This window comes from Prosthecomicrobium pneumaticum (assembly GCF_014199915.1).
Classification (GTDB): Bacteria; Pseudomonadota; Alphaproteobacteria; order Rhizobiales; family Kaistiaceae; genus Prosthecomicrobium; species Prosthecomicrobium pneumaticum.
In genome coordinates this window covers 1-55,015 of sequence record NZ_JACHOO010000003.1, presented here as the reverse complement: position 1 = coordinate 55,015, position 55,015 = coordinate 1, and the positions used below count along the sequence as shown (strand labels likewise).

Here is a 55,015-nt window from a genome sequence, read left to right as displayed (position 1 = left end):
CTTTCGACGCGACGGCGCGCGGCAGAACGCTCCCGTCCTCTTCTTCATAGTAGCGGCGGGTGATGTCGACGATCAGGTGGCCGGCCTCGACGAACAGGCGCTTGCGATCCGAATGGGTGGCGAGCGTCGAACCGTTGCCGGGCAGCGAGAGACCGAGCGCCTCGGTGAGGCAGTTCATCGAATTGGCCGTGAACATGCCCGAGCACGAGCCGCAGGTCGGGCAGGCGTTCTGCTCCATCAGCTGCACATCGGCGTCGGAGACCCGGTCGTCGGCGCCCGCGACCATCGCATCGACGAGATCGAGCGCGACCTGGCGGCCGCCGATGATCGCCTTGCCGGCCTCCATCGGGCCGCCCGAGACGAACACGGCCGGAATGTTGAGCCGCATCGCGGCCATCAGCATGCCGGGGGTGATCTTGTCGCAGTTCGAGATGCAGACCATGGCGTCGGCGCAATGCGCGTTGACCATGTATTCGACCGAGTCGGCGATGATCTCGCGCGACGGCAGCGAATAGAGCATGCCGTCATGCCCCATCGCGATGCCGTCATCGACCGCGATCGTGTTGAATTCCTTGGCGACGCCGCCGGCCTTCTCGATCTCGCGGGCGACCAGCTGGCCGAGATCCTTGAGATGGACGTGGCCCGGCACGAACTGGGTGAAGGAGTTCACCACCGCAATGATCGGCTTGCCGAAATCGCCCTCCCTCATGCCCGTGGCGCGCCAGAGGCCGCGCGCACCGGCCATGTTGCGGCCGTGAGTCGTGGTGCGGGAACGATAGGCAGGCATGGGTCGTCTCCGAGGGTCGCCCTCTTTGGGTGGTGAAAGCCGTTCGATCGGCTCGTCGGGGGCAGACGGTGGTCGCACAGTCCGGCCGGAATTGTCGAGAAACTTTCGCGCGAGCAGAGCTTTCGCGCCGTCCCCTCTTGCCTCCGTCACAGCGGCGCCCCATCTCCGTCGACGTGACCGGGGTCCGGGCCCCTCTGACGGTGTGGGTCGCCCACCGTGATGTCGGACCTTCTTCCCCGTTTGCGCGGCGACCGAGTGTCCTTTCCCGAATGGATCAGCTTCTTCAATTGGTCGCCGCGGACTTCCTCGGCAAGCCCGTCGGTGCGTGGCTTCTTTTCCTCGGTATCGTCGTCGCGCTGCTCGTCTTCGATCTCGGTCTCTTCAATCGCCGCGACGAGACGATCGGCGTGCGAAAAAGCCTCGTCATGTCGGCCTTCTACATCGCCGTCGCGCTCGCCTTCGGCGCCTGGGTCTGGGTCGATCACGGTCGCGAGGCGGGCCTTGCCTATCTGACCGGCTTCGTCGTCGAGAAGTCGCTCGCCCTCGACAATGTCTTCGTCATCTCGCTCATCTTCGCCGCCTTCGCCATTCCGCGCGCCTATCAGCACCGGGTGCTGTTCTGGGGCATTCTCGGCGTGCTCGTCCTGCGCGGTATCATGATCGCGGCGGGCGTCGCCCTCGTCGAGAATTTCGACTGGATCCTCTATGTCTTCGGCGCCTTCCTCGTCGTGACGGGCGTCCGCATGTTCTTCGCCGACGAGGCGCCGCAGGACATCTCGCAGAGCCGGCCGATCCGGCTCGCCCGGCGCATCCTGCCGGTGAGCCCGGAGCTCGACGGACACCACTTCTTCGTCCGGCGGCCGGATGCGCTCGGCCGGATGAAGACCTTCGTCACACCGCTCTTCCTCGCCCTCGTCGCGATCGAGTTCGCCGACGTGGTCTTCGCGGTCGACAGCGTGCCGGCGATCTTCGCCATCAGCACCGACCCCTACATCGTCTATACGAGCAACATCTTCGCCATTCTCGGCTTGCGCGCGCTCTATTTCGCGCTCGCGGCGATGGTGCACCGCTTCCACTATCTGAAATACGCGCTCGCCCTGCTGCTCGTCGTGGTCGGCGGCAAGATCTTCGTCAACCAGATCTGGGGCAAGGTCGATCCGGCGATCTCGCTCGGCCTCACCCTCGCGATTCTGGCCGGCGGCGTGCTCTTCTCGCTATGGAAGAGCCCGCCCGCCGGTCACGGCACGGTTCAGCCGGGTGCGAGCGCCCGCTCGACCAGCCTCACCCAGTAGGACGCGCCGACGGGCAGCGCCGCGTCGTTGAAATCGTAGTGCGGGTTGTGCAGACCCGCACTCGGCCCGTTGCCGATGAAGATGAAGGCGCCGGGCCGGGCCTCGAGCATATAGGCGAAGTCCTCGCCCGCCATCATCGGCGCGGCCTCCGTGGAGACACGGTCCGCGCCGACCACTTCGGCCGCCACCTCCGCGGCGAAGCCCGTCTCGGCGGCGTGATTGCGCGTCACCGGATAGTTCCGGTTGTATTCGACATCGATGATCGCGCCGTGCGCCGCGGCGACGCCGGCGGCGATCTCGCGGATCCGCCGCTCGGCGAGATCGCGCGTCTCCGCCTTCAGCGTGCGCACCGTGCCGCCGAGCCGCGCGGTCTCCGGAATGACGTTGTGCGCGTCGCCGGCATGGAACTTCGTTACCGAGACGACCAGCGAATCGAGCGGATCGACGGTGCGCGAGACGATCGTCTGCATCGCGCCGACGAGCTGCGCGCCGATCATCACCGTGTCGACCGTCTCCTGCGGCCGGGCCGCATGGCCGCCGCGGCCCCGGATCGTCAGGTTGAACTCGTCGGTCGAGGCCATGATCGGGCCGTTGCGGATGGCGAAGCGGCCGACATCGAGCCCGGGCAGATTGTGCATGCCATAGACCTGGTCGATGCCGAAGCGCTCCATCAGCCCGTCCTCGACCATTTCCCGGCCGCCGCCGCCGCCCTCCTCCGCCGGCTGGAAGATCACCACCGCGGTGCCCGCGAAATTGCGCGTCTCGGCGAGATGGCGCGCCGCCGCGAGCAGCATGGCGGCATGGCCGTCGTGACCGCAGGCGTGCATGGCGCCCGGAATGGTGGAGGCGTAGGCGGCGCCGGTCGCCTCCTCGATCGGCAGCGCATCCATGTCGGAACGCAGCCCGATCGTGCCGCCCGGACCGCGATTGCCCCGGATGACGCCGACGACGCCGGTTCGCCCGAGCCCGGTGACGATCTCGTCGACGCCGAATTCTCCGAGCCGCGCGGCGACGAAAGCAGCGGTGCGGTGCACGTCGAACAGGATCTCGGGATGGCGGTGCAGCTCGTGACGCCAGCCCACGGCCTCCTCATGGAACTCCGCGACACGGTTGATGATCGGCATGACGGCTCCTTGGAACGCGACCACGACTATAGCCCGCCCGCAACGGCCGACGCCATGCAGGGATCGGGCCGTGGCGAGCGCGGCGGCGTGGCTCAGGCGGCGCGGGCGAGGCCGCCCGCCCGCTCGATGAAGGCGACGACCTCACCGACATTGTGGCCGGACCGCACATTGGTGAAGACGAAGGGCCGCTGGCCCCGCATCTTTTTCGCGTCCCGGTCCATCACCTCGAGCGAGGCCCCCACCATCGGCGCGAGATCGATCTTGTTGATGACGAGGAGGTCGGAGCGGGTGATGCCGGGGCCGCCCTTCCTCGGGATCTTGTCGCCCGCCGAGACGTCGATGACGTAGATCGTCAGGTCGGCGAGCTCGGGCGAGAAGGTGGCCGCGAGATTGTCGCCGCCCGATTCGATCAGGATCACGTCGAGGCCGGGGAAGCGTTTGTTGAGATCGGCGACCGCGGCGAGATTGATCGAGGCGTCCTCGCGGATCGCCGTGTGCGGGCAGCCGCCCGTCTCCACCCCCATGATGCGGTCCGGTTCGAGCGCGCCCGAACGGGTCAGGAACTCGGCGTCCTCCTTGGTGTAGATGTCGTTGGTGATCGCGGCGATGTCGAACCGGTCCCGGAGCGCCTTGCAGAGCGCATCCATCAGCGCCGTCTTGCCGGAGCCGACCGGGCCGCCGACGCCGACGCGCAAGGGTCCGTTGAGCGAGCGGGTCATGAGCGGAACAGCCTCGTATACTGGGTTTCGTGCTTCATGCTGGCGATGTCGGCGCGGAACGCCGCGCCGCCGAGATCGTCGAGCGGGCGGCCGCGGCTCGCCGCCACCGCCGCGGCGACCTCGGGGCCGAGACCGGCGATGATCCGCTGCCCGTCGGTCTGGCCGAGCGGCACGGCGCGGATGCCGGCCGAGACGATGTTGGCGACGAAGGCGGCGAGGAAGGCGTGCAGCGCCGGCTCGACCGGAACGCCGTGCGCCGCGGCGGCCGACGCCACGGCGACGGCATAGGTCGGCCCCTCGAGGGGCTCGAGCGCCGCGGCGAGCCCCTCGAGCGCCGGCGCGTCCCAGGCGGCGCGGATGGCCCCGAGAAAGGCGCGGCCCTGCGCATTCGCCTCGAGACGCCGCTCGGCGGAAGGCTGGAAGGCCTCGGCGAGTTCGGCGATGGCGGCGAGTCCGGCACCGTCGCCCCGCGCCGCCGCGGCGTGCGCATGGCGGAAGAGGATGGCGTCGGACCGGCCGGCGCCATGGGCGAGCAGGGCGCCGATCCAGGCGCGCAGATAGGCGGCGGTGGCGACCGTGCCGTCCTCGATCGCCCATTCGAGGCCGTGGCTGTAGGTGTAGGCCCCGACCGGGAAGGACGGCGACAGCCAGGCGAGCAGCCGGTGCAACGCCGCGGGATCGACGCGGTCCTCGAGCGCCGCCGGCGCGACAGCGCCGTCAGCCATGATGGTGCCCGTGATCGTGGCCGTGCACCCGGCCATGGCCATAGGCGCCGCCCTCCGGATCGAACGGCGCGGAGACCGGGGTGACGATCGCGCCGAGACCGGCGAGCATCGCCTCGATGACATGGTCGCGCCGGATCCGCAGGCGGTCGCCGAGCAGTTGCGTCGGCAGATGCCGGTTGCCGAGATGCCAGGCGATGCGCACGAGATGGGCGGCGTCCTGTGCGCTCACCTCGACGAGCGCCTCCGCCTCCGCCTCGACGGCGACGACGCGGCCGTCCTCGAGCAGAAGCCCGTCGCCGTGCTTCAAGGCGACCGCCTCCGGCAGGTCGAGCAGGAAGAAGGTTCCGCCCCTGCCGGCCATGGCGATCCGCCGCCGGTGGCGGGCGTCGAAATCGAGCACGACGGTATCGGCCGGGGCGCCGGACCACGAGCCGGCGGGCGAGACGGACAAAGCGCGGATCATGCCATCAGTCGCCCAACGGGTCTTCGGGATGCCAGGGCGAGCCGGCCGCGGATTTCGCTCCGCTGCGATCGGCCCACGCTCGCGATCTCCTCGGCGACGTTCTCCCAATCGATCTCGTCGTGCCGCCGCCGGCGCAGATGCTCCGCCTGGTCCTGCGTCCAGGCGTAGAAATCCGCGTCATATCCGGAGGCGTTGCGCGTCGCCGCTTTCGTGCTCATCGGCAGACCCCGCTCATCGTTCCGCGCCCGGAAAGAAGTCCGGATCGAGAACCTGCTCGACCGTATAGGGGCAGCGTGCCGGGAAGGCCGAAACCGGGAGCCCCGTCTCGTCGGCCGGGTAGAGCACGGCCGTCCCGTATTCCTCCTCCAGCACTTCGGCGGAATGGATCTTCAGGCTCGGGCTCTCGCGAAGCCGCTTGGCTATTCTCTTGCGCTGCTCGAAGATAGTCGCCCGCCAGCCCGTCTTCCGGCCCGAAGGCTGGTAGTCCCACTTCAGAAGATGCTGCAGCAGCACGGCGAGACGGCTTTCGATCTCGCTCTTTTCGCTGTTCGCCAAGCTCTTTATCTCATCCGCGAGATGATCCCAGTCGAGCTGCTCGGTCCGCCGCTGTTCGAGAGCCGTGGCCTGGCTCTTCGCCCACGCAAAAAAGTCCGTCTCATGCGCGACGGGAACATTCGACGGCCGTTCGGCGAGCTTCGGCTTGGTGCTCATGCCCCCGATTTTAGAACAGGAAGTAGCGCTGCGCCATCGGCAGGCTCTTCGCCGGCTGGCAGGTGAGGAGTTCGCCGTCGGCGCGCACCTCATAGGTCTCGGGGTCGACCTCGATCGTCGGCGTCGCGGAATTCAGCACCATCGAGGCCTTGGAGATGCCGCCGCGGGTGTTTTCGACCGGCACCAGCGCCTTTTCGACGCCGAGCCGGCCGGCGAGCCCGTTCGCCGCCGCGGCCTTGGAGACGAAGGTGACCGAGGAGGCGGTGAGCGCCTTGCCGAACGCCCCGAACATCGGCCGGTAATGCACGGGCTGCGGCGTCGGGATCGAGGCGTTCGGATCGCCCATCGGCGCCGCGGCGATCGAGCCGCCGATCAGCACCATGTCCGGCTTGACGCCGAAGAAGGCCGGCGACCACAGCACGAGGTCCGCCCGCTTGCCGACCGCGATCGAGCCGATGTGCTGCGACAGGCCGTGCGCGATCGCCGGGTTGATCGTGTATTTGGCGACGTAGCGCTTGACGCGGAAATTGTCGTTGTCGCCCGTCTCCTCCGGCAGCCGGCCGCGCTGCTGCTTCATCTTGTGCGCGGTCTGCCAGGTGCGGATGATCACCTCGCCGACGCGGCCCATCGCCTGGCTGTCCGAGGAGATGATCGAGAACGCCCCGATGTCGTGCAGGATGTCCTCCGCCGCGATCGTCTCCTTGCGGATGCGGCTCTCGGCGAAGGCGACATCCTCGGGGATCGAGGCGTCGAGATGGTGGCAGACCATGAGCATGTCGAGGTGCTCCTCGAGCGTGTTCACGGTGTAGGGCCGGGTCGGATTGGTCGAGGACGGGATGACGTTCGCGAGGCCCGCCACCTTGATGATGTCGGGTGCATGGCCGCCGCCGGCACCCTCGGTGTGGAAGGCGTGGATGGTCCGGCCCTTCAGCGCCGCGATCGTGTCCTCGACGAAGCCGGATTCGTTCAGCGTGTCGGTGTGGATCATCACCTGCACGTCGTAGTCGTCGGCGACCGAGAGGCAGTTGTCGATCGCCGCCGGGGTCGTGCCCCAGTCCTCGTGCAGCTTCAGGCAGGAGGCGCCGGCCTCGATCATCTCGACGAGCGCGCCGGGCAGCGAGGCATTGCCCTTGCCGGCGAGCGCGATGTTCATCGGGAAGGCGTCCATCGCCTGGATCATCCGGGCGATGTGCCAGGGGCCGGGCGTGCAGGTGGTGGCGAGCGTGCCGTGCGCCGGGCCGGTGCCGCCACCGAGCATGGTGGTGAGGCCGGAATAGAGCGCCTCGTCGATCTGCTGCGGGCAGATGAAGTGGATGTGGGCGTCCATGCCGCCGGCCGTCAGGATCTTGCCTTCGCCGGCGATCGCCTCGGTGCCCGGGCCGATGACGATGTCGACGCCCGGCTGCACATCCGGATTGCCGGCCTTGCCGATCGCCACGATCCGCCCGTCCTTGAGGCCGACATCGGCCTTGACGATGCCCCATGTGTCGATGATCAGCGCATTGGTGATCACGGTGTCGACGGCGCCCTCGGCGCGGGTGCGCTGCGACTGGCCCATGCCGTCACGGATCACCTTGCCGCCGCCGAACTTCACCTCCTCGCCATAGGTCGTCAGATCCTTCTCGACCTCGACGACGAGATCGGTGTCGGCGAGCCGCACCCTGTCGCCCACGGTGGGGCCGAACATCGCGGCATAGGCCGAACGGGAGATCTTCGCGGGCATGGCGGCGGTCCCTTCAATTGCGGAGCAAGGCGAAATCTTCGGCTTTCGCGACACCGGCATCGAATGTGTAGGTCACCGCCGCGCCATGGCGGCGGTTGAGAAGCGCGATCAGGTGGTCGGGGATGTCCCCCCCGGTCTCGCGCGCACGGTGCACCGCCTCGCGCAGCAGATCCTTCTCGGGAACGAAAAGACGTACATGCTCGGTCAGATGGCGCGCCACGACGGCGAGGCTGTCGGCATCGAACCGGTAGGCCCGCCGCAGCGTCCACATCAGTTCGACGATCACGACGATGTTGACGACGGCGTGCTCCCCATCGGGAAGCGCTTCGATGAGGTCGAGCGCCCGGCGGCGCTGCGCCGCGTCGTCGGCGGCGTAGAGACGGACCAGCACATTGGTGTCGAGGCCGATCATTCGGCCGCAGACCGGCTTCCCCGGCGGCGCGGCGCGTTCTTCGCTGCCAGATGATCGGCGATCGCCTCGTCCATCTCGCGGGGCGAGAGCGGCGGCCGTCGGGCTTTGCCGAGTTCGGGGAAGCCGTCCGTCAGATGGTGGAAATAGACATGGCCGTCGAGCGTCACGAAGAACTCGACCTCGGCACCCGGCTCGATGCCGAGCCTCTCCCGCAGTTCGGGCGGCAACCGCACCGACCCGTCCTCGGCCACCTTCGCCGTGAAGCTGGGCATCGCTCGAACCTCCCGCGCTGCGCCCGGTCCGGCAGTCTATCACGGCTCTCCTCACAGGCCGCCCATGACCTTTTGCTGAAAGCCGTAGATCGTCCGTCCGCCGCCATAGGGGACGAGCGTGACGCTGCGGGTCTGGCCCGGCTCGAAGCGGACCGCCGTGCCGGCGGCAATGTCGAGCCGCATGCCGCGCGCCTTGTCGCGGTCGAAGGCGAGCGCGCCGTTCGTCTCGAAGAAATGATAGTGGCTGCCGACCTGGACCGGCCGGTCGCCGGTGTTCGACACCTCGATCGTCACGGTCGGCTGGCCGGCGTTCAGCTCGATCTCGCCCGCGGCGGGCATGATCTCTCCGGGAATCATCGTCGATCCTCCTCGCTCGTCAGGACAGGGCCGGGGCGCAGCCGCCGGCCTTCACCACCCGCTCGGCGGAGGCGGGGAAACGCGTCAGCTTTCCGGCCGGCCGGACCGGCCGGCGGACCAGCTCGCCGCCGCAATTCGGGCAGGCACCGGCGAGCACGCCGGTCGCGCAATCGGCGCAGAAGGTGCACTCGAAGCTGCAGATCATGGCGTCGCGACTTTCGGGCGGCAGGTCGCGGTCGCAGCACTCGCAATTGGGGCGCAGCGCGAGCATCGGCCTACCGGATCGGCTCGTGAACGGTGACGAGCTTCGTCCCGTCGGGGAAGGTCGCCTCGACCTGGACGTCGTGGATCATCTCGGCGACGCCCTCCATCACCTGCGCGCGGGTGACGACATGGGCGCCCGCCTCCATCAGATCGGCGACCGAGCGACCGTCGCGCGCGCCCTCGACGACGAAATCGGTGATGAGGGCGATCGCCTCGGGATGGTTGAGCTTGACGCCGCGCTCGAGCCTCTTGCGGGCGACGATCGCCGCCATGGCGACGAGCAGCTTGTCCTTCTCGCGCGGCGTCAGATTCATCGGCTCTCTCCGAACATCAGCAATGCCAGACCCGCGGCAGCGGCCTGCCGCACAGGAATTCGAGGATGGGGACGGTCGCCGCCCGCAGCGCCCGGCCGTCGACGGCGAGGATACGGAAGACGATCAGCCCGGCAAAGACGCTGACGCCGATCTCGCCCGGCAGGCCGGCGGCGAGATCGCGCGCAGCATCGCGCCGCTCGGCCGCCCCCTCGGCCACCTGCAGGATGGTCGCGACCGCCCGCGCCCCGCCGCCGGTCGCGCCGCCTTCGAGCACGGCCGCGGCATCGCCCTCGATCGCCACACCGTCGGCATAGACGAGCCGGCCCTGGCGCCGGATCCGCCAGCGATCGGACAGGGCCACATCCCGCACGGTCTCGCCCATCGCGGTACGGCCGAAGACGAGGCTCTCGATGGCCGTGAAGGCCGCACCGGCGCCGAGATCGACCTCGAGCCGGCGCGACAGCGCCGACCCGTCGAAGAGAATCGTTTCCTGCGGCAGCCAGTCGAGCCGGGCGCCGTCGCCCGCGGCAAGTCGGCTCTCGACGACGCCGATTCCGGCCGACCGGCGATAGATCCGCTCGGCGGCCTGGGTGGTCGCGACGAGGGATGCTCCCGCCTGCGCCTCGACCTCATAGAGCAGCACGTCGCCGCCGGTGATACCGCCGGATGTGTTGATCAGCACGGCTTCCGGCGGCCGGCCGGGCTCGACCCGCGGCAGGCGCACCTTGGCGCAGCCCTGCTGATAAAAGGTGTCGAGCCGGTCCCGGCCGTCCGTTCTGCGGAACACGACGCGGGCATGGCCGCGCGCGCGCTCGAGGGCCACCGCCCCGCCGCCGCCCGCCGCCGCCTCGTCGACACTCCGCATCCCGTCTCCATCCGATCCCGCGGGTCCGACGACCCGGTGCTGCCCGTCTCGCGGCCCGAGGCCGATCGTTTGCAAGGCGCGGGCCGCTGCACGAAAGCACACATGACGGGCCTCACGTCCGACGGCAACGCGGCCTCGCCGCCCGCAAACTGAGCACATTGCACACCGCAGAGGCAAAGACCGATGGCGGCGGGAGACGCAGCCCGGGCACCAGCCGACCGGGCTTTTGCCAAAATCGCGGTATTGAGGTATCAGAGTGCGGCGCACGGCCGAACCTCCCCTCAGAAGAGGGCGCCGCCGACCCCCCGACGTCAGAGACGGACCGGACCGAACGTGATGCGATTCCCCGCAAGGCTTCTCGCGGCCCTCTCGGCCTTCCTTCTCCTCGCCATCGCCTCGGCCCGGGCACTCGATACGCCCTATATGGTGGTCGACGTCGATTCGGGCGCCGTGCTCGCCGCGCGCAATCCGCACCAGCTCTGGTATCCGGCCTCGATCACCAAGCTGATGACCGCCTATGTCACCTTCAAGGCGCTGCGCGACGGCACGCTGAAGCCCGATACCGAAGTGATCGTCTCGGCCCATGCGCTCGGCGAGCCGCCCAGCAAGATGGGATTCCGCGCCGGCACCCGCATCGCCATCGACGACGCGCTGAAGATGATGATCGTCCGCTCGGCGAACGACATCGCGATGGCGATCGCCGAGACGGTCGGCGGCAGCGAGGAGGGCTTCGTCGCGATGATGAACCGCGAGGCGGCCCGGCTCGGCATGAGCTCGACCCGCTATCACAACCCGAACGGCCTGCCCGATCCGGGCCAGATCACCACGGCGCGCGACCTCGCCGTGCTCGCCCGCGCGCTGTGGACCGACTTTCCCGAGCGGCGCGACCTCTTCTCCATTCCGGCGATCCGCGCCGGCAAGCGCGTGCTGCGCTCGCAGAACGCCCTGCTCGAGCGTTATCGCGGCACGAACGGCATGAAGACCGGCTTCATCTGCGCCTCCGGCTTCAACATCGTCGCCACCGCCCGGCGCGACGGCCACATGCTGATGGCGGTGGTGCTCGGCGCCCCGTCCGCCGCCGACCGTTCGGAAATGGCCGCCCGCCTGCTCAACAAGGGCTTCGGCAGCCTGGCGCTTCCGGGCAGCCGGCCGAGCCTCGCCGGGTTCCGCGGCGCCTCGCCGCAGCCCACCCCGGTCGACCTGCGCGACGCGATCTGCCGCAAGGCCCCGCAGAGCGACGAGGGGCCGGACGATCTGCTCGTCGAGGAGGGTCCGAAGGGCGGCAGCGCGCTCGAGCCGCGCTTCGTGCTGCGCGATCCGGTCACGGTGACGACGCTCGGGACGATCCAGACCGCCGCCACGCCGACGGTGGCGGGCGGAGCGGGCGGATCGACCGCGACGCCCCGACCCCGGCCGCGGCCGACTGCGGCGGGCCGCGAGATCGTCATCGGCCAGCCTTTCGATTCGGAGGCGCTCGGCGATGCCGGCGGCGATGCGCCGCTCGCCATCGCGCCGCTGCAATGAACGGCGTGCGGCCCCGCAAGCCGCCGATCCCGCTCACTGTGCTGACCGGCTTTCTCGGCGCCGGCAAGACGACGCTGCTCAACCGCCTGCTCGCCGATCCGGCGCTCGCCGGCACGGCGGTGATCGTCAACGAGTTCGGTTCGATCGGCCTCGACCACCTGTTCCTCGCCGGCGCCGAGGACGGCGTGATCGGACTCGCCTCCGGCTGCCTCTGCTGCACCATCCGCAGCACGCTCGTCGCGACGCTCGAAGACCTGCTGCGCGGGCTCGACAACGCCCGTCTCGCCAGGCTCGACCGCGTCGTCATCGAGACCACCGGCCTCGCCGACCCGGTGCCGGTGCTGCAATCGGTGCTCCTTCACCCCTATCTGTCGCTGCGCTACCGGCTCGACGGCGTCGTCGCCGTGGTCGACGCGGTGAATGGCGGCGCGACGCTCGACGCGCATGAGGAGGCGCGCAAGCAGGTCGCCGTGGCGGATCGCGTCGTGCTGTCGAAGACCGATCTCGGCGGCACCGATGCCGCGGCGCTGAAGGCGCGGATCGAGGCGCTCAATCCGGGCGTGCCCGTTCTCGAGGCCGCCACGGGCGCGGCCAATTCCGATGCGCTCTTCGCCGCCGGGCCGTTCTCGCTCGCCGCCAAGCCGGAGGCGGTGCGCGGCTGGCTCGCCGTCGAGGCGGCGGACCATCATCACCAACATCACGACGTCAACCGTCACGATGCGCGCATCCGCGCCCATGTCGCGCTGCGCGACCGGCCGATCGCGGCGGGACAGTTGGAGGCGTTTCTCGAGCGGCTCTCGGCCTTTCTCGGCGACCGGCTGCTGCGCCTGAAGGCGATCGTCGATGTCGCCGAACAGCCCGGCCGGCCGGTCGTGCTGCACGCCGTGCAGACGCTGTTCCATCCGCCCGTCACGCTCGCCGTGTGGCCCGACGCCGACCACCGCTCGCGCCTCGTGCTGATCGGCCGCGATCTCGAGGCGGGCGCGGTCGAGGACCTGCTCGCCGCCTTCACCGGCGCGCCGCGGGCCGACACCGCCGATCTCGCCGCGCTCCTCGACAACCCGCTGGCGCTCTCAGGCCGGCCCGGCGCCTGAGCCGCGGCGGATCAGGAAGCGCAGCACCGGCCGTTCGGCCGGGCCGTCGCGCTCCTGGTGCAACAGGACGTGACCGTCCTGCCGCGCCAGATGCGGCAGATCGATCGCCGCCATCGGATCGGTCGCCTCGACGAGCAGCGTCTTCCCCGCTGCGAGCCCGGCGAGCGCCTTGCGCGCCCTCAGCACCGGCAGCGGACAGGCGAGCCCGCGGCAGTCGAGCACGCGGTCCGGAACGGGCGATCGGCAATCGTCCTGGCTCATCCGCCACCCTCCGATCGGACGGGCGCCGCCCCCTCTCCCGCCGGGGAAGTCGGCTGTTGCCGACTTCGCCTTTTCCGCGCTCGGCTCGGCAACAGCCGAGCCGAGTGGGAGAGGGCCGAGGTGAGGGCCTTCTCTCGGTTGACGAAACAGGACACCCTCACCCTCCGCATCGAACCTCGCTTCGCTCGCCAGGATGCGAGGCCCTCTCCGGCGAGCGGGGGAGGGGGGCCGGCGTCGGGCCAGCAACGCCGGGAACGGTTGCTCCCGCTCCTAGCCCCCCGCCGGCGGGTTCGCAAGGCGGGCGGCGCTCTGCTATGAAGGCCTGCGCCAGAACGGCGTGATCGCGGAGGAGAGCCCTCCACCCGACTGCCGGCTGCCCGTTGTCCCCTCGCCCCCCGCAATCGTCCACTCCCCCGCTCGATGGGTCCCGACCGGCGCCGCGCGGCGCCGTCATCCTCGGCGGCGCACACGGCACGCTCGCGCTCGCCCGCAGCCTCGCCAGACGGGGCCTCGCGGTCTGGCGCGTGAGCGACGATTCCCCGCTGCCGTCCTGGTCGCGCCGGGTGACGCGGACGCTCGCATGGGCGGGGCCGGACGATCCCGGCGCGCTCGCCTTCCTCATCGCCGCCGCGGAGCGCCACGATCTGGCGGGCTTCCTGCTCGTCGCCGCCTCCGATGCCGACGTCCGCTTCGTGTCGCGGAACGCCACCCTCCTCGCGGGACACTTTCGCCTCACTTTGCCGGAGTGGGAGACGCTTCGCGTGCTCTGCGAGAAGCCGCGCCTCTACGGCCAGGCCGAGGCGCTCGGGCTCGGCTATCCCCGCGTCTGGCGGGCGGACGGGCGCGACGCCGCGGCGATCCGCTTCCCGGTCGTCATGAAGCCCGCCATGGGCGGCGGCCGCAGCCGTCTCGCGCGGGCAAAGGTCATCCGCATCGACGATGCGGCGACGCTCGCCGCCCTCTTCGCCGAGGCATCGGGCGAGATGAACGCCGACGATATCGTCGTGCAGGAGCTGATCCCCGGCGGCGGCGAAAGCCAGTATTCCTATGCCGGCCTGTGGCGCGACGGTGTGCCCGTCGCCGAGTTCACGGCGCGGCGGCTGCGGCAATACCCGATCGATTTCGGCTATACGAGCACCTGTGTCGAGACCGTCGATGCGCCCGATGTCGCCGCCGCGGCCCGCCGCCTGCTCGCCGCGACGCGCCATCACGGCCTGATCGAGGTCGAGTTCAAGCGCGATCCCGAAGGCCGCCTGCGGCTGCTCGACGCCAACCCGCGGCCCTGGTCATGGTTCGGCCTCGCCGCCGCGGCGGGGCTCGACCTCGGCGCCCTGCTCGCCGCGGATGCGGCGCCCGCACCGGGTCGCCCGGTCGCCACGGCGCGCACCGGCGTCGCCTGGATCTATCTCGCCCGCGATCTCGCCGCGGCGCTCCGCCTCGTCGGCCGCGGTGCGCTCGGGCCGCGCGCCTATCTGCGCTCGCTCGGCCGGGTGCGCGCCTTCGCCGCCTTCGCCGCCGACGACCCGCTGCCCGGGCTCGTCGACCTGCCGCTCACTGCCTGGCGCGTGCTCGTCCGGCGTGTCCTCAAGCTGCGCTAGGGAGGCTGCGATGGCGATCGGTGCGGCGCTCCGCCTGGTCAAGCCGGCCCTCAAACCCGTCCTGCTTCGCACCGGGCTCGCCGCGACCGCGGCTGCGGCGCCCTTCCTGCCTTCGGCCGCGGGCCGCGGCATCATCTTCACGCTTCATCACGTCCGGACGCGGGGCGCGCACGAAAGCGGACCGAACGCCCATCTCTCGGTGACGCCGGAGGGGCTCGACGCCGCCATCACGCTGGCACGCGGCATGGGTTTCGCGCCAGCGGCGCTCGACGACCTGCCGCGCCGCCTCGCAGAGGAGCCAGAGCGGCGCTTCGTCGTCTTCACCCTCGACGACGGCTATCGCGACAATGCCGAATGGGCGGCGCCGGTGTTCCGCCGGCACGGCGTGCCCTACACGATCTTCCTCACCGAAGGGTTCTTCGCCCGCACCCACACGCTGTGGTGGGAGACGGCCGAACGGCTCGTCGGCCTGCCGCATCCGCTGCGGCTCGATCTCGGCCGTCGAGCGCTCACGCTGCCGCTCGCCACGCCGGCCGACCGCCACCGGGCCTTCGCCGAAATCGCCGCCCTGGTGTTGAAGGGCGACGAGGACGCCGCCGTCGCGGCGCTCGACCGGGCGGCGGTGGATCACGGCATCGACCCGCACGCCCTCACGGCCGAACTCACCCTCGACGCGGCCGGGCTCGCCGCCCTCGCGGCCGACCCGCTCGCCCGGTTCGGCGCCCATACCGTCAGCCATGTCGCGCTCCCCCGCGTCCCGCCCGCCCGGCTCGCCGCGGAGCTCGCCCGCTCGGCCGACGCGATCGCGGGCGTGACCGGCCATCGGCCGGCGAGCTTCGCCTACCCTTACGGCTTCGCCGGCGCGCGCGAGTTCCAAGCCGCCGCGGAGGCGGGCTTTTCGCTCGCCGTGACGACGCGACCGGGCGTCCTCACCGCCCGGCGCATGCGACAGCCGACCGCGCTGCCGCGCGTCTCGCTCAACGGGCTCTACCAGCGACCGCACCAACTGCGCGCGCTCTTGTCGGGCCTCCCCTTCCGGTTCATGTAGAGGCGCCGCCGGCGGCCGCTCCGCGCCGGACCGGCGCCGCCCGTCCCGGAGCACCTTCGCGGAGCCCGGCCGGCCGTGCCCTCTTTCGTCGCCCTCCTCGAACGGCGTGCTCCGGCGGCCGTGGCGCGCCGGCTCGCGCCCGTCGCGGCGACGCTCGACAGGATGCTCGGCGGCAGCGAAGGCCTCTTCGTCGCCCGGCGGATGGCGCTCGCCGCCTTCGTCGTGCGGGTCGCATCGGCGGCCATCGCCTATCTCAGCCAGGTGCTGATGGCGCGCTGGATCGGCGATTTCGAGTATGGCGTCTTCGTCGTCGTCTGGGTCGCGGTGGTGACGCTCGGCGGCATCGCCTGCCTCGGCACCCAGGTCGCGATCATCCGCTTCGTGCCGCATTATCAGGAGACCGGCGAGGCGGCGCTGCTGCGCGGCGTGCTGCGGGCGAGCCGGCTGCAGGGCCTCGCCTCCGCCACGCTCTTCGCCGCGCTCGGCATCCTCGGGATCTGGCTCTTCGGCGACCGGCTGGCGAGCCATTACGTGCTGCCGCTCTATCTCGGCGCGGTCTGCCTGCCCATGCTCGCCCTCGCCGAGATCGGCAGCGGCGTCGCGAACGGCTTCAGCTGGTCGACGCTGGCGCTCTGGCCGACCTTCATCGGCCGCCCGCTCGTGCTGCTCGCCGCGATGGCGGGGGCGATCGCGCTCGGTGCGCCGGCGACAGCGCCGACCGCGATGACGGCGGCGGTCGCCGCGACATGGCTCGTCACCTTCGCGCAGAACCTCGCCATCGAGATCCGGGTCCGGCGCGCCGTGCCGCGCGGGCGACGCCGCTACGCGCCGCGCCTGTGGGCGACGACGATCTGGCCGGTCTTTCTCGCCGAGACCTTCTACGGCCTGCTCCTCAATGTCGACATCCTCGTCGTCGGCCAGATGATGGCGCCCGAAGATGCCGGCGTCTATTACGCCGCGGCAAAGACGCTCGCCCTCGTTCACATCGTCTATTTCGCGGTCCGTTCCGCGACCATGCCGCGCTTCGCGCAGTATTTCGCGGCCGGCGACCGGCCGCGGCTCGAAGGTATCCTGCGCGACGGGCTCATCTGGACCTTCTGGCCCTCGGTGCTGATGGTCGCCGGCGTTCTCGTAGCGGGGCGGTTCCTGCTCGGCCTGTTCGGCCCGAATTTCGACGCCGGCTACCCGCTGCTCTTCGTGCTGTCGCTCGGCGTGCTCGCCCGCGCGGCGATCGGCCCGGCCGAGGCCGCGCTCACCATGGCCGGCCGGCAGAAGGCCTGCGCAGCGATCTATTCGGCCTGCTTCTTCCTCAATCTCGGCCTCAATCTCATCCTCGTACCACGCTTCGGGCTGGCCGGCGCAGCCTCCGCCACCACGGCGACCCTCGCCGCCGAGGCGATCCTCGTCTATCTCGCGGCACGGCTTCTGATCGGCCTGCGCTCCTCGATCGTCGACGCCATGCGCGGCGCCCGGCTGACGACGACGGCGCGATGAGGCGCGCGGCGGATCTCGTCGACCCCCTTCGCGCCCGGCCGGACTGGCGCGAGCTCGCCGCGGCATCGGTCGAGGCGAACCCGCTCCTCGCGCCCGCCTTTCTCGGCGCCGCGCTCGATCACTTCGCGCCGCCTTCGGTCCGCCTCGCCCTCGCCCATGACAGCGACGGCCGGCTCACCGCGCTCGCCCCGGTCCGGCCGGTCCGGATCGGCCGGATGATACCGGCGACCGCCCTGTGGACCCACCCCTATGCCCCGCGCGGCGTCCCGCTGCTCGACGCGACCGAGCCGGTCGCAGCGGCCGCGGCGCTGCTCGACGCCATGGGGGCCGCAGGGTCCGACCTCCTCGTGTTTCCCCATCTGCCGCTCGAGGGGGCGGCTGCGGAAGCCCTTCGTGCCGCCGCGGCGGATGCCGGCCGGCCGGTCGTCACGCTGCGGCGTGCGGCGCGCGCCATGCTCGAGCGCGACGCCGTGCCGGACGGCGACGTGCGATCACTTCTGCCGGGCCGCCGGCGCAAGGACTATCAGCGCCAGCTCCGCCAGCTCGCGGCGCTCGGCGAGGTTCGCATCGCGGCGGTCGGCGGCGGAGAAGCGCTGCCGGCGATCGAAGCCTTCCTGGCGCTCGAGGCGGCGGGCTGGAAGGGCACCGGCGGCACGGCGCTGCGCTCGCGGCCGAGGACGGCCGCCTTCGCCCGCGCCGCGCTCGCGACTGGCCTGATCGACGGCACGGCGGTTCTTCTGGGACTGTGGCTCGACGCGCAACCGCTCGCCATGCTCGCCTGCTGGCGGATAGGCGACACGGCGGTCACCTGGAAGATCGCCTATGACGAGCGCTTCGCCCGCTTTTCGCCCGGCGTGCAGCTGATGCTCGCGGCGCCGCCACTCCTCTTCGCCGGCCCGGCCATCCAGCGGATCGATTCGCTCGCCGTGCCCGGACATCCGATGATCGAGCCGCTCTGGCCCGGGCGGATGCGGCTCGGCAGCCTCGTGATCGGCCCGGAAGGCGGCGAACGTCGCCTCGCGCTCGCCGCGCGGCTCGATGCGATCGAGGCGGCGGCGAAGGCGCGGCTGCGGCCGCTTCTCAAGAGCCGAGCACGCCGCCGCCCGGACGCTCCCGCAGCAGCTTCGTGAGATAGCGGCCATATTCGTTCGGGTGCTGGCGGGCGAGGCCGGCGAGGTGATCGTCGTCGATGAAGCCCGCCCGCCAGGCGATTTCCTCGGGACAGGCGATCTTCAGCCCCTGCCGCTGCTCCATGACCTGAACGAAATGCCCGGCTGCGGCCAGATTCTCGAAACTGCCGGTGTCGAGCCAGGCCGTGCCGCGCGGCAGACGCTCGACGGCGAGCCCGCCCTCCTCGAGATAGAGCCGGTTGAGATCGGTGATCTCGAGTTCGCCGCGGGGCGAAGGCTGCAGCCGGCGCGCCTTCTGCGACGCCGTCCCGTCGTAGAAATAGAGGCCGGTCACGGCCCAGTGGCTCTTCGGCGCTTTCGGCTTCTCGACGATCTCGACCGCCCGGCCGGCCGCGTCGAAGCTGACGACGCCGAAGCTCGTCGGATCGTCGACCTCGGCGGCGAAGATGACGGCGCCCTCCTCGAAGGCCGCCGCCCGCCGCAGCTGGCCGGTCAGGCCGGCGCCGTGGAAGATGTTGTCGCCGAGCGCCAGCGCGCAGCGCTCGCCGCCGAGAAAATCCTCGCCGATCAGGAGCGCCTCGGCGAGCCCGTTCGGCGCGGCCTGCGCCGCGTAGGCGAAGCGCATGCCCCAGGCCGAGCCGTCGCCGAGCAGCCGCTCGAACAACGGCAGCGCCTCCGGCGTCGAAATGACGAGGATCTCGCCCACGCCGGCAAGCATCAGCGTCGAGATCGGATAGTAGACCATCGGCTTGTCATAGACCGGCAGCAATTGCTTGGAGACGGCGACCGTCGCCGGATAGAGCCTCGTGCCGCGCCCGCCGGCGAGAATGATCCCTTTCATCCCTGACCTTCTTCGCTTTTCTTCATGATGCCGTGGATGGTCGCCGCGACGCCCTGCCGCCAGTCCGGCAGGACGATGCCCCATGTTTCGGCGAGGCGGCGGCAGTCGAGCCGGGAATTGAGCGGCCGGGGCGCCGGCGTCGGATAGTCGGCGGTCGAAATCTCTTCGATCCGGGCCGCCTTCAGGCCGAAGGCGCGGCCCTCGGCGAGCGCGGTGCGGGCGATCTCGGCCCAGTTCGTGCAACCGGCATCGGCGGCATGGAAGACGCCGGCCCGCCCGGCGAGACCCTCGGCCTCGATCGCCGCGGCAATGGCGAGGATCGCGGCGGCGAGGCTCGATGCCGCGGTCGGCGCGCCGTGCTGGTCGGCGACGACGCGGATCACCGCGCGCTCCTGCGAAAGCCGCAGCATGGTGCGGATGAAGTTCTGGCCTTCCGGATCGTGCACCCAGGAGGTCCGCAGGATCACCGTGCCTTCGGCGTAGGCGTCGAGCGCGGCCGCATCGCCCGCCGCCTTGGAGCGGCCATAGGCGGACAGCGGGGCGACCGGATTGCTCTCGTCCCGCGGATTGTTACCACCGCCGTCATACACATAGTCGCTGGACAGGTGGATGAAACCGATCCCCGCCGCCGCGGCGGCACGAGCGAGGAGACGCGGCCCCTCGGCGTTGACCGCGAAGGCGGCGGCCTCCTCCGTCTCGGCGCGGTCGACCGCGGTCCAGGCCGCGGCATTGACGAGGAGGGAGGGCCGGTGCGCGGCGAGCGCGGCCGCGATCGAGGCGGCATCGGTGACGTCGAGATCGGGCCGGCCGAGCGCGACGAGCGGCACGCCGCGTGCAACGGCCGCGCGCTGCAGCGCCCTGGCGACCTGACCGGTGCGGCCGGCGACGAGGACCGGCCGCGTCATTGCGCGGCGGCGAGGAGACCCAGCCGTTCCCCCTTGTAGACGGAACGGCGGAGCGGCTCCCACCAGGCGCGGTTGTCGAGATACCAGGCGATGGTCGCCGCGAGGCCGTCCTCGAAGCTGCGGGCCGGGCGCCAGCCGAGATCGCGACCGATCCGCGTCGCGTCGATCGCATAGCGCCGGTCGTGGCCGGGCCGGTCGGCGACGAAGGAGACGAGGCCCCGCCGTCCGGCCCCGTCCGGACGCAGCCGGTCGAGCGTGTCGCAGATCGCGTGCACGACGGCGAGATTGGTCCGCTCGGCATTGCCGCCGATCGCATAGCGGCTGCCGGGCTCGCCCGCCTCGAGCACGCGGGCGAGCGCCGCGGCGTGGTCCTCGACGTGCAGCCAGTCGCGCACCTGGCCGCCATCGCCATAGACCGGCAGCGGCCGTCCCTCGAGCGCGTTGAGGATCATCAGCGGGATCAGCTTTTCGGGAAACTGGCAGGGGCCGTAATTGTTCGAGCAATTGGTGACGATCGTGCCGAGCCCATAGGTCCGCCACCAGGCCGCGGCGAGATGGTCGGACGCCGCCTTCGAGGCCGAATAGGGCGAGGACGGATCGTAGCGCGTCTCCTCGTGGAAGGCGCCGTCGGACCCGAGCGAGCCGAACACCTCGTCGGTCGAGACATGGACGAAGCGAAAGCCGTCGCGCGCCTCCGCCGGCAGCCGGTCGCGATGGCGCGTCGCCTGGTCGAGCAGCACGCCGGTGCCGAGCACATTGGTCTCGACGAAGGCGAGCGGACCCGCGATCGAACGGTCGACATGGCTCTCGGCGGCGAGATGCACCACCGCATCGGGCCGGTAACGCTCGAAGACGGCGGCGACCGCTTCCGCGTCGCGGATGTCGCCCCTGACGAAGGCATAGCGCGGATCGCCTTCGATCGGCGCGAGCGATGCCGGATTCGCCGCATAGGTGAGCAGGTCGAAATTGACGACCCGGCAGTCCGTGGCGGCGATCAGATGCCGGCAGAGCGACGAACCGATGAAACCGGCCCCGCCGGTGACGAGAACGGTCTTCATGCCGTGGCGGCCTCGAACAGGAAGGGGTTCTCCGCCGCGGCGAGCGGCGGCAGGGCGCGGTCCTTGTCGGAGAGGTGCACCGCGTCGGACGCGACGCCCCAGCCGACGCCGAGCGCCGGATCGCTCCACAGCACGCCGCGGTCCTCGGCCGGCGCATACACGTCGCTCACCTTGTAGACGACCTCGGTATCGGGCTCGAGCGTGACGAAGCCGTGCGCGAAGCCGACGGGAACCAGGAGCTGATGGCCGTTCTCCGCCGACAGCACCGCCTTGACGTGGCCGCCATAGCTCGGCGAGCCGCGCCGGATGTCGACCGCGACGTCGAGGATGGCGCCGCGCACCACGCGGACGAGCTTCGCCTGCGCCCGCGGCGGAAGCTGATAGTGCAGCCCGCGCAACGTGCCGACCCGGCGCGACAGGGAGTGATTCTCCTGCACGAAGTCGCAAGGCAGGCCTTCGGCGACCAGACGATCGCGCCGGAAGGTCTCGGCGAAGAAGCCGCGGGAATCGCCGATCCGACGCGGGCGGATCAACACCACGCCGTCGATCGGCAGCCGTTCGATGTCCATCGACCGCTCACACATCCCCCATGCCCCGGGTCAGTCTATAGTCGCGCACCCCAAGGTATGCAACGCGCGGGCGGCGCCGGGCGCCGCCGGCACGGACGATCCGCCGGCCCGCCGCGGTGCCGCCTTGCCTCGCGACGGGCGGCGTCCTAGCGTCGGCCGAACGGCGCGGACGAGCGGTGACGGGGAGTGGATGATGAGCGAGCGCGTGTGGGTGAAGGATCCGATCGCCGTGCTCGCCGAGGGCGCCGAACGCGGCGTCGTGGTCGAGAACGGCAGGATCGCCGAACTGGTCGGCAAGGGGGCGGAGCCCGCCCATCCGGTGCACCGCATCTTCGATGCCGGCCGGCACGTCGTGACCCCGGGCCTCGTCAACACCCATCACCATTTCTTTCAGACCCTCACCCGGGCGCATCCATCGGCGATCAACAAGGAGCTGTTCCCCTGGCTCCAGGCGCTCTATCCGATCTGGGCGCGGCACGTGAAGCCGGAGGCGTTCCGGCTCGCGACGCGGCTCGCCCTCACCGAACTCCTGATGTCGGGCTGCACCTGCGCCTCCGATCACCAATATCTCTTCCCCGGCGGCATCGAGGACGCGATGGACGTCCAGACCGAGGAGGCGGCGCGGGTCGGCCTGCGCATGACGCTGACGCGCGGCTCGATGGATCTGTCGCAGAAGGATGGCGGCCTGCCGCCCGATTCGATCGTCCAGGATACCGATACGATCCTCGCCGATTCGGAGCGCATCCTCGGCCGCTATCACGACGCCTCGGACGGGGCGATGCTGCAGGTGGCGCTCGCGCCCTGCGCGCCCTTCACCGTGACCAAGCGGCTGATGGTCGAGAGCGCCGCGCTCGCGGAGCGCTTCCAGTGCCGGCTGCACACCCATCTCGGCGAGACGATCGACGAGAACGACTACTGCATGGCGCATTACGGCTATCGCCCGGTCGACTATCTCGAAGAGGTCGGCTGGCTGAACGACAAGGTCTGGCTGGCGCACGGCATTCATTTCAACGACGAGGAGGTCGGCCGCCTCGGCCGGCACGGCGTCGGCGTCTGCCATTGCCCGACGTCCAACATGGTGCTCGCCTCCGGCCAGTGCCGGACCAAGGAGCTCGAGGCGGCCGGCAGCCCGGTCGGGCTCGGCGTCGACGGCTCGGCCTCGAACGACAATTCGAACCTGATCGAGGGTGTGCGGCACGCGCTGATGATCAACCGGCTCACCTATGACGCGGCCTCGGTCACCCATCTCGACGCGTTCCGCTGGGCGACCGAGGGTTCGGCCCGCTGCCTCGGCCGCAGCGACATCGGCGCGATCGCGGTGGGCAAGCAGGCCGACATGGCCTTCTTCACGCTCGACGAACTGCGCTTTTCGGGCGCCGGCGATCCGCTCGCCGCGCTCGTCCTTTGCGGTGCCCATGCGGCCGATCGCGTCATGGTGGCGGGCGCCTGGAAGGTCGAGAACGGTCTGCCGACCGGCATCGACGTCGCCGCGCTGCGCGCCGAGCACGGCCGCGTCGCGAAGGCGTTTCTCGAAGCGCTCTAGTCCTGATAAATGCTCGGCGAGTCGCCGCGTCGCGGTGCCGAGAGAGAGCCCCCGGATGAGTCTCGCCCTTCCCCGCCGCCGCTGGCACGAGATGACGGCCGTCGACTTCCGCGAGGGAGACACGGCCGAATGGATCGCCGTTCTGCCGATCGCGGCGATCGAGCAGCACGGTCCGCATCTGCCCGTCTATACCGACACCTGCATCGCCGAAGGCCTGATCGGCCGCGCGATCGAACTGATGCCGGACGACCTGCCGGTGAGCTTCCTGCCGCTGCAGCCGGTCGGCAAGTCGAACGAGCACATCTCGTCGCCCGGCACGCTGACGATCGGCTGGGAGACGGCGACAAGGCTCTGGCTCGAGATCGGCGAGAGCGTGCGGCGCGCCGGCGTGCGCAAGCTCGTCATCGCCAATTCGCACGGCGGCAATGTCGCGCTGATGGATGTCGTCGCGCGTGAGCTGCGGGTGCGGCACGACATGCTCGTCGTGCTCGCCTCCTGGTCGCGCTTCGGCGACCCGCCCGGCCTTTTCGCGCCGGAGGAGGCGAGCTACGGCATCCATGGCGGCGACATGGAGACCTCGGTGATGCTGGCGCTGCGGCCGGATCTCGTCCGGATGGACGAGGCGAGCGACTTCCGTTCGACCCAGACCGTCTATGCCGAGGCGTTCGAGCGGCTGCGCGTGCACGGACCGGTCGGCTTCGGCTGGAAGGCGCAGGATCTCAATCCGGCGGGGGTGGTCGGCAATGCGGCGGCGGCGACGGCGGAGAAGGGACGCGCGGTGATCGAGCATCAGGCAGCCGCCTTCGTCGCGCTCTGCCGCGACGTGCACCGCTTCTCGCTCGATCTCCTCTGGAGCTGACCCTCGGGCCTCTGGAGGCCGGACGTGCCCGAGATCGTCATCACCGAATTCATGCACAAGCAGGCGGTCGCCGCCCTGTCGCGCGAATTCGAGGTCCATTACGACCCGACCCTGGGGCTCGACCCCGAGGGCCTGCGCCGCATCATCCGCAAGGTCCGCGGCCTGATCGTGCGCGAGCGGACGGATGTCGACATCCCGCTGATCGCCGATGCGCTCGCGCTGCGCGTCGTCGGCCAGATCGGCACGCCGGCCGACAATGTCGACCGGCTGGCCTGCGAGGGGCGCGGCATCGAGGTCATCCGCGCGCCCGAGACGGTCGCCGATTCGGTCGCCGAATACGTGCTCGCGGCGGCACTCCTTCTGATGCGCGGCGCCTTCCTGTCCACCACCGCCGTGATCGCCGGCCAGTGGCCGCGCGGCCATCTCGTCGGGCGGGAGATCGCCGGCAAGCGGCTCGGCCTGCTCGGGCTCGATCTCGGGGCGCGCGCGGCGGCCCTGCGCGCCCGCGCGCTCGGCTTGACGGTGGCCGGCTGGGACCCCTTCCTCAAGGAGACGAGCCCGGTCTGGCGCGACCTCGCCCGATCCGAGTTCGACGCGCTGATCGCCGGGTCGGACGTCCTTTCGGTGCACCTGCCGGCGCACGCGAAGACGCACGGCCTGCTCGGCCCGGCGGCGCTGATGCGCATGAAGGCGGGGTCCGTGCTGATCGCGGTCGGCGGCGCGGGCGTCGTCGACGAAGCCGCGCTCGCCAACATGCTGTCGACCGGCCGGCTGCGCGGCGCGGCGATCGACGGCTTCGAGACGGAACCGCTGACCGGCGAGGCGGGCAAGGTGTTCGCCCGCGTGCCGAACCTGATCCTCAGCCCGCGCGTCGCCGACCTGACGGTCGAATCGCATCTGCGCTCCTCGCAGGCGATCGCCGACAAGATGGCCGCCGCACTGCGGCGGTGAGGCCGGCGACACGAATTGGGCTTGCATTCGGCCGCGCCCTCGGCTCGACTACAGGTGGATCGCGCCGCAGAGCCGCCACCAAGGCGCCGCCAGGCCCCCGATCCGCCGAGCGCTCCCGCAAGGAGCGTCGATCAAGGGGAACTCAGCGATGAAGATGATCACACGCCTTCTGGCGGCCACCCTCCTGTCGGCCGGCTTCGCCGCCGCCGCCGAGGCGAAGACCCTCGTCTATTGTTCCGAGGGGAGCCCGGAGAACTTCAACCCGCAGATCAACACCACGGGCACCTCCTTCGACGCCGCCCGGCCGGTCTTCAACCAGCTCGTCGAGTTCGAGCGCGGCACCACCAATGTGATCCCCGGTCTCGCCGAGAGCTGGGAGGTGTCCGCCGACGGGCTCGAGGTGACCTTCCATCTGCGCAAGGGGGTCAAGTTCCATTCCTCGAAGAGCTTCACCCCGACGCGCGACTTCAACGCGGACGACGTGCTCTTCTCTTTCGACCGGATGTGGAAGGCGGACGATCCGTACCACAACGTCTCGGGCGGGGCCTATGACTACTTCAACGACATGGGCATGCCCGATCTCCTGAAGGCGATCGAGAAGGTCGACGACTACACCGTCAAGTTCACGCTCGCCCGGCCGGAATCGCCCTTCCTCGCCAATCTGGCGATGGATTTCGCGACCATCCATTCGGCCGAATACGCCGCCGCCATGCTGAAGGCCGGCACGCCGGAAAAGGTCGACCAGGAACCGGTCGGCACCGGGCCGTTCACCTTCATCGCCTATCAGAAGGACGCGGTGATCCGCTTCAAGGCCTTCGCCGACTACTGGGGCGGCAAGGCGGCGATCGACGATCTCGTCTTCGCCATCACGCCCGATCCGACGACGCGCTATGCCAAGCTCGCCAAGGGCGAATGCCATGTGATGCTGCAGCCGAACCCGGCCGATCTCGAGACGATCAAGCAGAACGGCGATGTCGAGCTGCTCTCCCAGCCCGGCCTCAATATCGGCTACCTCGCCTTCAACGTGACGAAGAAGCCCTTCGACGACAAGCGCGTGCGCCTCGCGATCACCCATGCGATCGACAAGGACACCATCCTGCGCGACGTCTATCAGGGTGCCGGCCAGCCGGCGAAGAACTTCATCCCGCCGACGATCTGGTCGTACAACGACGCGGTCGAGCCCTATGCCTATGACGTCGACAAGGCGAAGGAACTCCTGAAGGAGGCCGGCCTCGAGGGCGGCTTCGAGACGGACCTGTGGTGGATGCCGGTGACCCGGCCCTATAATCCGAACGCCAAGCGGATCGCCGAGATCGTCCAGGCCGACCTCGCCAAGCTCAACATCAAGGCCGAGCTGAAATCCTACGAATGGGGCGAGTATCGCAAGCGGCTGCAGGCCGGCGAGCACCAGATGGGCCAGCTCGGCTGGACCGGCGACAATGGCGATCCGGACAATTTCTTCTTCCTGCTCGGCTGCGACGCCGCCCGGCCCGGCGGCCAGAACCTTTCCAAATGGTGCGATCCGAGCTTCGACGAGAAGCTGAAGGAGGCGCGCAAGCTCACCGACAAGGCGGCCCGCACCAAGCTCTATGAGGAGATGCAAGAGATCGTGCACGACGAGGTGCCGGTCTACACGATCGCCCACTCCGTGGTGTTCGAGCCGGTCCGCAAGGAGGTCAAGGGCTACAAGGTGAGCCCGCTCGGCCGGCACGAATTCTACGGCGTCGATCTCGACTGACCAGCGGACAGCGGCGGCGGCGGAGCGTATCCGCCGCCGTCCCGTCACCACAGCCGATGCTGTCCTTCCTCATCCGCCGCCTGTCGGTCGTCGTTCCGACCTTTCTCGCGATCGCCTTCCTGACCTTCGTCGCCATCCGTCTCGTGCCGGGCGACCCGATCGAGGTCCGCACCGGCGAGCGGGGCATCGCGCCCGAGCGGCTCGCGCTGCTGCGCCACGAGCTCGGCCTCGACCGGCCGGTCGTCGTGCAGTTCCTCGACTATCTGCGCGGCCTCGCGCATGGCGATTTCGGCGTCTCGATCTCGACCAAGGAACCGGTGCTGCGGGAGTTCTTCACGCTCTTCCCGGCGACGCTCGAACTCGCGCTCGCGGCGATGCTGTTCGCCGTCATCCTCGGCGTGCCGATCGGCGTCGTCGCGGCGCTGAAGCGCGGCACGGTGCTCGACTATGCGCTGATGGGGACGGCGCTCGCCGGCTTCTCGATGCCGATCTTCTGGTGGGGGCTGCTCCTCATCCTGTTCTTCTCGGTCGATCTCGGCTGGACGCCGGTCTCGGGGCGGATCGACCTCCTCTATTATTTCGAGCCGGTGACCGGCTTCATGCTGATCGACAGCCTGCTGTCCGACCAGGACGGCGCCTTCCTCTCGGCGCTCGCCCATCTCGTCCTGCCGACCATCGTGCTCGGCACCATCCCGCTCGCCACCATCGCGCGGATGACCCGCTCGGCCATGCTCGAAGTGCTGTCGGAGGACTATGTCCGGACCGCGCGCGCGAAGGGCATGCCGCCCTTTCGCGTCGTCGGCATCCATGCGCTGCGCAACGCGCTGATCCCGGTCGTCACCGTGATCGGGCTGCAGACCGGCATGCTGATGGGCGGCGCGGTGCTGACCGAGCACATCTTCGCCTGGCCGGGCATCGGCAGCTGGCTGATCGAATCGATCGAGCGGCGCGACTATCCGGTGCTGCAGGGCGGCATCCTGCTCGTCTCCGGCCTCGTCATCCTGATCAATCTGATGGTCGATCTCGCCTATGGCGCGCTCAATCCGCGGATCCGCCATGGCCGCTGACTCGACCCGTCCGGCCGCCGCGATCGCCGCGCCCTCGACGCTGCGCCTGTTCTGGCGCGACTTCGCCGCCAACCGCGCGGCCGTCGCCGGGCTCGCCGTGCTCGTCCTTCTCGCCCTCGCGGCGATCTTCGCCGATCTCCTCGCGCCCTATTCGCCCTATGAGCAGTTCCGCGATTTCGTCCGCGTGCCGCCGGTCTGGGACGCGCGCGGCAATGCCGCCTTCCTGCTCGGCACCGACGAGGTCGGCCGCGACATGCTCTCGCGGCTCATTCACGGCGCGCGGCTGTCGCTCTTCATCGGCGTCGCTGTGGTGGTCGCCTCGCTCGCCCTCGGCATCGTGCTCGGCCTCGTCGCCGCCTTCTTCCCGCGCTGGCCGGCGATCGTCATCCTGAGGGCGATGGACGTCATCCTCTCGGTGCCGGGGCTGCTGCTGTCGATCGTCATCGTCGCGATCATCGGCCCGAGCCTTGCGAACACCATCGTCGCGATCACCATCGTCACCCTGCCGAACTTCGTCCGGCTGGTGCGGGCGGCGGCGCTGTCGGAGAAGACGCGCGACTATGTCGTCGCCGCGCGGGTCGCCGGCGCCGGGCGGCTGCGCATCATGTTCCGCACCGTGCTGCCGAACTGCATGGCGCCGATCATCGTCCAGGCCGCGCTCAACATCTCGAACGCGATTCTGGAGGCCGCGGCGCTCGGCTTTCTCGGCCTCGGCGCGCAGCCGCCGACGCCCGAATGGGGCGCGATGCTCGCGTCGGCGCGCGAATTCCTGCAGTCCGCGTCCTGGATCGTCACGCTGCCGGGCCTCGCCATCCTCGTCACCGTGCTCGCCATCAACCTCGTCGGCGACGGCCTGCGCGACGCGCTCGACCCGAAGATGCGGAGCGGCTGATGCCCCTGCTCGAGATCGAAGAGCTTTCGGTCGACTTCAAGACCTCGGCCGGTCCGTTCCGGGCCGTCGACGGCGTGTCGCTGGCGGTGGAGGCGGGCGAGATCGCCGCCGTCGTCGGCGAATCGGGTTCCGGCAAGTCGGTCGCGATGCTCGCCGTGATGGGGCTGCTCCCCTGGTCGGCGACCGTTTCGGCGAAGCGGCTCGCCTTCGACGGCAAGGACCTGCTCGGCATCGCGCCGCGGCAGCGCCGGCGCATCGTCGGCCGCGACCTCGCGATGATCTTCCAGGAGCCGATGACGAGCCTCAATCCGTGCTTCACCGTCGGCTGGCAGATCGGCGAGGCGCTCGCCGTCCATCTCGGCCTGTCGAAGGCCGAGCGGCGGGCGCGCACCCTCGAACTGCTGCACGCGGTCGGCATTCCGGCGCCGGAGCGCCGGCTCGCCGCCTTCCCGCACCAGCTCTCGGGCGGCATGAGCCAGCGGGTGATGATCGCCATGGCGCTCGCCTGCCGGCCGAAGCTGATCATCGCCGACGAGCCGACCACCGCGCTCGACGTGACGATCCAGGCGCAGATCCTCGACCTGCTCGTGCGGCTGCGCGACGAGACCGGCACGGCGCTGGTGCTGATCACGCACGACATGGGCGTCGTCGCCGAGACCGCGGAACGGGTCGCGGTGCATTATGCCGGCCAGAAGGTCGAGGAGCAGGACGTGCGTTCGCTGTTCCGCGATCCGCACCATCCCTATACGGCGGCGCTCCTCGCCGCCCTGCCGGAGCGGGCGACCGGCCGCATGCTGCCCTCGATCGCCGGCACGGTGCCCGGCGCCTTCGACCGGCCGCCGGGCTGCCTCTTCGAGCCGCGCTGCCGCTTCGCGACCGCCCGCTGCCGCGACAAGGCGCCGCCGCGCCAGGGGGCGATCGCCGGCTTCGCGCTCTGCCACTACCCGCTCGCCGAAGGCCGGCCGGTCGGCCATCCCGATCCCGATGCCGGCCGGGAGCGCGCCGCATGAGCGCCCGCCCGCTCCTCGAGGCGGTCGGCCTCGCCCAGCGCTATGTCCTGCCGCGCCGGCTCTTCGCGCCCGAGGCCGTCGTCCACGCCGTCGCCGAGGCGAGCTTCACGCTCGAGCCCGGCCGAACCCTCGCCGTGGTCGGGGAATCGGGCTGCGGCAAGTCGACCCTCGCCCGCATGGTGACGATGATCGAGCCCCCTTCGGGCGGCCGGCTGCTGATCGACGGCGCCGATGTCGCCGGCGCCGATGCCGCGACGCTGAAGCGGCTGCGCGGCGAAGTGCAGATCGTGTTCCAGGATCCGTACGGATCGCTCAATCCGCGCCAGACGATCGGCGACGCGCTCGCCGAGCCGCTCGCCATCAACCGGCCACAGACGAGCCGGGCCGAGCGCCGCGAGGCGGCGGCCGAGATGATGCGGCGGGTCGGGTTGCGGCCCGAATATGCCGACCGTTATCCGCACATGTTCTCGGGCGGCCAGCGCCAGCGCATCGCGATCGCGCGCGCGCTGATGCTGCGGCCGCGCATCCTCGTCCTCGACGAGCCGGTCTCGGCGCTCGACCTGTCGGTGCGGGCGCAGGTGCTCAACCTGCTCATCGCGCTGCAGGAAGAGTTCGGCCTCGCCTATCTCTTCATCTCGCACGACCTCTCGGTGGTGCGGCACATGGCCGACGCGGTGATGGTGATGTATCTCGGCCGTGTGGTCGAGCAGGCGCCGCGTGAAAAACTGTTCGCGGCGCCCTTGCATCCCTATACGCGGGCGCTGCTTTCCGCGACGCCGGTCGCCGATCCGGAACGACCCCGCGCCCGCGCCCGGCTGAAGGGGGAGCTTCCCTCGCCGCTCGCGCCGCCGCCCGGCTGCGCCTTCAACCCGCGCTGCCCGCTCGCCATCGCCAAATGCCGGGTCGACCGCCCGGCGCTCGAATGGCGCGGCGAAACCCGCGTCGCCTGCTGGGTGGCGTAAGGGAAGAGCCCTCACCCTGCCCTCTCCCGCGGAGCGGGAGAGGGGATGCCCGGCCGTGGCGCTGTTTTTTCAGGCGACGAGCCCGCGCGCGTTCGACGCCCTCTTCCCCTCTCCCGCGGAGCGGGAGAGGGGACTGCCGCGCTATGCCGCCTTGCGGTTCTCGGCGAGGAAGGCGCCGATGCGCTCCATGGCGCGGAGGATGTTGTCGGTCGAATTGGCGTAGGAGATGCGGATATAGCCCTCGCCGTAGACGCCGAAATCCGGGCCGCCGATCGTCGCGACATTCGCCTGTTCGAGCAGCGCCGAGGCGAGCGGCTTCGCCTTCCAGCCGGTCTCGAGAATGTTCGGGAAGGCGTAGAAGGCGCCCTTCGGCACGATGCACGACACGCCGGGCAGCCGGTTCGCCGCCTCGACGACGACGTGCCGGCGCCGGTCGAACTCCGCCACCATCGCGGCGACCGCGTCCTGCGGGCCGGTCAGCGCGGCAAGGCCCGCCCATTGCGAGGGGGCGTTCACGCAGGACCAGCAATTGACGGCGAGCTTGCGCACCTTGTCGACGAGCCCGGCCGGCCACACCGAATAGCCCATCCGCCAGCCGGTCATCGCATAGGTCTTCGACCAGCCGTCGAGCAGGATCACCCGGTCGCGCACCTGCGGATAGGAGAGGAGCGAGACGTGCTCGAGCCCGTCATAGACCATCTGGCCGTAGATCTCATCGGCGAGGATGGCGATGTCGGGCCGGTCGGCGAGGCCGGCGACGAGCTTGTCGATCTCCGCCTTCGGCGTCACGCCGCCGGTCGGATTGGCGGGCGAATTGAGGATGACGAGGCGGGTCTCAGGCGTCAGCAGGGCGAGCGTCTCTTCCGCCGAGAAGGCGAAGCCGTTCTCCTCGCGGATCGGGATCGGCACCGGCCGCGCACCGGTGAACTCGATCATCGAGCGGTAGATCGGGAAGCCGGGATCCGGATAGAGGATGTCGGCGCCCGGCTCGCCGAACATCAGGATGGCGGCGAACATCGTCACCTTGCCGCCCGGAACGATCACCACATTGTCGGGCGAGACCGGCGCGCCGGTGCGCTTCTCCACATCGGCGGCCACCGCCTCGCGGAGCGGCAGGATGCCGGTCGCCGGCGTATAGCCGTGATGCCCGTCGCGCAGCGCCTTCACCGCCGCCTCGACGATGTGCTCCGGCGTCGAGAAATCCGGCTGGCCGATGCCGAGATTGATGATGTCGCGCCCCTCGCGGGCGAGCGCGGTGGCGCGCGCGAGCACGGCGAAGGCGTTCTCTTCGCCGATCCGGTCGAAGCCGGCGATCGTCCTCAACATGGCGTCTCCCGAAGCGTCGGCCGTTTCGGCCATTGATCTTCCCTCACCTTTCAGCGCATCGTCGGGCCGATTGCAATTCGAAACGGCAAGCCCGATGGGCAAGATCAACGCGGCCTGGCACGAGGCCCATCCGATGCCGAAGAACCCGACCCTCGGCGAGCGGGTCGACTGGCATCTCGCCCATGCCGCGGCCTGCGGCTGCCGCGGCCTGCCCGCCTCGATCCTCGCCGAGCTCGCCCGCCGCGGCATCGCTCCTCCCACCCCGCCCGCCCGGTCCGCCTGATGTCCCTTCCCGCTTCCGAACAACCGGTCGGCGACCCCGTCGACCCGCGCCCCGCGCCCCGGCCCGAGCGCATCACGCTGCGCGGCCGCCATATCTCGATCGTGCCCTTCGACGCGGCCGTCCACGCCGCACCGCTCTTTGCCGCTGTCGCGGGAGCCGAGAATGACGGGCTGTGGACCTATCTGGCGCAGGGGCCGTTCGCCGACGCCGAGCGCTTCGCGTCCTTCTATGCCGCGGCGGCGCAGAAGGACGATCCGCTCCTCTTCGCCCTCGTCGACCCCGCCGGCCGCACGCTCGGCCACGCCTGTCTGATGCGGATCGACGCCGCCAACCGGGCGATCGAGATCGGCAACATCCTCTACGCCCCGGCGCTCCAGCGGACGCCCGCGGCGACCGAGGCGATGGCGCTCTTCGCCCGCCACGTCTTCGAGGATCTCGGCTATCGCCGCTACGAGTGGAAGTGCAACGCGCTCAACGCACCCTCGCGCCGCGCCGCGGCCCGGCTCGGCTTCACCTATGAGGGGATTTTCCGCGCCCACATGATCATCAAGGGGCGCAACCGCGACACCGCCTGGTTCTCGCTGCTCGATACGGAATGGCCGCGCGCGCGCGCCGCTTTCGACGCCTGGCTCGACCCGGCGAATTTCGATGCGCAGGGCCGGCAGCGGCAGAGCCTCGAGGCGATCCGCGCCGCGCTCTGACGCCGCGGCGGCAGCCCCACCGAGAAACCCCATCAAGACCAATAACAAGCGACACGAGAGAGACGAGGAAACGACCATGGCCGACCGACTGAAGGGCAAGCGCGCCTTCCTGACCGCGGCGGGCGCCGGCATCGGCCGCGCCACCGCGCTCGCCTTCGCCGCCGAGGGCGCCGAGGTGATCGCCACCGATCTGAAGCCGGAGCTGATCGCCGATCTGGCGGCGCACGGCATCACTGCGCTGCACGCGCTCGACGTGCGCTCGACGGCGGCGGTCGACGCGCTCGCGAGCGAGGTCGGCCCGGTCGACATCCTCTTCAACTGCGCCGGCTATGTGCATCACGGCACCGCGCTGACGACCTCCGACGAGGAGTGGGACTTCTCCTTCGACGTCAACGTCAAGTCGATGCACCGGACGATCCGCGCCTTCCTGCCGGGCATGCTCGAAAAGGGCCGCGGCGCGATCGTCAACATCGCCTCGGGGGCGAGCTCGGTGCGCGGCATTCCGAACCGCTACGCCTATGGCGCCTCGAAGGCGGCGGTGGTCGGCCTGACCAAGTCGGTGGCGGCCGATTATATCCGGCAGGGCATCCGCGTGAACGCGATCTGCCCGGGCACGATCCAGTCGCCCTCGCTCGACGGCCGCATCGCCGACCAGGCGGAGAAGCTCGGCAAGACGCTCGAGGAGGTCCGCCAGGCCTTCGTCGACCGCCAGCCGATGGGCCGGCTCGGCACGGCGGAGGAGATCGCGCTGCTCGCCGTCTATCTCTCCTCCGACGAGGCGAGCTACACGACCGGCCAGATCCATCTCGCCGATGGCGGCTTCGCCCTCTGAGCGACGGCGCTTTCCGCGTCGGCGTCAGGTCCTGAGCCGGTATCCGGTCCGGAACATCCAGGTCACGACGCCGACGCAGAGCGCCATGAAGACGAAGGTCATGCCGAAGCTGACGCCGGGCGAGACGTCCGAGGCGCCGTAGAAGGACCAGCGGAAGCCGTTGACGAGATAGACGACCGGATTGAACAGGCTCACCGTGCGCCAGATGCCGGGCAGCATGTCGATCGAGTAGAACGTGCCGCCGAGGAAGGCGAGCGGCGTCACGATCATCAGCGGCACGATCTGCAGCTTCTCGAAGCCGTCGGCCCACAGGCCGAGGATGAAGCCGAACAGGCTGAAGGTGACCGCGATCAGCACGAGGAAGGCGACCATCCAGACCGGATGGACGATCTCGAACGGCACGAAGAAGCGCGCCGTGACGAGGATGATCGCCCCGAGCAGCACCGATTTCGAGGCGGCCGCGCCGACATAGCCGGCGAGCACCTCGACCACCGAGACGGGCGCCGAGAGCAGCTCGTAGATCGTGCCGGTGAAGCGCGGCAGATAGATGCCGAAGGAGGCGTTGGCGATGCTCTGGGTGAGCAGCGTCATCATGACGAGGCCCGGCACGATGAAGGCGCCATAGGGAACGCCGTCGATCGTCGCCATGTGCTGGCCGATCGCCGAGCCGAAGACGATGAAATAGAGCGCGGTCGAGATCACCGGCGAGGCGATGCTCTGCAGCAGCGTCCGGAAGGTGCGGCTCATCTCGAAGAGATAGATGGCGCGGATGGCCTGAAGGTTCACGAGCGGCTCCCGACGAGGTCGATGAAGATCTCCTCGAGCGAGGAGCGGGTCGTGTTGATGGTCTTGAAATCGATGCCGCGGGCGGACAGCGCCTTGACGAGCGCGGCGATGCTGTCGTCGTCGTCCTCGGTCTCGCCGTCGAGCACGAGCGACAGGGTCGTCCCGTCCGAAGAGAGGGTGAGCCGGTCGTCGATGCCGGGCGGCACGGCGATCAGCGCCTCGCGCAGGCCGACGCTCACCCTCGTGCGGCCGAGGCTGCGCATCAGCCTGTGCTTCTCCTCGACGAGGATCAGCTCGCCCTTGTCGATGACGCCGATGCGATCGGCCATCTCCTCGGCCTCCTCGATATAGTGCGTCGTCAGGATGATCGTCACGCCGCGCTCCCGCAGCCGGCGCACGATCCCCCACATGTCGCGGCGCAGCTCGACATCGACGCCCGCGGTCGGCTCGTCGAGGAAGAGGATGCGCGGCTCGTGGGCGAGCGCCTTCGCGATCAGCACCCGGCGCTTCATGCCGCCGGACAGCGTCTTGATCTTGGCGTCCTTCTTGTCCCACAGCGAGAGCTCGCGCAGCACCCGCTCGACCTCGGCGCGATCGGCCGGCAGGCCGAACAGGCCGCGGCTGAAGGAGACCGTGTTCCACACCGTCTCGAAGGTGTCGGTGGCGAGCTCCTGCGGCACCAGGCCGATCGCGGCACGGGCGGCGCGATAGTCGCGGACGATGTCGTGGCCGTCGGCGGTGACGGTGCCCGATGTCGGCCGGACGAGGCCGCAGATGATGCCGATCAGCGTCGTCTTGCCGGCGCCGTTCGGCCCGAGGAGCGCGAAGATCTCGCCCCGCTCGATGGCGAGATCGATGCCTTTCAGGGCCTTGAAGCCGGTCTCGTAGGTCTTTTCGAGACCGGAGACGACGACGATCGGATCGGCGGCCACGATTTCACTCCGATTGCGGCGCCCGCCGGGAGACGGCGGGACGGGGGGCGCCTGCATCTAATGCGGCCGGCGGCGCGGGACAACCTCTCGCACCGCTTGCCGGTCCGCCGCAACGGCGGTATCGATCGGAAATGTCCGCGCGACCGATGAAGGAGATCCCGATGAGCTACGAAACCTCGACCGGTTCGGCCCTTGCCGCCCAGCTCTGGCCGGAGCGGTCGGCGCGCGTCGTCCGCTTCGTGGTGCTCGCCCTCCTCGGCAGCGCGTTCCTCACGCTCGCGGCGAAGATCCAGGTGCCGTTCTGGCCGGTGCCGATGACGATGACGACCTTCGCCGTCTTCGTGCTCGGCGCGACCTATGGCTCGCGGCTCGCCGGTGCGGCGGTCATCGCCTATATCCTCGAAGGCGTCGCCGGCCTGCCGGTCTTCGCCGGCCCGGTCGCGGGCCCCGCTTACCTGCTCGGCCCGACCGGCGGCTATATCATCGGCTACGCCGTCGCCGCCTATCTGATCGGCCTCGCCGCCGACCGCGGCCTCGGCCGCTCGATCGTCGGCCTCGCGGTGACGATGTTCCTCGCCGATGTCGTGCTGTTCACGCTCGGCGCGCTGTGGCTCGCCGCGAGCGTGATCGGCTTCGACGTCGCGGTGCTCGAAAAGGGCGTGTTCCCCTTCGTGCTCGCCGACCTGCTGAAGATCGGCCTCGCCGCGGTCGCCGTGCCAGCGGTCTTCGCGCTGCTGCCGAAGAAGCGCGCCTGATCCGAGCGCAAGGCCCTCACCCTCCCCTCTCCCACGGCGCGGGAGGGGGGAATCCCGGCGGCGGCGCTCGTCCGTCCGGCGCATGCCGGCGGTGTCGGCGGCGCGGGTGAGGCGCAGGCGATCGAGATCGCCGCCTGCCGCCATCACTGTTGATCAGGCCGCGACGCGCACGCCGATCGCGACCGGGGCACCGAGGAGTTCGGCCTCCGACACCGTGCCGTCCGGCCGCGCCTCGGTGCGGGCAAAGGAGACCGCGAGCGTCTCCGCCTCGACCGTCTCGCGATGCGCAAGGAGCGCGGCGCCGGCGGGTTCGCCCACCTGCACCTCGACATGGATTCGGTCCGACACCTTGAAGCCGGCATCCTTGCGCGCCTGCTGGACGAGGCGGATGAAGTCGCGGGCGATGCCCTCGGCCTCGAGCTCCGCGTCGACCGCGGTGTCGAGCACGACGACGCCCGCCGCCCCGCCGAAGGCGGCCGCATCGAGGCCTTCCTTCGCCTTGAAGCGCAGCTCGTATTCGCCGGGCTCGATCGTCTGGCCCGCGACGAGGAAACGGCCGTCGCCGGCTTCCGTCCATTCGCCCTGCCGCGCCGCGGCGAGCACGGCCTTGACCGCCGGGCCGAGCCGCTTGCCGATCTTCGGATCGACGGCGAGCTGCACCGCGCCGAATTCGGCCGGATCGGCGGCGAGCCGGACTTCCTTGACGTTCACCTCGTCGGCGATCACCGCGGAAAGCGGAGCGAGCGTCGCATGGTCGGGATGGGCGACGGTGAGCGAGCGGAGCGGCAGCCGGGTGCGCAGGTTCTTCGCCGTGCGGATCGACAGCGCCGCCGAGCAGACGGTGCGGGCGAGATCCATCCGCGCGACGAGCGCGGCATCGGCGGCGAAGGCGTCCGCCTCCGGCCAGTCCTGAAGGTGCACGCTCTCGCCGTCGCAGAGCGCCCGGTGGATGTGCTCGGCGAGATAGGGCAGGAACGGCGCGAGCGCCCGGCACATGGTGACGAGCACGGTATAGAGCGTGTCATAGGCCGAGATCTTGTCGGCGTCCTTCTCCGCCTTCCAGAAACGGTCGCGCGAGCGGCGGATATACCAGTTGTTGAGCGCGTCGATGAAGGGCGGGAAGGCATCGGTGGCGCCGGCGAGATCGAGCCGGTCCATCGCGGCCTCGACGCCCTTCACGAGATCGGCGGTCTTGGCGAGGATATAGCGGTCGAGCTCGACCTCCGCCGAGGTGACGAGCTTTGCCTTCACGCCGTCGATGTTGGCGTAGAGGGTGAAGAAGGAATAGGCGTTCCAGATCGGCAGCAGCACCTGGCGCGTCGTCTCGGCGATGGCGCGGCCGTCCTTCGGCATGGCGAGATCGCCGCCCGACAAGAGCGGCGACGACACCATGTACCAGCGCAGCGCGTCGGCGCCGTAGGTGTTGAAGACGTCGATCGGGTCCGGATAGTTCTTCAGCCGCTTCGAGAGCTTCTGCTTGTTCTCGTCGAGCACGACGCCATGGCAGACGCAGGCACGGAACGGCGCGCGATCGAACAGCGCCGTCGCCATCACCATCAGCGTGTAGAACCAGCCGCGCGTCTGCGCGACATATTCGACGATGAAATCGCCCGGGAAGTGGCTCTCGAACCACTCCTTGTTCTCGAACGGGTAGTGCACCGAGGCGAACGGCATCGAGCCGCTCTCGAACCAGCAGTCGAGCACGTCCTCGACCCGGCGCATCATCGCCTTGCCGGTCGGGTCGTCCGGATTGGGGCGGACGAGATCGTCGACATAGGGACGATGCAGGTCCTTCGGCCGCACGCCGAAATCGCGCTCGATCTCGTCGAGCGAGCCATAGACGTCGATGCGCGGATAGTCCGGATCGTCCGACTTCCAGACCGGGATCGGCGCGCCCCAGAAGCGGTTGCGGCCGATGTTCCAGTCGCGGGCGTTCTCGAGCCATTTGCCGAACGAGCCGTCGCGGACGTGATCCGGCACCCAGGTGATGCCCTGATTCAGCTCGACCATCCGGTCCTTGAAGGCGGAGACCTGGACATACCAGGAGCGCAGCGCCTTGTAGATCAGCGGCTGGTCGGTGCGCCAGCAATGCGGGTAATTGTGGTCATAGGTCTCGTGGCGCAGCACGACGCCGTCCGCCTTCAGGTCGCGGATGACGTCCTTGTTGGCCTCGAAGACGTTTCGGCCCTGGTAGGGCGGCGTCTCGGCCGTGAAATCGCCGGCGAAATCGACCGGATCGACGACCGGGATGCCGTTCGCCTGCGCGAGGTTCATGTCGTCCTCGCCGAAGGCGGGGGCGATGTGGACGACGCCGGTGCCGTCGGTCATCTCGATGAAGCCGCCGGCGTGCACCCGGAAGGCGCCCTCCTGCCGCTTCCCCTCGAAGAAGGGGAAGAGCGGCCGATAGGTGCGGCCGACCAGCTCGGCGCCGGCGAGCGTGCCGACCTCGTTCCAGCCCTCGAGCTCCTTCGCATAATTGGCCGCGAGCGGCGCGCCGATGACGAGGCGCTCGCCGCCCTTCTCGAGCACGGCGTAATCGGCATCGGCCTTGACCGCGAGCGCCATGTTGGAGGGCAGCGTCCAGGGCGTCGTCGTCCAGGCGAGGAGCCGGGTCGGCGTCTCGTCGGCGCCGAGCGGGTCGAGCAGGAAGCCGACGGTGAGCGCCGGGTCCTGGCGCATGCGGTAGGAATTGTCGAGCCGGGTCTCGAAATTCGAAAGCGGGGTCTGCGCCGCCCAGGAATAGGGCACGACGCGGTAGCCTTCATAGATCAGGCCCTTGTCGAAGAGCGTCTTGAAGGCCCACATGGTGCTCTCCATGAAGGAGAGATCCATGGTCTTGTAGTCGTTCTTGAAATCGACCCAGCGGGCCTGCCGGGTGACGTAATATTCCCAGTCCGCGGTGAACTGCTGGACGGAGGTGCGGCAGTGCTCGTTGAAGCGGGCGACGCCGTATTTCAGGATTTCGAGACGGCCGGAGACGGAGAGCTCCTTCTCGGCGTGCAGCTCGGCCGGCAGGCCGTGGCAATCCCAGCCGAAGCGGCGCTCGACCATCCGGCCGCGCATGGTCTGGTAGCGCGGCACGAGGTCCTTGACGAAGCCGGTGACGAGATGGCCGTAATGCGGCAGGCCGTTCGCGAAGGGCGGGCCGTCATAGAAGACGAACTCCTTCGCGCCCGCGGCGCGGCGCTGCTCGACCGAGCGTTCGAAAATCCGGTTCTCCTTCCACCACGCGCCGATCGCCTCCTCGATCTTCGGAAAGCTCGGCGAGGTGTCGGCGGGCGGATAGGCGGTCGAACGGACAGGCGCTTCGGCGGTCTCGGTCATTGCGGGATCTTCGCGTGGTTCAGGCGGCGGCGGGGCCGCGCTCGGAAAGGCGTGCCCTCAGATAGCGCTTCTCGGCCGAAACCGCCACCCGCAGGCGTGCGGGCTCAACCGCTGCGCGGCTCGAGGCGGTTGACATGGCCCATCTTGCGGCCCGGGCGGACCTCGGCCTTGCCGTAGAGATGCAGCCGCACGCCCGGCACGGCGGCGATCGTCGCCCAATTGTCGGCGGCGTAGCCGATCAGATTGGTCATCACGACATCGGAATGCCGGTCGACCGAGCCGAGCGGCCAGCCGGCGACGGCGCGGATGTGGTTCTCGAACTGCGAGACGAGCGCGGCGTCCTGCGTCCAGTGGCCGGAATTGTGCACCCGCGGGGCGATCTCGTTGACGAGCAGGTCGGTGCCGCCGGCGCCGGCCACGACGAACATCTCGACCGCGAGCAGCCCGACATAATCGAGCGCCTCGGCGATCTTCAGCCCGATCGCCCGCGCCTTCTGCGCGACCTCCGGCGCGATCGCCGCCGGGACGGTCGAGGTGGCGAGGATATGGTCCTCGTGGCGGTTCTCGACGACGTCGTAGACCGCGCTCGCCCCGCCGGCACCGCGCACGACGAGCACCGAGATCTCGCGCTCGAAGGGGACGAAGGCCTCGAGCACGGCCGGCTGGCCGCCGATCTCGTCCCACGCCTCGCCGGCATCCTCCTGCACCTCGATGCGCACCTGGCCCTTGCCGTCATAGCCGAAGCGGCGGGTCTTCAGCACCGCCGGCGCGCCGATCTCGGCGACACCGCGGACCGCATCCGCCGGGCCATCGACGAGCGCGAAGCGGGCGACGGGGATGCCGAGCTCGACCATCAGCTTCTTCTCGGCGCCGCGGTCCTGCGCCACGCCGAGCGCCCGCGGCCCCGGCAGGACCGGCACCTTGCCGGCAAGGAAGACGGCCGTCGAGACCGGCACGTTCTCGAACTCGTAGGTCACCACCGAGACGGCGCCGGCAAAGGCGGCGAGCGCCGCCTCGTCCTCATAGGCGGCGACGGTCTTCGCCACGGCGACGTCGAAGGCCGGCGAGGCGGGGTCCGGGCAGTAGATGTGGCATTTGAAGCCGAGCTCGGCGGCGGCGAGCGCCAGCATGCGGCCGAGCTGGCCGCCGCCGAGAATGCCGATGGTCGCGCCGGGTGCGAGCATGTCAGGCCTCGTCGCTGGGATGGTCGGCGATCTTCGCCGTCTGCGCCGCGCGGAAGGCGTCGAGCCGCTCCGCCAGCGCCGGATCGTGGAGGGCGAGCACGGCGGCGGCGAGCAGCGCGGCATTGACCGCACCGGCCTGGCCGATGGCGAGCGTGCCGACCGGGATGCCGGCCGGCATCTGGACGATCGAATAGAGGCTGTCGACGCCCGAAAGCGCCTTCGACTGCACCGGCACGCCGAACACCGGCAGCGGCGTCATCGCCGCGCACATGCCCGGCAGATGGGCGGCGCCGCCGGCGCCGGCGATCACCACCCGGTGGCCGGCATCGCGCGCGCCCTTCGCGAAGGCGACCAGCCGGTCCGGCGTGCGGTGGGCCGAGATGATGCGGTCGTCATGGGCGACGCCGAGCGCATCGAGCGTCTGCGCGGCATGGCGCATGGTCTGCCAGTCCGACTGGCTGCCCATGATGATCGCGACCGGCGCCGCAGCACCCTTCGACCGCTCGTTCCCGGAACTCTCGTCCACACCGCACCCCGGCTCGAGGAAAGGCCGGGAGTATAGTGGCGGCGCCCCGGCCGGCAAGGCTTTCCGCACCGCGTGCGGCGTCGCACGCACCCTGCCCCGCCGACCCGCGGCACGCCCGTTAACCACCGGTCAACCATCGCGGCCCCACCCTGTCCGGCTATGATCCCCCGCGCCGACCACAGCCGCCCGTCCGCCCTTCCCGAATCCGCTGCGCCCTCGGCGCGCCGCGGCCCGGCGTCCGAGGAGGGCGCTCGGCCGCATCCGCCCGAACAGCGCGCGCTCGTCACACGGCTGACGGAAGAGGTCGCGGCGCTGCGGGCGGCGCTCGACGCCAAGGCCCGGCAGCTCGCCGCGCTCGAAATCGAGGCGACGACCGATCCTCTCACCGGCCTCCTCAACCGGCGCGGCCTCGACCGGGCGATCGACCGGGCGCTCGCCCTCCATGCCCGCTACGGCATGGCAGGGATGCTCGCCTTCATCGAGATCGAAGGGCTCGAGGCGATCCGCCGGAGCGGCGGGCGGGTCGCCGAGGCGGCGGCGCTCGGCGCGGCGGCGGCCGAAATCCGCGCCGCGATCCGGGCATCCGACCATGCCGCGCGCCTCGAAGGCGGCGGCTTCGCCGTCCTGCTCGGCAATTGCGATCCGGCCGGCGCCGCCCGCCGGCTCCAGGGCCTCGCGGCGGCGCTCTCGCCGCTCACCATCGATCTGCCGGACGGGACGCGCGCCGTGCTGTCGGCCCGCGCCGGCCATGCGGCGATCGCACCCGGCGACGACGCCGCGGCGCCGATCGACCGCGCCGAAGCGGCGGCCCGTCGGATCTGAAACCGCTCAGGCGATGATGTCGGGGACGATCTGATCCTCGATCGCGACGATGCGATCCTTGATCATCAGCTTCTTCTTCTTGAGCCTCTGGATGCGGAGCGGGTCGATGCGGCCGGTCTCGAGCATCGCCTGGATGGCGGTGTCGAGATCGGCATGTTCCTGACGCAGCCGCGCCAGTTCGATCCGCAGCTCCTGCTCTTCGTCCTCGGTCATTCACGCACCCCTCGCGCCCGCCGGATCGATCGATGCGGACGGCCGCCGGGACGGAGGATACAGAGAAGCGGCAGGGCGAGCGAGATGCTTCGCACCGTGCCGGCACGACATGAGCGCGCAGCGGGCGCGATCCCGCCGGGCTTCCGCCCCATTCGTGCCCGATCGCCGTGCGAGCGTCATCACCATGTCGCGAGGCTGTCGCGCATCGTTCACAGAGCGACGGATCCGTGGCATAGTTCCGAAGTCGTGATCGGTCACGAAGGGAGGCCTGAGATGTCCATGGAATCGCATCTTGCCGAACTCGAGCGCCGCCATCGAGCGCTCGAGCGCGAGATCGAGGAAGCGATCAATCATCCGAGCACCGATACCGTCGTGCTCGCCTCGCTCAAGCGGCGCAAGTTGCAGATCAAGGACGAAATTACCCGCCTGCGCGCGCCGACCATTCACTGAACGGCGCCGCACGAACCTCTTCGAGAGCCGCGGCGCGCCGCGGCTCTTTTTCATTGCCCCTCTCCGCTTCCGATCAGTCCGCGCGGGCGACCGAGGGCAGCGCCGCCCCCGCGAGCGCCGGCGCCGTTGCGCGCCGCGCCGCCTTCTCCTCGCGCGACCAGTCGAGGAACCAGGCGAGGCCGTAGAGGAGCAACCCGCCGGCGGTCACCAGCAGCGTGTCGAGGACGAGGCTCGACAGGGTCGGCGCCGCCTCGGGCAGCAGGCCGAACACGGTGCGGCGGATGATCAGGCCGACATTCGACAGGATCGAGCCGAGACAGAATACCGGCAGCGTATTGCGACCGAGGCGGACGATCGGATTGTCACCGCCCAGCCAACGCTGCAACAGGCCGGGGATCGGGCTCCAGGCGATCACATAGCAGAGCGCCAGGATGTGGACGAACCGGAAGAGGCCGAGCGCGCCCTTGTCGAAGCCGTCGATCCAGAACCAGGACGGCAGTTCCGGAAACGTCGACCACAGCGCGAACCAGGCGATCCCCGCCGCCACGGCGAGATAGCCCGCCGCGCCCCAATGGAGCGGCCGGCTGTAGGGCATCCTCACACCGTCGCGGAAGGCGATCCCCCAGACGAGGCCGACCGAGAAGAGCAGCTGCCAACCGAGCGGATTGAAGAACCAGCCGGCCCCGACATGATTGGGCGGGGTGAGCCTGAAGACGTGCGCGACGAGCCAGAGCGCGATGCTGAAGGCGACCGGCAGCCAAAGCCGGATGCGGGCGAGCAGCATCAGCACCGGCAGCAGGAGCAGGAGGCCGATATACATCGGCAGGATGTTGAAGCCGCCGGTCTGGTAGGTGAGGTTCGCCATGCCGGCGATCGCTTCGAGCGGCCGGTCGAACAGGAATTTCCGCTCGTCGAGCTCGATCAGCCAGGGATCGCCGAACCGCAGATAGGCGGCCGCGAAAAGCCCGAGGCTCACCGCCAGCATGGTGATATGGGCGACGTAAAGCGTGACGATGCGCTTGCCGATGCGGGCGAGCGCGAAGGGCCAGCGCCCGTCGACGAAGCGCGGCCAGTAGGCGAAGGCCGAGGACACGCCGGCGAGCAGCACGAAAAGCTCTGCCGCGTCGGAGAAGCCCCAGTTCCGCTGCGTGAAGCCGCCCCAGAAATTACCGTGGATGTGATTGATGAAGATCGACAGCAGCGCGAGGCCGCGGAAGAAGTCGATCCTGTATTCGCGCCCGGCACGGGGCGCGATCGGGGGGGCCATGCCGCGCATCATACGTCCTGCTCTCGATCCCGACTTTCTTAGCCGGCAATCCGCGCCGACGAAAGACCCGGGTCGAGGAACGCAACGTCAAAGCAGGGCGCGGGTTCCGTCATAGACGAGTTTCAGGCCGATCAGGAAGATCGTCACATAGGAGATGCCGTAGAACACCTTCTGATCGATCTTCTTCACGATCCAGATCCCGATGACCGTTGTGATCGCCGCGAGCGGAAACAGAACGGCGGAGGTTTCGAGATTGGCGGCGTCGAACTGGCCGAGGAAGAAATACGGGACCAGCTTGACGACGTTGGTGATGGCGAAAAACACAACCGACGTGCCGACGAAGACCTGCGGCGGCAGGCGGAGCGGCAGTGTATACATCTGGAAGGGCGGGCCGCCCGTGTGGCTGACAAAGCTCGTAAAGCCGGTGACAAGGCCCCAGAAGGCGCCCTTCGGCGTGCTGTGCTGCGCGGGCTCCCGGCGCAGCCGATCGCCGAACCAGTAATTGAGCGCGAAGGCCACCGAGATGACGCCGACGAGCAGGCTCACCGCATCGTCGTCGACGTGCGCCGCCATCAGCCAGCCGATGCCGATGCCGAGGATCGAGGCCGGCAGCATGACGACCAGCGTGCGGCGGTCGAAGGTGCTGCGGTAATAGAGGAGGCTGACGGCATCCATGACGATCAGGATCGGCAGCATGATGCCGGCCGCCTGAACCGGCGAGATGACGAGCGCCATGATCGGCACGGCGAGCATGCCGATCGCCCCGCCGAAGCCGCCCTTCGACAGGCCGGTGAGCGAAACGGCCACCAGCGCGGCCGCATAGAACCAGGGATCGTCGATCATGGCGGATCATTCCGAGAGGCGGGCCGTTTCCTCTAGACCCTTTCGGAGCCCCGCGCCATCGAACCCGTCGCGGCACCGCAGCATTCTCGCTTGCATATTATAAGGCTTCTTATTATATACGGCGCATGCAAAACGATCCCATCCGAGCCGGATCGCCAAACGACAGCGATTTCGGCTTTCTCGTCAGTGACGTCGCCCGGCTGCTGCACCGCGCCTTCGACCATCGCGGCGAGTGCGGCGATCTCACGCGCGCGCAGTGGCAGGTGCTCGTCCGCCTCGCGAAGAACGAAGGCGGCAACCAGGCGAGCCTCGCCGGCGATCTCGACATCGAGCCGATCACCCTGTCGCGCCATATCGACCGGCTGGAAAGCGCCGGTCTCGTCGACCGACGCGCCGATCCGGACGACCGGCGCGCCCGGCGGCTCTATCTGACCGAGGCGGCGCGGCCGCTGCTCGACGCGATGCGCGCCTATGCGCTCGTCGTCTTCGAGCACGCTTTGACCGGGCTCGAGCCGGCCGAGCGCGCCGAACTGGTGCGGCTCCTCACCCATGTGCGCGGCAATCTCGGCGTCTATTCCGCCGGAACCGCCCCCCTCTGCCAAACCGAGCCGGACGCCTCCGCGGCGGCCGGACAGTCCGAACGGGCCCTGACATGACCGAGACCTCAGAGATCAAGAAGCCGGAAGCCCCGGCCGCCGCTGCCGCCCCCGCCACCCTTCCGGCCGCCCTGCCGACGGCGCCCGCCAAGCCGAAGTCCCGCCGCCGGCTCGTGCTGATGCTCACCGTGCCGCTGCTCGTCGCGGCCGGCGGCTTCTATATCTGGGCGACCGGCGGCCGCTTCGTCGCCACCGACAACGCCTATGTCGAACAGTCAAAGGTGGCGATCGCCGCCGATGTCGGCGGCCGCATCGTCGCGCTCAACGCGGTCGAGAGCGCGCCGGTCAAGAAGGGCGACGTGATCATCGAGATCGATCCCGAGCCCTACCGGATCGCCGTCGACGAGGCGCAGGCGCGGCTCGCCTCGGCGCGGCTGCAGGTCGAGCAGTTGCGCGCCACCTATCACGAGGGCGAGGCCGAGGTCGCCTCGAACCGCGAGAACATCCTCTATCTGACCTCCGCCTTCGAGCGGCAGCAGAACCTCCTGAAGACGGGCGTCGCCGCGCAGGCTTCCTACGACAAGGCGCAGACCGATCTCGCCACCGCCCGCCAGGACCTCGCGCAGGCGCAGCAGAAGCTCGAGGGCGCCCGCGCCGCGCTCGGCGGCGACCCCGACCGGCCGGTCGACCAGCATCCGCTCGTCATGACCGCCCAGGCGGCCGTCGAGAAGGCGCAGCTCGATCTCTCGAAGACCGAGATCCGCGCGCCGGCCGACGGCATCCTCGCCCAGACCGACGCCGTCCGCATCGGCCAGTATGTGACCGCCGCGACGCCGCTGCTCAGCCTCGTCGAGACCGGCAACACCTGGGTCGAGGCGAACTTCAAGGAGACCGACCTCACCCATATGGCGGTCGGCCAGCAGGCGACGATCACGGTCGACGCCTTCCCCGACAAGGAATATCAGGCCCGCGTCATCGCGATCGGCGCCGGCACCGGCTCGGCCTTCTCGATCCTGCCGGCGCAGAACGCCACCGGCAACTGGGTCAAGGTCGTGCAGCGCGTGCCGGTCCGGCTCGAGATCGCCGATGGCGCGGCGGAGGCGATGCTGCGCACCGGCCTCTCCGCCTCGGTCGATGTCGACACCGAGCATCGCCGCGCCCTGCCCGGCTTTCTCGCCTCGGCGATGGCGCTGATCGGCGTCGAGCCGGTCGAAGCCGCCACACGCTGATCCCTCGTCCGGTCGCGCGCCGCAGCGCGCTCCCGCAAGCCCCATCGCCCGAAGGCGAAGATCATGAACGCTCCCGCCGCCGCTGCGGCCCCCGCCGTGCGTCACCGCGGTCTGATCACCGCGGCGATCATGCTCGCGACGATCATGCAGGTGCTCGACACCACGATCGCCAATGTCGCGCTGCCCTCGATGCAGGGCTCGCTCGGCGCGGCGTCGGATACGATCACCTGGGTGCTGACCTCCTACATCGTCGCCGCGGCGATCGCGACGCCGGTCACCGGCTGGCTCGCCGACCGGCTCGGCCTCAAGCGGCTGTTCCTGATCTCGATCGCCGGCTTCACCGTCGCCTCGCTCGCCTGCGGCATCGCCGGCAGCCTCGCCGAAATGGTGTTCTACCGCATCGCGCAGGGCCTGTTCGGCGCGGCGCTCGTGCCGCTCTCGCAGAGCGTGCTCCTCAACATCAACCCGAAGGAGCGGCACGGCCAGGCGATGGCGATGTGGGGCGCCGGCATCATGATCGGCCCGATCATCGGGCCGACGCTCGGCGGCTGGCTGACCGACGTCTTCAACTGGCGCTATGTGTTCTTCGTCAACCTGCCGGTCGGCATCCTCGCCTTCACCGGCCTGCTGATCTTCATGAACGAGAGCCCGAAGCGCGAGCGGCGGTTCGATTTCTTCGGCTTCGCGATGCTGTCGCTCGGCGTCGGCGCGCTGCAGATGATGCTCGACCGCGGCGAGCAGCTCGACTGGTTCTCCTCCGCCGAGGTGCTCACCGAACTCGCTCTGACGCTGATCGGCTTCTGGGTCTTTGCGGTTCACATCGCGACGAAGAGCGACACCTTCATCGAGGCGCGGATCTTCCGCGACCGCAATCTCGTCACCGGCCTCGTCTTCATCTTCATCATCGGCATCATCCTGCTCGCCACCATGGCGCTGCTGCCGCCGATGCTGCAGCGGATCTACGGCTATCCGGTCGTCACGACGGGCATCGTGCTGGCGCCGCGCGGCGCCGGAACGATGATCGCGATGATGGTCGTCGGGCGGCTGATGGGGAAGATCGACCCGCGCCTGATGATCTTCGTCGGCCTCGCGCTCGTCGCCTGGTCGCTCTACGAGATGACCACCTGGTCGCCGATCATGGACTGGTGGCCCTTCATCACCACCGGCGTCGTTCAGGGCCTCGGCCTCGGCCTCGTCTTCGTGCCGCTGTCGACGATCGCTTTCGCCACCCTCGCGCCGCAGCAGCGCACCGACGCGGCGAGCCTCTTCAGCCTCGTCCGCAATCTCGGTTCGTCGATCGGCGTCTCGATCGTCTCGACCCTGCTTTCGCAGAACATCCAGGTGAACCACGCCGAACTCGCCGAGCGGATCACGCCCTATTCCTCGCCGCTGCCGGCGGGGATCGCACCGACGGGCGCCCTCTCGTCGGGCTCGACCGCCGCGCTCGCGACGCTCGATCAGGCGATCAACACGCAGGCGACCTTCATCGCCTATCTCGACGACTTCAAGTTCATGATGTTCGTCACCCTCGCCACCATTCCGCTGCTCGCCTTCCTCCGCTACCGGCGCCAGGCCTCGGGCCCCGCCGAAGCGGTGGTGATGGAGTAGCGTCCGCCTTCGGCGTCTCGCCGCGACCGGTCCGCCTCGCCCCCCTACCCCGGGGCGGCCCGGCGGCGAGACGCCGGAGCCTTCTCAGAAAGCTCCGATGAGGCCGGCTGCGATCCAGCCGGCGAGGCCGGCACCCGGCACCAGCAGCCAGGGCGGCAAAAGCCCCTTCATCAGAAGGAGGAAGGCGGCGGCGACCAGCGGCACGTCCCACCAGGCGCGGATCGCGTGCGTCCCCACCGGATCGGCGAGCGCCGCGGCGAGCAGGCCCACCACCGCCGCGTTGATCCCGGCGAGCGCCGGCCGCACGGCGGGAAGCCCCAGCAGCCGGCCCCAGAACGGCAGAGCCCCGCAGACGAGCAGGAAGGCCGGCAGGAAGATCGCAAGGGTGGCGAGGAGCGCGCCGAGCGGACCATTCGGGACCGCGGCGGCGGCGCCGAGATAGCTCGCGAAGCTGAAGAGCGGGCCGGGCACCGCCTGCGCCGCGCCATAGCCGGCGACGAAGACATCCGGCGCGACGAAGCCCGTCCCGACCACCGCCCGGTCGAGGAGCGGCAGCACGACATGGCCGCCGCCGAAGACGAGACTGCCCGACCGGTAGAAAGCCCCGGCGAGGCGCAGCGCCTCCGATCCGCTCGCCGCGGCGAGCACCGGAAGACCGACGAGCAGCCCGAAGAAGAGGGCGAGCAGCGCCGCGCCGGCCCGCGGCCCGAGCGGGCTGCGCTGCCCCGAGCCGCCCGCGCCGCCGCTCGCAGGCAGAAGAAGCGCCCCCAGCACGCCCGCCGTGGCGAGCACGACGAGTTGCACAGCGGCGAAAGGCAGGAGGAGGAGCGCGACGGCCGCCAACGCGGCGAGCGTCCGGCGCGGTCCGTCGGGCGTCAGCTGGCGCGCCATCGCCACCACCGCCTGCAACACGACGGCGGCGACCGCGATCTCCAGCCCGTGCAACAGGCCGGCGTCGATCGGCCGGCCGCTCGCGACGAGGCCGAGCCCGAGCGCCGCCATGACGAGCGCCGAGGGCAGGGTGAAGCCGAGGAAGGCCGCGACCGCACCGGCGAGCCCGCCCTTCAGGAGACCGATGCCCATGCCGACCTGGCTGGAGGCCGGCCCGGGCAAAATCTGGCAGAGCGCCACCAGCTCGGCATAGGCCGCGTCGTCGAGCCAGCGGCGGCGGCGCACCAGCGCCTCGCGGAAGAAGCCGAGATGGGCGACGGGTCCGCCGAACGAGGTCAGACCGAGCGCCAGAAACACGGCGAAGATCGCCGCCGGGCTCTGCCGCCCGACGATCGGTGAGGGCGCCTCGTTCATGTCCTCCCCCAGACGCGAAAAGGGCCGGCGCTGGGCCGGCCCTTTCACAAAACGCGTTCGGCGATCACTCGGCAGGCACGGGCGCCGGGCCGTGGCCGTGCCCGTGCGCGCCGGGCGGCGGCTCGAGCGAGATCGGCGCATTCGGGTTCGAGCGGGTCCGCGAGGAGATGATCGTATAGAGCATCGGCACCACGAAGAGGGTGAAGATCGTGCCGATCGACATGCCCGACGCGATCACGATGCCCATCGCGAAGCGCGCCTTGGCGCCGGCGCCCGTCGCGGTGAGCAGCGGCAGCACGCCGAGCACCATCGCCGCCGTGGTCATCAGGATCGGCCGCAACCGGACCCGCGCCGCCTCGACGATCGCGGCCTTGCGGTCGATGCCGCGCGCCTCGCGCTGCTGGTTGGCGAACTCCACCATCAGAATGCCGTGCTTGGTGATCAGCCCGACGAGGGTGATCAGTCCGACCTGGCTATAGATGTTGAGCGTGCCGCCCGACAGCGCCGGCACGAAATTGCCGAGCCGCGAGCAGACATTGAGCACCGCCACCGCGCCGAAGATCGAGAGCGGCACCGACATCAGGATGATGAACGGATCGCGGAAGCTCTCGAACTGCGCCGCCAGCACGAGATAGATGACGACGATGGCGAGACCGAAGACGATCAGGAGCGTGTTGCCCGTCTCGATCTCGGTGCGGGACTGGCCGGAATATTCGATGAAATAGCCCTGCGGCAGAACCTGCTGGGCGATCTCCTGCAGGGTCGCGAGGCCCTGGCCGGAGGTGACGCCCGGCAACGGCAGGGCGGTCAGCGTCGAGGAGTTCAACTGATTGAACTGCTCGATCGCCGGCGCCGAAGCCTGCTCCGTCACCGTGACCACCGCCGAGAGCGGCACCATGGCGCCGGACTGGCTGCGGACGAAGAAGGCGCCCAGGCTTTCCGGGTTCATCCGGTATTTCTGGTCGACCTGCGGGATGATGTCATAGGCGCGCGCCTCGCGATCGAACTTCGACACGCTGTTGCCGCCGACGAGCAGGGTCAGCGTCGCGCCGATGTCGCTCACCGAGACGCCGAGCGAAGCCGCCCGCAGCCGGTCGATCGTCACATTGGTCTTCGGCGTCTCGAAGGAGACCGAGTTCTGCACGATGATGAAGCGGCCGGTCTGCATGGCGCGCCGCTTGATCTCCTCCGACATCTCATAGACGCGCTCCGCCGAATTGGTCGACTGAACGACGAGCGAGATCGGCAGACCACCACCCGTGCCGGGAAGCGACGGCACGGCGAAGACGAAGCCCTGCACGCCGGAGACGCCGTCGACCTTGGCCTGGATCTCCTGCTGCAGCTCCTGCTGCGAGCGCGTGCGCTCGTCCCAGGGCTTGAAGGCGAAGCCCGAGAAGGCCTGGGTCGTGCCGCTCGAACCGGCGATCGAGAAGCGCGCCCGGATCTCCGGGATCTCGTTCACCCGCTCCGACAGCTCGTCGACATAGCGCGAGGTATAGTCGATCGTCGCATAGGGCGGCGCGTTGAGGATCGAGATCAGGAAGCCCTGATCCTCTTCGGGCGCCAGTTCGCTCTTCGTCTGCAGGAAGAGATAGACCATGCTGCCGATCAGAATCGCGACCATCAGCAGCGTGATCGAGCGGACCTTGAACGAGCCCTCGAGGCGCCGTCCGTACCAGTTGGCGAGCCCCTCGAAGATGTGGTCGACGAAGTGCTGGAAACGGCCGCCGCCGGGCTTCAGCATCCGGCCCGCCATCATCGGCGAGACGGTGAGCGCGATGATGCCCGACAGCACGACCGAGCCGGCGAGGGTGAGCGAGAACTCGCGGAACAGCGCCCCGGTGACGCCCTGCGTGAAGGCGATCGGCGCGTAGACGGCAGCGAGCGTGATCGTCATCGCGACGACGGCGCCGGAGATCTCGCGCATCGACTGGATCGCCGCGGCGATCGGCTTGTAGCCCTCCTCGATATGGCGGTGGATGTTCTCCACCACGACGATCGCGTCGTCGACGACGAGACCGATCGCCAGCACCATGGCGAGCAGCGTCAGCGTGTTGAGCGAGTAATCGAGCGCCCACAGCATGAAGCAGACGCCGATGAGCGACAGCGGGATGGTGACGATCGGGATCAGCACCGCCCGGAACGAGCCGAGGAAGAGCAGGATGACGAAGACGACGATGACCGCGGCCTCGCCGATCGTCATGATCACCTCCTCGATCGAGGCGCTGATCGCTTCGGTCGAGTCGTAGACGAGGTCGATCGTCATGTCGGAGGGGAGGCTGGCCTGGATCGCCGGCAGTTCCTCGCGGACGCCCGCGGCGACGTCGAGCGGGTTCGCCGACGGCGTCTGGAAGATGCCGAGGAAGACGCCTTCCTCGCCGTTGAACCGGACCTCGGAATCGGTCGACGCCGCGCCGAGCTCGATCTTCGCGACATCGCGCAGCCGGACGACGTCGTCGCCGTTCGAGCGGATCGGCAGCGCCCCGAAGACCTCCGGATCCTGCAGCGTCGTCTTCGCCTCGATCGAATAGCTGAAGTCGGAATTGCGGGTCCGGCCCGGTGCCGAGAGGAAGTTCGAGCCCTGGATCGCGGCGAGCACCTCGCTCGCCGTGACGTTGCGCGAGGCGAGCGCGACCGGATCGATCCAGACCCGCATCGCGAATTCCTGCGCGCCGAGAATGTCGGCATTGGCGACGCCCTCGACGGTCGCGAAGCGCGGCTGGATGACGCGGATCAGGTAATCCGTCAGCTGCTGCGGGTTCATCGTCGCGCTGCGCGCCGCCAGGTACATCATGGCGAAGGTCTGGCCGGTGCCCTTGACGATCACCGGGTCCTCGGCGTCGTCCGGCAAGTCGCCGCGGACCTGCTGAACCTTGGCGATGACCTCGGTCAGCGCGCTGTCCGGATTGGTGTTGAGGCGCATGTGCACCTGCACCGTCGAGACGCCGAGCGAGCTGCTCGAGGTCACGTAGTCGACGCCCTCGGCGGAAGAGACCGACTTGGCGATCGCCGTCGTGATGAAGCCCTGGATGACGTCCGACGAGGCGCCCGGATAGGCCGTGGTGACGGTGATCACCGTCTCCTCGACCTCGGGATACTGGCGCACCGCCATGTTGAAGATGCCCTGCGCGCCGAGCAGCAGCATCATCAGGCTGAGGACGGTCGAGAGGACCGGCCGGCGGATGAAGATTTCCGACAGGTTCATTACTTGGTCGCCTGAGCTTCGGCCACACCGGCCGGCTGCACGCTGTTGTCGATCGCGACGGGGCTGCCGGGCGACAGCTTGTTCTGCCCGGCGGTCACCACCTGGGCACCCGCCTTGAGACCGCGGGTGATCTCGATCTTGTCGCCGACGCGCCGGCCGGTCTCGACGAAGACCTGGCGGGCGACGAGCTTCGGCCCGGCCGGGGCCTGGCCGGCGGCGCCCTGCGCGGCGGGCGCGGCCTCGCCCTCCTTGGCCGGGGCCTCCTCGACGACATAGACATAGCTGCCATAGAGGCTGACGGTCACCGCCGTCTGCGGCAGGGCGATGATGCCCTTCTCCTCGGGCAGATTGACGCGGACGCGGATGAACTGTCCGGGACGCAGCACGCCGTCGGAATTGGCGACCTGCGCCTGCACGGAGACGAGACGCGAGGACGGGTCGATCTTCGGATCGATGCCGCTCAGCTGGCCGCCATAGGGCAGTTCGCCCTCGTTGAGGCCGAACTGCGCGGCCTGACCGATCGACAGCGAGGACAGCTGCTGCTCGGGCACGGTGAAGTTGACCTTCATCGTCTCGAGATCCTGCAGCGTCGCGACGACCGTCGCGGGCTGGACGTACTGGCCGACATCGATCTTCGGAATGCCGATCGTGCCGGCGAAGGGCGCCTTGATCGCCTTCTGATCGATGGTCGCCTCGATCGTGGCGAGGCTGCCCTGCGCGGTGTCGACCTGGTTCTGCGAACTCTGCAGATCGGCGACCGTCGAGACGCCGCGGTCTAGCAGGCGCTGGGTGCGCTCGAGCGCCTCGCGCGCGGTGGCGAGCGAGGAGCGCGCGCCGAGCAGGCCGGCGCGCTCGACGGCGTCGTCGATCTGCACCAGCAACTGGCCGGCCGAGACGCGATCGTTCGCCTTGAAGCGGATGTCCTTGACGATGCCGCCCACCTCGACCGCCACGTCGACGCCCTGCGACGCCTGGACCGTGCCGACCGCCTCGATGCCGGGGGTCCAGTCGACGGGCTGGACCTCGACGGTCGAGATCGTCACCGTCGGGACCGGCATGTTGGCGAAGAACTGCGCCGTCATCTTGTTGCTGAAAACATTGAACCAGATCAGCGCGCCGGCGACGACGGCGACGACGATCAGAAGGAGAACGGCCAACAGAACGCGCTTCATGGGACGATCCGATGTCGGCCCCGGCAGCGGGGCCCGAAAGAGGGACTGCGGCGACCGGACCTAGTCGCTCGCGACAAGCAACCTTGATCGGACATCGCTATTTACTGTACCGTCTGGTCGGTCATGTCAATTCCGCGCCCGGCGGAACTGCTGCGCCGCAGCATGAGCGTGGCCCAAAAGGCACAGAGAAGAACCGAATGCGGCGTTGGATCGAAGGGATCGAAGGGTGACCGAGACAGCAGCAAGGCGCGGCCGGCCGAGCGCGCGGCAGCGCATCCTGGAAGCGGCGGAGGCGGTGGCCCAGCAGGTCGGCCCCGCACATCTGTCGCTCGATGCGGTCGCGGAGCGCGCCGGCGTTTCGAAGGGCGGCCTGCTCTATCACTTCCCCTCGAAGCAGGCGCTGATCGTCGCGGTGATCGAGCAGCACATCCACGAGATCGAGTGCGCGCGGGAACGCGCCGAGGCGGAGCAGCCTCCCTCCTCCTGCCCGGTCGCGACCGGACATATCGACGCCTTCGCGCAGAAGCTGTGTTCGAATGCGGACGGCGTGCCGCCGGGGATCCTCGCCGCGCTCGCCGAGACGCCGGCCCTGCTGGAACCATTTCGCGATTTCAACCGGCGCTTCGTCGAACGGCTCGACCGGTCGAAGCCGAACTGGGAGACGGCGATGATCGCCTTTTATGTCGTCGAGGGCATGAAGGCGCTGCAGATCTTCGGCGCCGATCCGCTCGATCTCGACAGCCGCCGGTCGGTGCTCGACGCGATGCGCCGGCTGGTCGGCGAGGAGGATCGGCCCGCCGCGGCGGAATAGCCGCAGGGACGGGCGCCGGCCAGCCGGCCTCGCCCCGCCTGCCCGCAGGGGGCGGCTGGTTTTGGCGCGAGGCTGCCTTGGTGCTTTGGCGCCGATCTGCCCCCTCTCCCGCTGTGCGGGAGAGGGCCGGGGTGAGGGGTCTTCGGGGAGCGGGGCTTGCGGTTTTGAGCCGCTGGGCGCGCACAGCAAAACCCCCGCCGGCTGTTGGGCACGGGCGGGGGTTTTGGGATTGCATCGCGAAGGGAAGGTTGTGATCTCGAAGAGGATGTTCGT

The 55,015-nt window shown here is 69.7% G+C and carries 56 protein-coding genes (1 of these 56 cut by a window edge); 25 read left to right on the top strand and 31 right to left on the bottom strand.

The window, feature by feature from the left end:
• Window positions 1–787, bottom strand: partial view of a dihydroxy-acid dehydratase gene (gene ilvD, locus GGQ63_RS07330; RefSeq protein ID WP_183854215.1) — the start only. It extends 1,064 nt beyond the left edge of the window; only the first 787 of its 1,851 coding nucleotides appear in the window; its start codon is at window positions 785–787; its stop codon lies beyond the left edge, outside the window.
• 269 nt (window positions 788–1,056) lie between these two features.
• Between ilvD and GGQ63_RS07325 the strand changes: the two genes are divergently transcribed.
• Window positions 1,057–2,079 (top strand): TerC family protein, encoded by a 1,023-nt coding sequence (locus tag GGQ63_RS07325; protein ID WP_183854213.1) that lies wholly within the window; start codon window positions 1,057–1,059, stop codon window positions 2,077–2,079.
• On the opposite strand, the gene GGQ63_RS07320 is transcribed toward GGQ63_RS07325, so the two are convergent.
• From GGQ63_RS07320 to GGQ63_RS07260, 13 genes are all read right to left on the bottom strand, one after another.
• On the bottom strand, window positions 2,037–3,203 hold the full coding sequence (locus tag GGQ63_RS07320; protein ID WP_183854211.1) for a M20 aminoacylase family protein: 1,167 nt from the start codon (window positions 3,201–3,203) through the stop codon (window positions 2,037–2,039). The genes GGQ63_RS07325 and GGQ63_RS07320 overlap by 43 nt on opposite strands.
• 92 nt (window positions 3,204–3,295) lie before the next feature.
• Complete coding sequence (ureG, locus tag GGQ63_RS07315; protein ID WP_183854209.1) at window positions 3,296–3,922, bottom strand: urease accessory protein UreG; 627 nt, start codon at window positions 3,920–3,922, stop codon at window positions 3,296–3,298.
• The gene (locus tag GGQ63_RS07310; protein WP_183854207.1) at window positions 3,919–4,647 is read right to left on the bottom strand and encodes an urease accessory protein UreF; all 729 of its coding nucleotides are present in this window, start codon (window positions 4,645–4,647) and stop codon (window positions 3,919–3,921) included. The genes ureG and GGQ63_RS07310 overlap by 4 nt, the downstream gene beginning before the upstream one ends.
• Window positions 4,640–5,110, bottom strand: coding sequence for an urease accessory protein UreE (locus GGQ63_RS07305; protein ID WP_183854205.1), 471 nt, complete (start codon window positions 5,108–5,110; stop codon window positions 4,640–4,642). Before GGQ63_RS07305 ends, GGQ63_RS07310 begins: the two co-directional genes overlap by 8 nt.
• On the bottom strand, window positions 5,107–5,328 hold the full coding sequence (locus GGQ63_RS07300; protein WP_183854203.1) for a DUF29 family protein: 222 nt from the start codon (window positions 5,326–5,328) through the stop codon (window positions 5,107–5,109). The genes GGQ63_RS07305 and GGQ63_RS07300 overlap by 4 nt, the downstream gene beginning before the upstream one ends.
• A 13-nt stretch (window positions 5,329–5,341) precedes the next feature.
• Entirely contained in the window at window positions 5,342–5,821 is a 480-nt protein-coding gene (locus tag GGQ63_RS07295; protein WP_183854201.1) for a DUF29 domain-containing protein, read from the bottom strand.
• Between the two features lie 10 nt (window positions 5,822–5,831).
• Complete coding sequence (ureC, locus tag GGQ63_RS07290; protein ID WP_183854199.1) at window positions 5,832–7,544, bottom strand: urease subunit alpha; 1,713 nt, start codon at window positions 7,542–7,544, stop codon at window positions 5,832–5,834.
• A gap of 13 nt (window positions 7,545–7,557) precedes the next feature.
• Complete coding sequence (locus tag GGQ63_RS07285; RefSeq protein WP_183854197.1) at window positions 7,558–7,956, bottom strand: type II toxin-antitoxin system VapC family toxin; 399 nt, start codon at window positions 7,954–7,956, stop codon at window positions 7,558–7,560.
• Window positions 7,953–8,228, bottom strand: a complete 276-nt coding sequence (locus GGQ63_RS07280) for an AbrB/MazE/SpoVT family DNA-binding domain-containing protein (RefSeq protein WP_183854195.1) — start codon at window positions 8,226–8,228, stop codon at window positions 7,953–7,955. The genes GGQ63_RS07285 and GGQ63_RS07280 overlap by 4 nt, the downstream gene beginning before the upstream one ends.
• Before the next feature lie 51 nt (window positions 8,229–8,279).
• Window positions 8,280–8,585, bottom strand: coding sequence for an urease subunit beta (locus tag GGQ63_RS07275; protein WP_183854193.1), 306 nt, complete (start codon window positions 8,583–8,585; stop codon window positions 8,280–8,282).
• A 19-nt stretch (window positions 8,586–8,604) separates the two neighbouring features.
• The gene (locus GGQ63_RS07270) at window positions 8,605–8,856 is read right to left on the bottom strand and encodes a DUF1272 domain-containing protein (protein ID WP_183854191.1); all 252 of its coding nucleotides are present in this window, start codon (window positions 8,854–8,856) and stop codon (window positions 8,605–8,607) included.
• A 4-nt stretch (window positions 8,857–8,860) separates the two neighbouring features.
• On the bottom strand, window positions 8,861–9,163 hold the full coding sequence (locus tag GGQ63_RS07265) for an urease subunit gamma (RefSeq protein ID WP_183854189.1): 303 nt from the start codon (window positions 9,161–9,163) through the stop codon (window positions 8,861–8,863).
• Between the two features lie 16 nt (window positions 9,164–9,179).
• Window positions 9,180–10,028, bottom strand: coding sequence for an urease accessory protein UreD (locus GGQ63_RS07260; RefSeq protein ID WP_183854187.1), 849 nt, complete (start codon window positions 10,026–10,028; stop codon window positions 9,180–9,182).
• Window positions 10,029–10,364: 336 nt separating this feature from the next.
• Here GGQ63_RS07260 and GGQ63_RS07255 point away from each other — a divergent pair, with 336 nt between their 5' ends.
• Complete coding sequence (locus tag GGQ63_RS07255) at window positions 10,365–11,552, top strand: D-alanyl-D-alanine carboxypeptidase family protein (RefSeq protein ID WP_246429705.1); 1,188 nt, start codon at window positions 10,365–10,367, stop codon at window positions 11,550–11,552.
• Complete coding sequence (locus GGQ63_RS07250; RefSeq protein WP_183854183.1) at window positions 11,549–12,646, top strand: CobW family GTP-binding protein; 1,098 nt, start codon at window positions 11,549–11,551, stop codon at window positions 12,644–12,646. Before GGQ63_RS07255 ends, GGQ63_RS07250 begins: the two co-directional genes overlap by 4 nt.
• Here GGQ63_RS07250 and GGQ63_RS07245 read toward each other — a convergent pair.
• Window positions 12,626–12,907 carry a sulfurtransferase TusA family protein gene (locus GGQ63_RS07245; RefSeq protein ID WP_183854182.1) on the bottom strand — a complete coding sequence of 94 codons (282 nt, stop codon included), beginning with the start codon at window positions 12,905–12,907 and terminating at the stop codon, window positions 12,626–12,628. The two genes, GGQ63_RS07250 and GGQ63_RS07245, sit on opposite strands and share 21 nt — an antisense overlap.
• 524 nt (window positions 12,908–13,431) lie before the next feature.
• On the opposite strand from GGQ63_RS07245, the gene GGQ63_RS22000 reads away from it, so the two are divergent.
• From GGQ63_RS22000 to GGQ63_RS07230, 4 genes are all read left to right on the top strand, one after another.
• A complete protein-coding gene (locus GGQ63_RS22000; protein ID WP_343061109.1) occupies window positions 13,432–14,505 on the top strand; it encodes an ATP-grasp domain-containing protein in 1,074 nt (357 codons plus the stop codon).
• Window positions 14,506–14,515: 10 nt separating this feature from the next.
• Window positions 14,516–15,553 carry a polysaccharide deacetylase family protein gene (locus GGQ63_RS21995; protein WP_246429680.1) on the top strand — a complete coding sequence of 346 codons (1,038 nt, stop codon included), beginning with the start codon at window positions 14,516–14,518 and terminating at the stop codon, window positions 15,551–15,553.
• Between the two features lie 75 nt (window positions 15,554–15,628).
• Window positions 15,629–17,047, top strand: coding sequence for a lipopolysaccharide biosynthesis protein (locus GGQ63_RS07235; protein WP_343061107.1), 1,419 nt, complete (start codon window positions 15,629–15,631; stop codon window positions 17,045–17,047).
• Window positions 17,044–18,177, top strand: a complete 1,134-nt coding sequence (locus GGQ63_RS07230) for a GNAT family N-acetyltransferase (RefSeq protein WP_183854180.1) — start codon at window positions 17,044–17,046, stop codon at window positions 18,175–18,177. Before GGQ63_RS07235 ends, GGQ63_RS07230 begins: the two co-directional genes overlap by 4 nt.
• Here GGQ63_RS07230 and rfbA read toward each other — a convergent pair.
• Genes rfbA through rfbC form a run of 4 tightly spaced genes read right to left on the bottom strand, consistent with a single transcriptional unit; the run spans window position 18,128 to window position 21,550 of the window.
• A complete protein-coding gene (rfbA, locus tag GGQ63_RS07225; protein ID WP_183854178.1) occupies window positions 18,128–19,018 on the bottom strand; it encodes a glucose-1-phosphate thymidylyltransferase RfbA in 891 nt (296 codons plus the stop codon). The genes GGQ63_RS07230 and rfbA overlap by 50 nt on opposite strands.
• Window positions 19,015–19,923, bottom strand: a complete 909-nt coding sequence (gene rfbD / locus GGQ63_RS07220) for a dTDP-4-dehydrorhamnose reductase (RefSeq protein ID WP_183854176.1) — start codon at window positions 19,921–19,923, stop codon at window positions 19,015–19,017. Before rfbD ends, rfbA begins: the two co-directional genes overlap by 4 nt.
• Window positions 19,920–20,981: a dTDP-glucose 4,6-dehydratase gene (gene rfbB / locus GGQ63_RS07215; protein ID WP_183854173.1), complete on the bottom strand. Its 1,062-nt coding sequence runs from the start codon at window positions 20,979–20,981 to the stop codon at window positions 19,920–19,922. The genes rfbD and rfbB overlap by 4 nt, the downstream gene beginning before the upstream one ends.
• The gene (rfbC, locus tag GGQ63_RS07210) at window positions 20,978–21,550 is read right to left on the bottom strand and encodes a dTDP-4-dehydrorhamnose 3,5-epimerase (RefSeq protein WP_183854171.1); all 573 of its coding nucleotides are present in this window, start codon (window positions 21,548–21,550) and stop codon (window positions 20,978–20,980) included. The genes rfbB and rfbC overlap by 4 nt, the downstream gene beginning before the upstream one ends.
• Window positions 21,551–21,743: 193 nt before the next feature.
• Here rfbC and GGQ63_RS07205 point away from each other — a divergent pair, with 193 nt between their 5' ends.
• The 8 genes from GGQ63_RS07205 to GGQ63_RS07170 all read left to right on the top strand — a co-directional run bounded on the left by GGQ63_RS07205 (window position 21,744) and on the right by GGQ63_RS07170 (window position 30,572).
• Window positions 21,744–23,093 (top strand): 8-oxoguanine deaminase, encoded by a 1,350-nt coding sequence (locus GGQ63_RS07205; RefSeq protein WP_210308431.1) that lies wholly within the window; start codon window positions 21,744–21,746, stop codon window positions 23,091–23,093.
• 55 nt (window positions 23,094–23,148) lie between these two features.
• A complete protein-coding gene (locus GGQ63_RS07200) occupies window positions 23,149–23,952 on the top strand; it encodes a creatininase family protein (RefSeq protein WP_210308430.1) in 804 nt (267 codons plus the stop codon).
• Window positions 23,953–23,976: 24 nt separating this feature from the next.
• Window positions 23,977–24,903, top strand: a complete 927-nt coding sequence (locus GGQ63_RS07195) for an NAD(P)-dependent oxidoreductase (RefSeq protein WP_183854167.1) — start codon at window positions 23,977–23,979, stop codon at window positions 24,901–24,903.
• 154 nt (window positions 24,904–25,057) lie between these two features.
• On the top strand, window positions 25,058–26,641 hold the full coding sequence (locus GGQ63_RS07190) for an ABC transporter substrate-binding protein (protein WP_425502070.1): 1,584 nt from the start codon (window positions 25,058–25,060) through the stop codon (window positions 26,639–26,641).
• Between the two features lie 56 nt (window positions 26,642–26,697).
• Window positions 26,698–27,708 (top strand): ABC transporter permease subunit, encoded by a 1,011-nt coding sequence (locus GGQ63_RS07185; RefSeq protein WP_183854163.1) that lies wholly within the window; start codon window positions 26,698–26,700, stop codon window positions 27,706–27,708.
• Window positions 27,698–28,600: an ABC transporter permease subunit gene (locus GGQ63_RS07180; protein ID WP_183854161.1), complete on the top strand. Its 903-nt coding sequence runs from the start codon at window positions 27,698–27,700 to the stop codon at window positions 28,598–28,600. The genes GGQ63_RS07185 and GGQ63_RS07180 overlap by 11 nt, the downstream gene beginning before the upstream one ends.
• Entirely contained in the window at window positions 28,600–29,610 is a 1,011-nt protein-coding gene (locus tag GGQ63_RS07175; protein WP_183854159.1) for an ABC transporter ATP-binding protein, read from the top strand. Before GGQ63_RS07180 ends, GGQ63_RS07175 begins: the two co-directional genes overlap by 1 nt.
• The gene (locus GGQ63_RS07170) at window positions 29,607–30,572 is read left to right on the top strand and encodes an ABC transporter ATP-binding protein (protein ID WP_183854157.1); all 966 of its coding nucleotides are present in this window, start codon (window positions 29,607–29,609) and stop codon (window positions 30,570–30,572) included. The genes GGQ63_RS07175 and GGQ63_RS07170 overlap by 4 nt, the downstream gene beginning before the upstream one ends.
• 141 nt (window positions 30,573–30,713) lie before the next feature.
• On the opposite strand, the gene GGQ63_RS07165 is transcribed toward GGQ63_RS07170, so the two are convergent.
• Window positions 30,714–31,898, bottom strand: coding sequence for a pyridoxal phosphate-dependent aminotransferase (locus GGQ63_RS07165; RefSeq protein WP_183854155.1), 1,185 nt, complete (start codon window positions 31,896–31,898; stop codon window positions 30,714–30,716).
• A gap of 94 nt (window positions 31,899–31,992) precedes the next feature.
• On the opposite strand from GGQ63_RS07165, the gene GGQ63_RS07160 reads away from it, so the two are divergent.
• From GGQ63_RS07160 to GGQ63_RS07150, 3 genes are all read left to right on the top strand, one after another.
• Window positions 31,993–32,181 carry a hypothetical protein gene (locus tag GGQ63_RS07160; RefSeq protein WP_183854152.1) on the top strand — a complete coding sequence of 63 codons (189 nt, stop codon included), beginning with the start codon at window positions 31,993–31,995 and terminating at the stop codon, window positions 32,179–32,181.
• The gene (locus GGQ63_RS07155; RefSeq protein WP_183854150.1) at window positions 32,181–32,882 is read left to right on the top strand and encodes a GNAT family N-acetyltransferase; all 702 of its coding nucleotides are present in this window, start codon (window positions 32,181–32,183) and stop codon (window positions 32,880–32,882) included. The genes GGQ63_RS07160 and GGQ63_RS07155 overlap by 1 nt, the downstream gene beginning before the upstream one ends.
• 76 nt (window positions 32,883–32,958) lie before the next feature.
• Window positions 32,959–33,714, top strand: a complete 756-nt coding sequence (locus GGQ63_RS07150) for an SDR family oxidoreductase (RefSeq protein ID WP_183854148.1) — start codon at window positions 32,959–32,961, stop codon at window positions 33,712–33,714.
• Window positions 33,715–33,738: 24 nt separating this feature from the next.
• Here the strand turns inward: GGQ63_RS07150 and GGQ63_RS07145 are convergent, their stop codons facing one another.
• The gene (locus GGQ63_RS07145) at window positions 33,739–34,500 is read right to left on the bottom strand and encodes an ABC transporter permease (RefSeq protein ID WP_183854146.1); all 762 of its coding nucleotides are present in this window, start codon (window positions 34,498–34,500) and stop codon (window positions 33,739–33,741) included.
• Window positions 34,497–35,435, bottom strand: a complete 939-nt coding sequence (locus GGQ63_RS07140) for an ABC transporter ATP-binding protein (protein ID WP_343061129.1) — start codon at window positions 35,433–35,435, stop codon at window positions 34,497–34,499. Before GGQ63_RS07140 ends, GGQ63_RS07145 begins: the two co-directional genes overlap by 4 nt.
• A gap of 158 nt (window positions 35,436–35,593) precedes the next feature.
• Here GGQ63_RS07140 and GGQ63_RS07135 point away from each other — a divergent pair, with 158 nt between their 5' ends.
• A complete protein-coding gene (locus GGQ63_RS07135) occupies window positions 35,594–36,187 on the top strand; it encodes a biotin transporter BioY (protein ID WP_183854142.1) in 594 nt (197 codons plus the stop codon).
• A gap of 153 nt (window positions 36,188–36,340) precedes the next feature.
• Here the strand turns inward: GGQ63_RS07135 and ileS are convergent, their stop codons facing one another.
• From ileS to purE, 3 genes are all read right to left on the bottom strand, one after another.
• Window positions 36,341–39,511, bottom strand: coding sequence for an isoleucine--tRNA ligase (ileS, locus tag GGQ63_RS07130; RefSeq protein ID WP_183854140.1), 3,171 nt, complete (start codon window positions 39,509–39,511; stop codon window positions 36,341–36,343).
• 104 nt (window positions 39,512–39,615) lie between these two features.
• Window positions 39,616–40,695: a 5-(carboxyamino)imidazole ribonucleotide synthase gene (locus GGQ63_RS07125; RefSeq protein WP_183854138.1), complete on the bottom strand. Its 1,080-nt coding sequence runs from the start codon at window positions 40,693–40,695 to the stop codon at window positions 39,616–39,618.
• A 1-nt stretch (window position 40,696) separates the two neighbouring features.
• Entirely contained in the window at window positions 40,697–41,161 is a 465-nt protein-coding gene (gene purE, locus GGQ63_RS07120) for a 5-(carboxyamino)imidazole ribonucleotide mutase (RefSeq protein WP_183855348.1), read from the bottom strand.
• A gap of 219 nt (window positions 41,162–41,380) precedes the next feature.
• Here purE and GGQ63_RS07115 point away from each other — a divergent pair, with 219 nt between their 5' ends.
• Window positions 41,381–42,043: a GGDEF domain-containing protein gene (locus GGQ63_RS07115; protein ID WP_183854136.1), complete on the top strand. Its 663-nt coding sequence runs from the start codon at window positions 41,381–41,383 to the stop codon at window positions 42,041–42,043.
• A 6-nt stretch (window positions 42,044–42,049) separates the two neighbouring features.
• Here GGQ63_RS07115 and GGQ63_RS07110 read toward each other — a convergent pair whose 3' ends face one another.
• A complete protein-coding gene (locus GGQ63_RS07110) occupies window positions 42,050–42,256 on the bottom strand; it encodes a YdcH family protein (protein WP_183854134.1) in 207 nt (68 codons plus the stop codon).
• Between the two features lie 273 nt (window positions 42,257–42,529).
• On the opposite strand from GGQ63_RS07110, the gene GGQ63_RS07105 reads away from it, so the two are divergent.
• Entirely contained in the window at window positions 42,530–42,706 is a 177-nt protein-coding gene (locus tag GGQ63_RS07105; RefSeq protein WP_183854132.1) for a YdcH family protein, read from the top strand.
• A 73-nt stretch (window positions 42,707–42,779) separates the two neighbouring features.
• Here GGQ63_RS07105 and GGQ63_RS07100 read toward each other — a convergent pair whose 3' ends face one another.
• The gene (locus GGQ63_RS07100) at window positions 42,780–43,973 is read right to left on the bottom strand and encodes an OpgC family protein (protein ID WP_183854131.1); all 1,194 of its coding nucleotides are present in this window, start codon (window positions 43,971–43,973) and stop codon (window positions 42,780–42,782) included.
• Between the two features lie 87 nt (window positions 43,974–44,060).
• Window positions 44,061–44,816 (bottom strand): sulfite exporter TauE/SafE family protein, encoded by a 756-nt coding sequence (locus tag GGQ63_RS07095; RefSeq protein WP_183854129.1) that lies wholly within the window; start codon window positions 44,814–44,816, stop codon window positions 44,061–44,063.
• Between the two features lie 125 nt (window positions 44,817–44,941).
• Here GGQ63_RS07095 and GGQ63_RS07090 point away from each other — a divergent pair, with 125 nt between their 5' ends.
• The 3 genes from GGQ63_RS07090 (at window position 44,942) to GGQ63_RS07080 (ending at window position 48,249) form a co-directional block, all read left to right on the top strand.
• On the top strand, window positions 44,942–45,472 hold the full coding sequence (locus GGQ63_RS07090; RefSeq protein WP_183854127.1) for a MarR family winged helix-turn-helix transcriptional regulator: 531 nt from the start codon (window positions 44,942–44,944) through the stop codon (window positions 45,470–45,472).
• On the top strand, window positions 45,469–46,641 hold the full coding sequence (locus GGQ63_RS07085; RefSeq protein ID WP_183854125.1) for an HlyD family secretion protein: 1,173 nt from the start codon (window positions 45,469–45,471) through the stop codon (window positions 46,639–46,641). The genes GGQ63_RS07090 and GGQ63_RS07085 overlap by 4 nt, the downstream gene beginning before the upstream one ends.
• Window positions 46,642–46,704: 63 nt before the next feature.
• Window positions 46,705–48,249, top strand: a complete 1,545-nt coding sequence (locus tag GGQ63_RS07080) for a DHA2 family efflux MFS transporter permease subunit (protein WP_183854123.1) — start codon at window positions 46,705–46,707, stop codon at window positions 48,247–48,249.
• Window positions 48,250–48,333: 84 nt separating this feature from the next.
• Here the strand turns inward: GGQ63_RS07080 and chrA are convergent, their stop codons facing one another.
• The 3 genes from chrA to GGQ63_RS07065 form a co-directional block, all read right to left on the bottom strand.
• A complete protein-coding gene (gene chrA / locus GGQ63_RS07075; protein ID WP_183854120.1) occupies window positions 48,334–49,554 on the bottom strand; it encodes a chromate efflux transporter in 1,221 nt (406 codons plus the stop codon).
• 64 nt (window positions 49,555–49,618) lie between these two features.
• The gene (locus tag GGQ63_RS07070; protein WP_183854118.1) at window positions 49,619–52,759 is read right to left on the bottom strand and encodes an efflux RND transporter permease subunit; all 3,141 of its coding nucleotides are present in this window, start codon (window positions 52,757–52,759) and stop codon (window positions 49,619–49,621) included.
• The gene (locus GGQ63_RS07065) at window positions 52,759–53,931 is read right to left on the bottom strand and encodes an efflux RND transporter periplasmic adaptor subunit (RefSeq protein WP_183854115.1); all 1,173 of its coding nucleotides are present in this window, start codon (window positions 53,929–53,931) and stop codon (window positions 52,759–52,761) included. Before GGQ63_RS07065 ends, GGQ63_RS07070 begins: the two co-directional genes overlap by 1 nt.
• A gap of 226 nt (window positions 53,932–54,157) precedes the next feature.
• On the opposite strand from GGQ63_RS07065, the gene GGQ63_RS07060 reads away from it, so the two are divergent.
• A complete protein-coding gene (locus tag GGQ63_RS07060; RefSeq protein WP_183854113.1) occupies window positions 54,158–54,742 on the top strand; it encodes a TetR family transcriptional regulator in 585 nt (194 codons plus the stop codon).
• Window positions 54,743–55,015 lie beyond the last annotated feature (273 nt).

Coding starts and splice junctions, on each gene's coding strand:
- GGQ63_RS07325 (WP_183854213.1), top strand. CDS start 1,057: ATGGATCAGCTTCTTCAATTGGTCGCCGCGGACTTCCTCGGCAAGCCC.
- GGQ63_RS07320 (WP_183854211.1), bottom strand. CDS start 3,203: ATGCCGATCATCAACCGTGTCGCGGAGTTCCATGAGGAGGCCGTGGGC.
- ureG (WP_183854209.1), bottom strand. CDS start 3,922: ATGACCCGCTCGCTCAACGGACCCTTGCGCGTCGGCGTCGGCGGCCCG.
- GGQ63_RS07310 (WP_183854207.1), bottom strand. CDS start 4,647: ATGGCTGACGGCGCTGTCGCGCCGGCGGCGCTCGAGGACCGCGTCGAT.
- GGQ63_RS07305 (WP_183854205.1), bottom strand. CDS start 5,110: ATGATCCGCGCTTTGTCCGTCTCGCCCGCCGGCTCGTGGTCCGGCGCC.
- GGQ63_RS07300 (WP_183854203.1), bottom strand. CDS start 5,328: ATGAGCACGAAAGCGGCGACGCGCAACGCCTCCGGATATGACGCGGAT.
- GGQ63_RS07295 (WP_183854201.1), bottom strand. CDS start 5,821: ATGAGCACCAAGCCGAAGCTCGCCGAACGGCCGTCGAATGTTCCCGTC.
- ureC (WP_183854199.1), bottom strand. CDS start 7,544: ATGCCCGCGAAGATCTCCCGTTCGGCCTATGCCGCGATGTTCGGCCCC.
- GGQ63_RS07285 (WP_183854197.1), bottom strand. CDS start 7,956: ATGATCGGCCTCGACACCAATGTGCTGGTCCGTCTCTACGCCGCCGAC.
- GGQ63_RS07280 (WP_183854195.1), bottom strand. CDS start 8,228: ATGCCCAGCTTCACGGCGAAGGTGGCCGAGGACGGGTCGGTGCGGTTG.
- GGQ63_RS07275 (WP_183854193.1), bottom strand. CDS start 8,585: ATGATTCCCGGAGAGATCATGCCCGCCGCGGGCGAGATCGAGCTGAAC.
- GGQ63_RS07270 (WP_183854191.1), bottom strand. CDS start 8,856: ATGCTCGCGCTGCGCCCCAATTGCGAGTGCTGCGACCGCGACCTGCCG.
- GGQ63_RS07265 (WP_183854189.1), bottom strand. CDS start 9,163: ATGAATCTGACGCCGCGCGAGAAGGACAAGCTGCTCGTCGCCATGGCG.
- GGQ63_RS07260 (WP_183854187.1), bottom strand. CDS start 10,028: ATGCGGAGTGTCGACGAGGCGGCGGCGGGCGGCGGCGGGGCGGTGGCC.
- GGQ63_RS07255 (WP_246429705.1), top strand. CDS start 10,365: ATGCGATTCCCCGCAAGGCTTCTCGCGGCCCTCTCGGCCTTCCTTCTC.
- GGQ63_RS07250 (WP_183854183.1), top strand. CDS start 11,549: ATGAACGGCGTGCGGCCCCGCAAGCCGCCGATCCCGCTCACTGTGCTG.
- GGQ63_RS07245 (WP_183854182.1), bottom strand. CDS start 12,907: ATGAGCCAGGACGATTGCCGATCGCCCGTTCCGGACCGCGTGCTCGAC.
- GGQ63_RS21995 (WP_246429680.1), top strand. CDS start 14,516: ATGGCGATCGGTGCGGCGCTCCGCCTGGTCAAGCCGGCCCTCAAACCC.
- GGQ63_RS07230 (WP_183854180.1), top strand. CDS start 17,044: ATGAGGCGCGCGGCGGATCTCGTCGACCCCCTTCGCGCCCGGCCGGAC.
- rfbA (WP_183854178.1), bottom strand. CDS start 19,018: ATGAAAGGGATCATTCTCGCCGGCGGGCGCGGCACGAGGCTCTATCCG.
- rfbD (WP_183854176.1), bottom strand. CDS start 19,923: ATGACGCGGCCGGTCCTCGTCGCCGGCCGCACCGGTCAGGTCGCCAGG.
- rfbB (WP_183854173.1), bottom strand. CDS start 20,981: ATGAAGACCGTTCTCGTCACCGGCGGGGCCGGTTTCATCGGTTCGTCG.
- rfbC (WP_183854171.1), bottom strand. CDS start 21,550: ATGGACATCGAACGGCTGCCGATCGACGGCGTGGTGTTGATCCGCCCG.
- GGQ63_RS07205 (WP_210308431.1), top strand. CDS start 21,744: ATGAGCGAGCGCGTGTGGGTGAAGGATCCGATCGCCGTGCTCGCCGAG.
- GGQ63_RS07200 (WP_210308430.1), top strand. CDS start 23,149: ATGAGTCTCGCCCTTCCCCGCCGCCGCTGGCACGAGATGACGGCCGTC.
- GGQ63_RS07190 (WP_425502070.1), top strand. CDS start 25,058: ATGATCACACGCCTTCTGGCGGCCACCCTCCTGTCGGCCGGCTTCGCC.
- GGQ63_RS07185 (WP_183854163.1), top strand. CDS start 26,698: ATGCTGTCCTTCCTCATCCGCCGCCTGTCGGTCGTCGTTCCGACCTTT.
- GGQ63_RS07180 (WP_183854161.1), top strand. CDS start 27,698: ATGGCCGCTGACTCGACCCGTCCGGCCGCCGCGATCGCCGCGCCCTCG.
- GGQ63_RS07175 (WP_183854159.1), top strand. CDS start 28,600: ATGCCCCTGCTCGAGATCGAAGAGCTTTCGGTCGACTTCAAGACCTCG.
- GGQ63_RS07170 (WP_183854157.1), top strand. CDS start 29,607: ATGAGCGCCCGCCCGCTCCTCGAGGCGGTCGGCCTCGCCCAGCGCTAT.
- GGQ63_RS07165 (WP_183854155.1), bottom strand. CDS start 31,898: ATGTTGAGGACGATCGCCGGCTTCGACCGGATCGGCGAAGAGAACGCC.
- GGQ63_RS07160 (WP_183854152.1), top strand. CDS start 31,993: ATGGGCAAGATCAACGCGGCCTGGCACGAGGCCCATCCGATGCCGAAG.
- GGQ63_RS07155 (WP_183854150.1), top strand. CDS start 32,181: ATGTCCCTTCCCGCTTCCGAACAACCGGTCGGCGACCCCGTCGACCCG.
- GGQ63_RS07150 (WP_183854148.1), top strand. CDS start 32,959: ATGGCCGACCGACTGAAGGGCAAGCGCGCCTTCCTGACCGCGGCGGGC.
- GGQ63_RS07135 (WP_183854142.1), top strand. CDS start 35,594: ATGAGCTACGAAACCTCGACCGGTTCGGCCCTTGCCGCCCAGCTCTGG.
- ileS (WP_183854140.1), bottom strand. CDS start 39,511: ATGACCGAGACCGCCGAAGCGCCTGTCCGTTCGACCGCCTATCCGCCC.
- GGQ63_RS07125 (WP_183854138.1), bottom strand. CDS start 40,695: ATGCTCGCACCCGGCGCGACCATCGGCATTCTCGGCGGCGGCCAGCTC.
- purE (WP_183855348.1), bottom strand. CDS start 41,161: ATGGGCAGCCAGTCGGACTGGCAGACCATGCGCCATGCCGCGCAGACG.
- GGQ63_RS07115 (WP_183854136.1), top strand. CDS start 41,381: ATGATCCCCCGCGCCGACCACAGCCGCCCGTCCGCCCTTCCCGAATCC.
- GGQ63_RS07110 (WP_183854134.1), bottom strand. CDS start 42,256: ATGACCGAGGACGAAGAGCAGGAGCTGCGGATCGAACTGGCGCGGCTG.
- GGQ63_RS07105 (WP_183854132.1), top strand. CDS start 42,530: ATGTCCATGGAATCGCATCTTGCCGAACTCGAGCGCCGCCATCGAGCG.
- GGQ63_RS07100 (WP_183854131.1), bottom strand. CDS start 43,973: ATGGCCCCCCCGATCGCGCCCCGTGCCGGGCGCGAATACAGGATCGAC.
- GGQ63_RS07095 (WP_183854129.1), bottom strand. CDS start 44,816: ATGATCGACGATCCCTGGTTCTATGCGGCCGCGCTGGTGGCCGTTTCG.
- GGQ63_RS07090 (WP_183854127.1), top strand. CDS start 44,942: ATGCAAAACGATCCCATCCGAGCCGGATCGCCAAACGACAGCGATTTC.
- GGQ63_RS07085 (WP_183854125.1), top strand. CDS start 45,469: ATGACCGAGACCTCAGAGATCAAGAAGCCGGAAGCCCCGGCCGCCGCT.
- GGQ63_RS07080 (WP_183854123.1), top strand. CDS start 46,705: ATGAACGCTCCCGCCGCCGCTGCGGCCCCCGCCGTGCGTCACCGCGGT.
- chrA (WP_183854120.1), bottom strand. CDS start 49,554: ATGAACGAGGCGCCCTCACCGATCGTCGGGCGGCAGAGCCCGGCGGCG.
- GGQ63_RS07070 (WP_183854118.1), bottom strand. CDS start 52,759: ATGAACCTGTCGGAAATCTTCATCCGCCGGCCGGTCCTCTCGACCGTC.
- GGQ63_RS07065 (WP_183854115.1), bottom strand. CDS start 53,931: ATGAAGCGCGTTCTGTTGGCCGTTCTCCTTCTGATCGTCGTCGCCGTC.